Annotated in this window: 50 protein-coding genes and 4 tRNA genes (2 of these 54 only partly in view); 35 read left to right on the forward strand and 19 right to left on the reverse strand. The window is 57.3% G+C overall.

Features of this window, described 5'->3' with window-relative positions; genetic code table 11:
* Positions 1–630: the 3' portion of a GNAT family N-acetyltransferase gene (locus tag RUH64_RS04080; RefSeq protein WP_313811510.1), read on the forward strand. The gene continues 294 nt to the left of window position 1, outside the view; only the last 630 of its 924 coding nucleotides appear in the window; the start codon falls outside the window, past its left edge; it ends in the stop codon at positions 628–630.
* A 102-nt stretch (positions 631–732) separates the two neighbouring features.
* The gene (gene chrA / locus RUH64_RS04085) at positions 733–1,935 is read left to right on the forward strand and encodes a chromate efflux transporter (protein ID WP_313811511.1); all 1,203 of its coding nucleotides are present in this window, start codon (positions 733–735) and stop codon (positions 1,933–1,935) included.
* Positions 1,936–1,962: 27 nt separating this feature from the next.
* On the opposite strand, the gene RUH64_RS04090 is transcribed toward chrA, so the two are convergent.
* The 3 genes from RUH64_RS04090 to RUH64_RS04100 form a co-directional block, all read right to left on the reverse strand.
* Entirely contained in the window at positions 1,963–2,334 is a 372-nt protein-coding gene (locus tag RUH64_RS04090) for a hypothetical protein (protein ID WP_313811512.1), read from the reverse strand.
* 204 nt (positions 2,335–2,538) lie between these two features.
* Positions 2,539–3,564, reverse strand: a complete 1,026-nt coding sequence (locus RUH64_RS04095; RefSeq protein ID WP_313811513.1) for an LLM class flavin-dependent oxidoreductase — start codon at positions 3,562–3,564, stop codon at positions 2,539–2,541.
* A 72-nt stretch (positions 3,565–3,636) separates the two neighbouring features.
* Entirely contained in the window at positions 3,637–4,011 is a 375-nt protein-coding gene (locus RUH64_RS04100; protein WP_313811514.1) for a PH domain-containing protein, read from the reverse strand.
* A 317-nt stretch (positions 4,012–4,328) separates the two neighbouring features.
* Between RUH64_RS04100 and dusB the strand changes: the two genes are divergently transcribed.
* The 4 genes from dusB (at position 4,329) to RUH64_RS04120 (ending at position 8,881) form a co-directional block, all read left to right on the forward strand.
* A complete protein-coding gene (dusB, locus tag RUH64_RS04105; protein WP_396275986.1) occupies positions 4,329–5,507 on the forward strand; it encodes a tRNA dihydrouridine synthase DusB in 1,179 nt (392 codons plus the stop codon).
* A 74-nt stretch (positions 5,508–5,581) separates the two neighbouring features.
* Positions 5,582–6,865, forward strand: a complete 1,284-nt coding sequence (locus tag RUH64_RS04110; protein ID WP_313811516.1) for a deoxyguanosinetriphosphate triphosphohydrolase — start codon at positions 5,582–5,584, stop codon at positions 6,863–6,865.
* A 9-nt stretch (positions 6,866–6,874) separates the two neighbouring features.
* On the forward strand, positions 6,875–8,752 hold the full coding sequence (gene dnaG / locus RUH64_RS04115; protein ID WP_313811517.1) for a DNA primase: 1,878 nt from the start codon (positions 6,875–6,877) through the stop codon (positions 8,750–8,752).
* A 53-nt stretch (positions 8,753–8,805) separates the two neighbouring features.
* A tRNA-Asn gene (locus RUH64_RS04120) sits at positions 8,806–8,881 on the forward strand.
* A gap of 53 nt (positions 8,882–8,934) precedes the next feature.
* Here the strand turns inward: RUH64_RS04120 and RUH64_RS04125 are convergent.
* From RUH64_RS04125 to RUH64_RS04160, 8 genes are all read right to left on the reverse strand, one after another.
* Positions 8,935–9,777: a hypothetical protein gene (locus tag RUH64_RS04125; RefSeq protein WP_313811518.1), complete on the reverse strand. Its 843-nt coding sequence runs from the start codon at positions 9,775–9,777 to the stop codon at positions 8,935–8,937.
* Between the two features lie 186 nt (positions 9,778–9,963).
* Positions 9,964–10,731 (reverse strand): ABC transporter permease, encoded by a 768-nt coding sequence (locus RUH64_RS04130; protein WP_313811519.1) that lies wholly within the window; start codon positions 10,729–10,731, stop codon positions 9,964–9,966.
* Positions 10,728–11,498 carry an ATP-binding cassette domain-containing protein gene (locus RUH64_RS04135; protein ID WP_313811520.1) on the reverse strand — a complete coding sequence of 257 codons (771 nt, stop codon included), beginning with the start codon at positions 11,496–11,498 and terminating at the stop codon, positions 10,728–10,730. Before RUH64_RS04135 ends, RUH64_RS04130 begins: the two co-directional genes overlap by 4 nt.
* On the reverse strand, positions 11,495–11,872 hold the full coding sequence (locus RUH64_RS04140) for a DUF1048 domain-containing protein (protein WP_313811521.1): 378 nt from the start codon (positions 11,870–11,872) through the stop codon (positions 11,495–11,497). Before RUH64_RS04140 ends, RUH64_RS04135 begins: the two co-directional genes overlap by 4 nt.
* Positions 11,873–11,874: 2 nt before the next feature.
* Entirely contained in the window at positions 11,875–12,219 is a 345-nt protein-coding gene (locus RUH64_RS04145; RefSeq protein WP_313811522.1) for a PadR family transcriptional regulator, read from the reverse strand.
* An 885-nt stretch (positions 12,220–13,104) separates the two neighbouring features.
* Positions 13,105–15,444, reverse strand: coding sequence for a GNAT family N-acetyltransferase (locus RUH64_RS04150; RefSeq protein ID WP_313811523.1), 2,340 nt, complete (start codon positions 15,442–15,444; stop codon positions 13,105–13,107).
* 9 nt (positions 15,445–15,453) lie between these two features.
* A complete protein-coding gene (locus tag RUH64_RS04155; RefSeq protein ID WP_313811524.1) occupies positions 15,454–16,770 on the reverse strand; it encodes a SidA/IucD/PvdA family monooxygenase in 1,317 nt (438 codons plus the stop codon).
* Entirely contained in the window at positions 16,767–18,293 is a 1,527-nt protein-coding gene (locus RUH64_RS04160) for a pyridoxal phosphate-dependent decarboxylase family protein (protein ID WP_396275982.1), read from the reverse strand. Before RUH64_RS04160 ends, RUH64_RS04155 begins: the two co-directional genes overlap by 4 nt.
* A gap of 293 nt (positions 18,294–18,586) precedes the next feature.
* Here RUH64_RS04160 and RUH64_RS04165 point away from each other — a divergent pair, with 293 nt between their 5' ends.
* The 9 genes from RUH64_RS04165 to RUH64_RS04205 all read left to right on the forward strand — a co-directional run bounded on the left by RUH64_RS04165 (position 18,587) and on the right by RUH64_RS04205 (position 26,983).
* A complete protein-coding gene (locus RUH64_RS04165; protein WP_313811526.1) occupies positions 18,587–19,888 on the forward strand; it encodes an MFS transporter in 1,302 nt (433 codons plus the stop codon).
* A 51-nt stretch (positions 19,889–19,939) separates the two neighbouring features.
* Positions 19,940–21,010 (forward strand): glycosyltransferase family 1 protein, encoded by a 1,071-nt coding sequence (locus RUH64_RS04170; RefSeq protein WP_313811527.1) that lies wholly within the window; start codon positions 19,940–19,942, stop codon positions 21,008–21,010.
* 141 nt (positions 21,011–21,151) lie between these two features.
* Positions 21,152–21,227: transfer RNA gene (locus RUH64_RS04175), tRNA-Asn, on the forward strand.
* A 356-nt stretch (positions 21,228–21,583) separates the two neighbouring features.
* Positions 21,584–21,659, forward strand: a tRNA-Asn gene (locus tag RUH64_RS04180).
* Between the two features lie 265 nt (positions 21,660–21,924).
* On the forward strand, positions 21,925–22,767 hold the full coding sequence (locus RUH64_RS04185; RefSeq protein WP_313811528.1) for a phage holin family protein: 843 nt from the start codon (positions 21,925–21,927) through the stop codon (positions 22,765–22,767).
* Between the two features lie 66 nt (positions 22,768–22,833).
* The gene (locus tag RUH64_RS04190; RefSeq protein ID WP_313811529.1) at positions 22,834–23,742 is read left to right on the forward strand and encodes a DMT family transporter; all 909 of its coding nucleotides are present in this window, start codon (positions 22,834–22,836) and stop codon (positions 23,740–23,742) included.
* Positions 23,743–23,802: 60 nt separating this feature from the next.
* Positions 23,803–24,990, forward strand: a complete 1,188-nt coding sequence (locus RUH64_RS04195; protein WP_313811530.1) for a glycosyltransferase — start codon at positions 23,803–23,805, stop codon at positions 24,988–24,990.
* A gap of 100 nt (positions 24,991–25,090) precedes the next feature.
* A tRNA-Ile gene (locus RUH64_RS04200) sits at positions 25,091–25,164 on the forward strand.
* A gap of 673 nt (positions 25,165–25,837) precedes the next feature.
* Complete coding sequence (locus RUH64_RS04205) at positions 25,838–26,983, forward strand: glycosyltransferase 87 family protein (protein WP_313811532.1); 1,146 nt, start codon at positions 25,838–25,840, stop codon at positions 26,981–26,983.
* Between the two features lie 67 nt (positions 26,984–27,050).
* Here the strand turns inward: RUH64_RS04205 and RUH64_RS04210 are convergent, their stop codons facing one another.
* Entirely contained in the window at positions 27,051–27,578 is a 528-nt protein-coding gene (locus tag RUH64_RS04210; RefSeq protein WP_313811534.1) for a M23 family metallopeptidase, read from the reverse strand.
* Positions 27,579–27,971: 393 nt separating this feature from the next.
* Between RUH64_RS04210 and rpsB the strand changes: the two genes are divergently transcribed.
* The 6 genes from rpsB to RUH64_RS04240 all read left to right on the forward strand — a co-directional run bounded on the left by rpsB (position 27,972) and on the right by RUH64_RS04240 (position 33,171).
* On the forward strand, positions 27,972–28,787 hold the full coding sequence (gene rpsB / locus RUH64_RS04215) for a 30S ribosomal protein S2 (protein WP_313811536.1): 816 nt from the start codon (positions 27,972–27,974) through the stop codon (positions 28,785–28,787).
* A gap of 141 nt (positions 28,788–28,928) precedes the next feature.
* Positions 28,929–29,765, forward strand: a complete 837-nt coding sequence (gene tsf / locus RUH64_RS04220) for a translation elongation factor Ts (protein WP_313811538.1) — start codon at positions 28,929–28,931, stop codon at positions 29,763–29,765.
* Between the two features lie 192 nt (positions 29,766–29,957).
* Positions 29,958–30,680, forward strand: a complete 723-nt coding sequence (gene pyrH, locus RUH64_RS04225; protein ID WP_313811540.1) for a UMP kinase — start codon at positions 29,958–29,960, stop codon at positions 30,678–30,680.
* Between the two features lie 78 nt (positions 30,681–30,758).
* Positions 30,759–31,316 carry a ribosome recycling factor gene (gene frr, locus RUH64_RS04230; RefSeq protein ID WP_313811542.1) on the forward strand — a complete coding sequence of 186 codons (558 nt, stop codon included), beginning with the start codon at positions 30,759–30,761 and terminating at the stop codon, positions 31,314–31,316.
* Between the two features lie 74 nt (positions 31,317–31,390).
* Complete coding sequence (locus RUH64_RS04235) at positions 31,391–32,449, forward strand: phosphatidate cytidylyltransferase (RefSeq protein ID WP_313811544.1); 1,059 nt, start codon at positions 31,391–31,393, stop codon at positions 32,447–32,449.
* A 149-nt stretch (positions 32,450–32,598) separates the two neighbouring features.
* Positions 32,599–33,171, forward strand: coding sequence for a DivIVA domain-containing protein (locus RUH64_RS04240; protein WP_313811546.1), 573 nt, complete (start codon positions 32,599–32,601; stop codon positions 33,169–33,171).
* A gap of 121 nt (positions 33,172–33,292) precedes the next feature.
* Here the strand turns inward: RUH64_RS04240 and RUH64_RS04245 are convergent, their stop codons facing one another.
* The 4 genes from RUH64_RS04245 to RUH64_RS04260 all read right to left on the reverse strand — a co-directional run bounded on the left by RUH64_RS04245 (position 33,293) and on the right by RUH64_RS04260 (position 37,128).
* Positions 33,293–34,768, reverse strand: a complete 1,476-nt coding sequence (locus tag RUH64_RS04245; protein WP_396275983.1) for a cation acetate symporter — start codon at positions 34,766–34,768, stop codon at positions 33,293–33,295.
* Complete coding sequence (locus RUH64_RS04250; RefSeq protein ID WP_313811550.1) at positions 34,761–35,150, reverse strand: ABC transporter permease; 390 nt, start codon at positions 35,148–35,150, stop codon at positions 34,761–34,763. Before RUH64_RS04250 ends, RUH64_RS04245 begins: the two co-directional genes overlap by 8 nt.
* A gap of 15 nt (positions 35,151–35,165) precedes the next feature.
* The gene (locus tag RUH64_RS04255) at positions 35,166–35,882 is read right to left on the reverse strand and encodes a LytTR family DNA-binding domain-containing protein (RefSeq protein ID WP_313811552.1); all 717 of its coding nucleotides are present in this window, start codon (positions 35,880–35,882) and stop codon (positions 35,166–35,168) included.
* Positions 35,883–35,946: 64 nt separating this feature from the next.
* Positions 35,947–37,128 carry a sensor histidine kinase gene (locus RUH64_RS04260; RefSeq protein WP_313811556.1) on the reverse strand — a complete coding sequence of 394 codons (1,182 nt, stop codon included), beginning with the start codon at positions 37,126–37,128 and terminating at the stop codon, positions 35,947–35,949.
* A gap of 210 nt (positions 37,129–37,338) precedes the next feature.
* On the opposite strand from RUH64_RS04260, the gene RUH64_RS04265 reads away from it, so the two are divergent.
* Entirely contained in the window at positions 37,339–37,686 is a 348-nt protein-coding gene (locus RUH64_RS04265; protein WP_313811558.1) for a DUF485 domain-containing protein, read from the forward strand.
* On the forward strand, positions 37,683–39,305 hold the full coding sequence (locus RUH64_RS04270; RefSeq protein WP_313811559.1) for a sodium:solute symporter family transporter: 1,623 nt from the start codon (positions 37,683–37,685) through the stop codon (positions 39,303–39,305). Before RUH64_RS04265 ends, RUH64_RS04270 begins: the two co-directional genes overlap by 4 nt.
* Positions 39,306–39,377: 72 nt before the next feature.
* Here the strand turns inward: RUH64_RS04270 and RUH64_RS04275 are convergent, their stop codons facing one another.
* Entirely contained in the window at positions 39,378–39,845 is a 468-nt protein-coding gene (locus RUH64_RS04275; protein WP_313811560.1) for an Lrp/AsnC ligand binding domain-containing protein, read from the reverse strand.
* A 151-nt stretch (positions 39,846–39,996) separates the two neighbouring features.
* Between RUH64_RS04275 and pdhA the strand changes: the two genes are divergently transcribed.
* The 12 genes from pdhA to RUH64_RS04335 all read left to right on the forward strand — a co-directional run bounded on the left by pdhA (position 39,997) and on the right by RUH64_RS04335 (position 56,537).
* The gene (pdhA, locus tag RUH64_RS04280; RefSeq protein ID WP_313811562.1) at positions 39,997–41,115 is read left to right on the forward strand and encodes a pyruvate dehydrogenase (acetyl-transferring) E1 component subunit alpha; all 1,119 of its coding nucleotides are present in this window, start codon (positions 39,997–39,999) and stop codon (positions 41,113–41,115) included.
* A complete protein-coding gene (locus RUH64_RS04285; protein ID WP_313811563.1) occupies positions 41,116–42,117 on the forward strand; it encodes an alpha-ketoacid dehydrogenase subunit beta in 1,002 nt (333 codons plus the stop codon).
* Positions 42,117–43,415: a dihydrolipoamide acetyltransferase family protein gene (locus RUH64_RS04290; RefSeq protein WP_313811564.1), complete on the forward strand. Its 1,299-nt coding sequence runs from the start codon at positions 42,117–42,119 to the stop codon at positions 43,413–43,415. Before RUH64_RS04285 ends, RUH64_RS04290 begins: the two co-directional genes overlap by 1 nt.
* A gap of 198 nt (positions 43,416–43,613) precedes the next feature.
* Positions 43,614–45,254, forward strand: coding sequence for an ABC transporter substrate-binding protein (locus RUH64_RS04295; RefSeq protein WP_313811565.1), 1,641 nt, complete (start codon positions 43,614–43,616; stop codon positions 45,252–45,254).
* A 193-nt stretch (positions 45,255–45,447) separates the two neighbouring features.
* The gene (locus RUH64_RS04300) at positions 45,448–46,374 is read left to right on the forward strand and encodes an ABC transporter permease (protein ID WP_313811566.1); all 927 of its coding nucleotides are present in this window, start codon (positions 45,448–45,450) and stop codon (positions 46,372–46,374) included.
* Positions 46,367–47,380 (forward strand): ABC transporter permease, encoded by a 1,014-nt coding sequence (locus RUH64_RS04305; protein ID WP_313811567.1) that lies wholly within the window; start codon positions 46,367–46,369, stop codon positions 47,378–47,380. The genes RUH64_RS04300 and RUH64_RS04305 overlap by 8 nt, the downstream gene beginning before the upstream one ends.
* Before the next feature lie 3 nt (positions 47,381–47,383).
* Positions 47,384–49,027, forward strand: a complete 1,644-nt coding sequence (locus tag RUH64_RS04310; protein WP_313811568.1) for an ABC transporter ATP-binding protein — start codon at positions 47,384–47,386, stop codon at positions 49,025–49,027.
* Between the two features lie 442 nt (positions 49,028–49,469).
* Positions 49,470–51,272, forward strand: coding sequence for an ABC transporter family substrate-binding protein (locus tag RUH64_RS04315; RefSeq protein WP_313811569.1), 1,803 nt, complete (start codon positions 49,470–49,472; stop codon positions 51,270–51,272).
* Between the two features lie 138 nt (positions 51,273–51,410).
* Positions 51,411–52,928 (forward strand): ABC transporter permease, encoded by a 1,518-nt coding sequence (locus tag RUH64_RS04320; protein WP_313811570.1) that lies wholly within the window; start codon positions 51,411–51,413, stop codon positions 52,926–52,928.
* 17 nt (positions 52,929–52,945) lie between these two features.
* Complete coding sequence (locus RUH64_RS04325) at positions 52,946–54,001, forward strand: ABC transporter permease (RefSeq protein ID WP_313811572.1); 1,056 nt, start codon at positions 52,946–52,948, stop codon at positions 53,999–54,001.
* On the forward strand, positions 53,998–55,698 hold the full coding sequence (locus RUH64_RS04330; RefSeq protein ID WP_313811576.1) for an ABC transporter ATP-binding protein: 1,701 nt from the start codon (positions 53,998–54,000) through the stop codon (positions 55,696–55,698). The genes RUH64_RS04325 and RUH64_RS04330 overlap by 4 nt, the downstream gene beginning before the upstream one ends.
* 644 nt (positions 55,699–56,342) lie before the next feature.
* Positions 56,343–56,537 (forward strand): hypothetical protein, encoded by a 195-nt coding sequence (locus RUH64_RS04335; RefSeq protein ID WP_313811578.1) that lies wholly within the window; start codon positions 56,343–56,345, stop codon positions 56,535–56,537.
* An 81-nt stretch (positions 56,538–56,618) separates the two neighbouring features.
* Here the strand turns inward: RUH64_RS04335 and RUH64_RS04340 are convergent, their stop codons facing one another.
* Entirely contained in the window at positions 56,619–57,080 is a 462-nt protein-coding gene (locus tag RUH64_RS04340) for a GNAT family N-acetyltransferase (RefSeq protein ID WP_313811580.1), read from the reverse strand.
* A gap of 66 nt (positions 57,081–57,146) precedes the next feature.
* Positions 57,147–57,671, reverse strand: partial view of a TetR/AcrR family transcriptional regulator gene (locus RUH64_RS04345; protein ID WP_313811582.1) — the 3' portion only. The gene runs 132 nt beyond the window's last position; 525 of the gene's 657 nt are visible here — the last part of the coding sequence; its start codon lies beyond the right edge, outside the window — the gene reads right to left on this strand; the stop codon is at positions 57,147–57,149.

Consider the following 57,671-nt stretch of genomic DNA (forward strand, 5'->3'; position numbering starts at 1 on the left):
ATCCCCGCCTCCCAGGTAGGCGAGCTCAAGGCACGCTACACCGTGACGGCGGGCGACGATGCGCAGGCGGCCGCCAGTTTCGCCGCGTCTTTGGGGCTGGGGCAGATCCAGGTGTCGCGCGATGTCATCATCGAGCCAGGCGCCCTAGCAGAACCGGTCTTCGACACCAACGACCGCGTCATCGAGGACCTGGCCACCGGCAGCGTCGAGCTGACCAGACTGGTCATGGACTTCTACAACGCGGTGCATGCAGGTTGGGACCCGGCGGCGATGACCGTCGGCTCGGCGCAGAAGATGCTGTTGGATGAAAACACCGGCGCCCAGGGTGCCCTGGTCCTGCGCGACAAGCCGAAATCGGAGGGAGGCGTGCCGCTGGCCTTCGCCATCAGCTACATTCCGGCGCGTGAGAATGCACCGACCGATGTCTTGGTGGGCTACAACCCGGCATTCACCGATGACGAGGTGGCGGAGGCCATCCGCGACATGGTGGCCATGCTGGTCTACCAATACCCGGTGAAGCTCGAGGTCGATTCCTCGATGTTCGTGCTGTCATCGCTGGTCGATGCGCTGGCCAGTGTTGAGCAGGCGACCGTCATTTCGACCACCCATATTGTGGCTTCCGACGCCTAGCCTCGAAGCCTGAACGTCACGGGATCCCCGCGCGGGGGTCCCGTGACGTCGTTAAGTCACCTGTTAACCGGTTGTTTGCCTTGCTGACCTAGGCTGAAACTCATGGAAAAACAGCATTCACCTGCCAAGGCATTGGAAGTCTTCAGGGTGTTTCTCAAACTCGGCGTGACCTCTTTTGGCGGTCCCATCGCCCACCTTAGCTATTTCCGCGATGAAGCGGTGCAGCGACGCCGCTGGTTGAATGATCAGCAGTACGCAGATCTGGTGGCGCTGTGCCAGTTTCTTCCCGGCCCTGCCTCTAGCCAGGTGGGTTTCGGCATCGGACTGTACCGTGCCGGCCTGCGCGGTGCGATCGCCGCCTTCCTCGGTTTTACCCTGCCTTCGGCGGTGCTCATGGTGCTCTTCGCCTATGGAGCCTCGGCATTTTCCGGCACCATGGGCCAGGGAATGCTCCAGGGCCTGAAGATTGTCGCCGTCGCCGTGGTGGCCCAGGCGGTGCTTGGCATGGCCAAGACACTGACCCCCGACGCCCGGCGCGCGAGCATTGCCGCCGCGGCGGCGGTGGCGGTGCTGCTGATCGCGGGAACCATTGGGCAGGTGCTCGCGATCCTCTTCGGCGCAATTGCCGGATATTTCTGGTGTCGCGATTCCCAGACAGCTGCGACACCGGGACTGAGCTTTCCGGTGGGCAAGAAGTTCGGCATTGGATGCCTGACGGCCTTTGCGCTGCTGCTCTTCGGACTGCCGATCCTTGCTGCGGTGGGAAACTTTGCCTACCTTGAATTTTTCGATGCGTTCTATCGCTCCGGATCACTGGTCTTTGGCGGCGGACATGTGGTGCTGCCGCTGCTGCAAAGCGCAGTCGTTGAGCCAGGCTGGGTCACCGATCAGCAGTTCCTTGCCGGCTATGGTGCCGCGCAGGCAGTTCCGGGACCGTTGTTCACCTTCGCCGCCTATCTGGGCGCCGTCTCAACCGGCGGTGCTGGCTCAGTACTCGGGGCGGCGATCGCGCTGATCGGGATTTTCCTGCCGGGGTTCCTGTTGCTGCTGGGGGTGCTGCCCTTTTGGAATTCGCTAAGTAAGCGCCCCGCTGCGCAGGCTGTCATGCGTGGTGCCGGTGCTGCAGTGGTCGGCATCTTGGCGTCCGCCCTGTACAGCCCGGTCTTTACCAGCGCGATTCTTGGACCCAAGGAGTTTGCCCTGGCCTTGGTGTGCTTTGTGCTGCTGATTTCGTGGAAGCTGCCGCCATGGATCGTGGTGGTAGTCGGCGCCCTCGGGGGAGTGGGACTGGCATTTATCGGGTGATCCCGTCGGCAGAAGGCACGAAATCATTCAGCGAGGCAGCAGGATGAGGTAGGTGCGGGCCTGCTTGATCTTGGCGGTCTTCGCAGCGCTGGAAAAGGTGAATACGTGGCTGAAGTGCAAGCGTCCACAGCCCGTATCCAAAAAGCCATCGCAGGAAGCGAAACGACCATGGGTGATGATCGATGTCACTTCGAGTGCGGTGCCGGTGCTGCCCGGGAATGACGGAGCAGCCGTGATGACTTCTCTCGACGCCTCGGGTCCGATAACTGTCCACCGGGTGTCATCTGACAACCAGGTATTTATTTGATCGGTGTCCCGTTGTGCCCAGCCGACGGTGAAATCTGTGACGATGGTGGTTCTCGGCGCGTTTCCACAATCGGTGGGAAGAACGATGTTCATCTGCTTGCCCTGCTGTCGAATCCCGCGGCGGTCGATCTTCTGCCGTTTCGCTGAATGCGACCAATTAGGATGTAGGTTTCTTGCGGTGACACGGCTCAATCGATCCGATAGGACAACGATACTACCGGCACGGATTTCCCATATGGCCTCCGGTGGCTGCCCTGCTGCTGAAGCTAGGACAGACACCGGAAACAGAAACCGTGGCTAGCGCCATCCGATGGCCGGAGCCACGTGGGACATGAACGCTTCGAGTACATGGGCGTTGTAGTCGACGCCCAACTGCGTCGGCAAAGTCAGCAGGAGCGTGTCCGCCGCCTGCAGTGCTTCGTCCTTCGCAAGCTGTTCAATCAGCGCATCCGGCTCGTCGGCGTAGGAACGACCGAAGACTGCACGCGTGCGCTCGTCGATATTGCCGAACTGATCGCCGCGCTCGCCGCTGCCAAGGAAGTAACGGCGGTCTTCATCATTGGTAATGGTGAAAATCGATCGCGATATCGACACGCGGGGAGTGAAGCCGTGTTCATGCTGCGCCCACTGTTCACGGTAGGCCTCGATCTGCTTGCGCTGCTGAACGTGGAACGGCTCGCCGGTTTCGTCGTTCTTCAGTGTTGAAGACATCAGATTCATGCCGTGATCGGCGGCCCAGCGGGCAGTTGAATCTGATCCCGCACCCCACCAGATGCGTTCATGCAGGCCCGGAGAATGCGGCTCGATGCGCAGGAGTCCTGGAGGATTCGGAAACATCGGCCGTGGATTTGGCTGGGCGAACTTCTTGCCTTCAATGGCGGTGAGGAACTCGAGGGTATGGCGTCGGGCCATGTCCGCATCGTTTTCTCCTTCGGCGGGCTCAAACCCGAAGTACTTCCAACCATCAATCACCTGTTCGGGTGAACCACGGGAGACGCCAAGCTGAAGCCGTCCCTGGGAAATCAGATCGGCGGCTGCAATGTCTTCGGCGAAGCCCAGGGGGTTGGAGTAGCGCATGTCCACCACTCCGGTGCCGATCTCGATGCTCTTGGTGCGAGCACCTACTGCGGCAAGGAGCGGGGCAGGGGTGCCCAGCTGCTGGGCAAAATGGTGTACACGGAAGTAGGCACCGTCGGCACCGATGTCCTCGGCGGCAACCGCAAGGTCAATCGACTGCAGCAACGAGTCGCTGCCGGAACGAACCTGCGAATCCGGGTGGTCCATCCAATGTCCAAAGGACAAAAATCCAATTTTCTTCGGCATGCCAGTGTCAACCTCGTCAGTAATGAAGTTATTCCAACTATTGAAGGACGGTGCCGCTTCGTATAGCGCCTGCTAAAGCACGTAACTGGCGATCAGTTGCGACAAAGCGCGGATGTCTACCTGGCCCTTGAATTCAAGTCGGACTTTACCGAGCCCGCTGAACCACATGTCTAGTTCTGCATCAAGGTCAAAGGTGCCAGCAGTTTCTACGGAAAACGACTGAATTTTTGAATACGGCAAGGACGTGTAATCACGTTTCTTTCCGGTAATGCCTTGGACATTTACTGCGATCAATCGTTTGCTGGTGAAAACCACATAATCTCGTGAACCCTTAAAAGCCGCGTGCAGTTCCTCTCCTTGCAGCAGCAGAGGCGTAACTTCGGGAGCTATCTGCGCAACATCATGGGGACCGAGTTTGAAGACGGATGAATTATTAAAATCAATCATGATTTGATTCTAGGCAATTTCCCGGACGGTATGAGGCATGGAAAAACGGCTCTGATTTGGAGTGAGAGAAGATTGTCTTCTCGCTCGACTCGTTGAGTATTTGACGCCTGTCTAGAAGCAGTTGAGCCAGGTATTCCAACTGGCCAATGTCGGAAGCAACTGAAATCTGGTCTTCACTTCGCCATGAATGGCCACGCATCGAAGCCGAAGCGCGACGTCAAACAGCTGATGTGCAAATCTTGCACTATGGGCGCAGGCAGGTTGAGCAAGATCTCATCCTCCGATTTGCCGGTATGAGCGATAATAGATAGGTGACGATCCTGACTGATGCGCAAAAAGACACGCCGACCCTCAAGCTGCCGCCGCTGCAGTTGGGCAACTTGACCATTGAAACTCCCGTGGTCCTTGCCCCTATGGCCGGCGTGACTAACCGTGCCTTCCGTCGGTTGTGCCGTGAATACGGCGGCGGACTGTTTGTGACCGAAATGGTCACCGCCCGCGCACTGGTGGAACGCAACCCGGAATCCATGCGCATCATCTCCCACGACCCGGATGAAGAGATCCGCTCCATCCAGATCTACGGAGTGGACCCTGCCACAGTGCGCGCAGCCGTGCGCTTGGTTGTCGAAGAAGACCGCGCAGACCACATCGATTTGAACTTCGGCTGCCCGGTGCCCAAAGTGACCCGCAAGGGCGGCGGTTCGGCCTTGCCATGGAAGACCGACCTATTTACCGGCATCGTTGCAGCAGCCACCGAAGAAGCCGCCAAGGGTGATGTCCCGCTGACGGTGAAGGTCCGTACCGGCATCGACAAAGACCACATGACCTACATTGATTCGGCGAAGATCGCCCGTGACCACGGCGCCGCTGCGGTGACCCTGCACGCGCGCACCGCAGGCCAGTACTATGCAGGCCACTCCGATTGGTCTGCAATCACTACCCTGCGTGAAGCGGTAGATGACATCCCGATCCTGGGCAACGGAGATATCTTCAGCGCCGAGGGCGCCATTGAAATGGTCGAGCAGACAGGTGCCGCAGGTGTCATGATCGGCCGCGGCTGCCAGGGTCGCCCATGGATCTTCGGCGACCTGCAGGCGGCATTCGAAGGCCGTGAAGATCGTTTTCGTCCAGGTGTGCGAAAGGTAGCAGAAACCGTGTACCGCCACGGCGAACTTTTGGCCGAATTCTTTGAGGACGAAGGCAAGGGCATGCGCGATATCCGCAAGCACATCGCCTGGTACTTCAAGGGCTATCCGGTGGGCGGCGAGATCCGTTCGCAGCTGGCCCAGGTGCCGTCCCTTGAACGCCTACGAGAACTGCTCAACGAACTCGATCTGGACCTGCCATACCCCGGTATCGGTGCGGAAGGCACCCGCGGGCGTGCAGGCCACCCTAAAAAGACCCACGTTCCTGATGGCTGGCTGGACACCCGCACCATGACCGAGGCGCACCGAGAAATGATCAAGGCGGCCGAACTGGACATCTCCGGAGGCTAGGCGGAAGAACAGCACCGCTACGCCTACGGTGGATAACTGAAGCGGAACGCTAATTAGTTACTAGACTTGGAGCTATGACTCAGATCCCCGGATATACCGATGCCGATGCGGAACGCTGGGTGCCCGAGCCGGCCAAGAAGTCGTACCGCACAGCATTCGAGCGCGACCGCGCGCGCGTGCTGCATTCCTCCGCGCTGCGCCGGCTCAGCGCCAAGACGCAGGTAGTCGCCCCCTATCAAAACGACTTCATGCGCAATCGGTTGACCCATTCGTTGGAAGTTGCACAGGTGGGCCGCGAACTTGGCGCCGCTCTGGGCTGTGATCCGGACGTGGTAGACACGGCCTGTTTGGCCCATGATCTGGGGCACCCTCCCTTTGGCCATAACGGCGAAAAGGCCCTGAACAAGCTGGCGGCGGATATCGGCGGCTTCGAGGGCAATGCGCAGACCCTGCGCCTGCTGACCCGGCTTGAAACCAAGACCTTCAGGCACAACGGACATTCGGCAGGTCTGAACCTTTCACGTGCCTCGTTGGATGCAGCCTGCAAATACCCGTGGCTGCGCGCCGAGGCGCCAGAGATCAATGGCAAGAAAAGCCGCAAATTCGGCGTCTACGCCGACGACCTGCCGGTTTTCGAATGGTTGCGCGCGGTGCCGGAAGCCCAGCCCGGGGTGGTCTGCATGGAAGGCCAGGTCATGGATCTGGCAGACGACATTTCTTATTCGGTCCACGACGTCGAGGATGCGATCGTCGGCGGCACGCTGCAGTTGCGCTGGCTCAAGCAGGACACCCAGCGGGACCGTGCCCTGCAGGTCACCCGAGACTGGTATCTTCCGAATACTGCGGAAGAAGACATCGACGCGGCGTTGCGTCGGCTGGAAGCAAGCCAGGAGTGGGTAGCCCACTTTGACGGGTCGCGGCGCTCCATGTCGGCGCTGAAGGACATGACCAGCCAATTCATCGGCCGCTTCGCTGCAGCAGCAATGGACGCCACGCGTTCCCGATACGGCACCGAGCACCTGACCCGTTATAACGCAACGCTGATCGTGCCGGAGGAAACCGAGCATGAAATCGCCGTCATGAAGGGGATCGCCGCCAGCTACGTGATGACCTCCGCAGGACGCCAGCCGCTGTATGAAGACCAGAGAACGCTGCTGACCGAACTGGTGGGGTTGCTCTTTGAAACGGGCAGGGAAAATCTTGAACCCATTTTCGCTGCCGACTGGGAGGACGCGGCAGACTCCAACGCCCAGCTGCGCGTGGTGATCGACCAGGTCGCCTCGCTGACCGACGTTTCAGCCATTGAATGGCACTCTTATCTGGTCAAGGGCGAGACCCCAGACATCAAGCTGTTTTAGAAGGGAATCATGGCAGGGCTGATCAAGCGTGAAGACATCGACGAGGTGCGCAACCGCACTGACCTGCGCGAGGTCGTCGAATCCTATGTCACGCTTAAATCTGCGGGCATCGGCTCCTACAAGGGGCTGTGCCCCTTCCACGACGAGCGCAGCCCGTCATTCCATATCCGCCCGCAGCTAGGCACCTTCCACTGCTTCGGCTGCGGCGAATCAGGCGACGTGATTGCCTTCGTGCAGAAGATGGACCATTCCGCCTTCACCGAGACGGTGGAGCTATTGGCGGCGCGGATCAACTACGAACTGCACTATGAAGACGGCGGGCCCGGCCCGAAGCGCGAAGACTACGGGAAACGTCAGCGCCTAGTCGACGCGCACAAAGTGGCCGAGGAATTCTTCCGCTCCCAGCTTGCCACGCAGGAAGGGGCCACCGCTCGCGAATTCCTGGAAGGCCGAGGCTTCGACGAGCAGGCAGTGGCCACCTTTGCCGTGGGCTACGCACCCAAAGGCTGGGACTCGCTGCTCAAACACCTGCGCTCCAAAGGATTCGTCGACGAGGAACTCAAACTAACCGGCATGTTTTCCGAGGGCAACCGGGGCATCTACGACCGCTTCCGTGGGCGGGTCATCTGGCCCATCCGCGACTTGTCATCGGCAACCATCGGTTTTGGTGCACGCAAACTCTACGACGACGACCAGGGCCCAAAGTACCTGAACACGCCCGAAACTCAGCTCTACAAGAAGTCCCAGGTGCTTTACGGTCTGGACCTTGCCAAGAAGCAGATTTCTAAAACCAGGCAGATCGTCGTGGTCGAAGGCTACACCGACGTGATGGCCTGCCACCTTGCTGGCATCACCACTGCCGTGGCAACCTGCGGCACCGCCTTCGGCACCGACCACATCAAAATATCTCGACGCCTGCTTCAAGACGACGGCACCGGCGGTGAAGTGATCTTTACCTTCGACGGGGACGCGGCAGGCCAAAAGGCTGCGCTGCGTGCCTTCGAGGAAGACCAGCGGTTCATTGCCCAGACCTATGTCTGCGTGGAACCGACCGGAGCGGACCCCTGCGACCTGAGGCTTCACCGGGGCGACGAGGCGGTACGCGAGCTGATCGAGCTCAAGCGACCGCTGTTTGAATTCGCGATCCGGGCGGAGCTGAAGAAATTTAATCTGGACACCGTCGAGGGCCGAGTCCAGGCACTGCGCCAAACGGCGCCGATCGTCGCGGCCATCCGGGATTCGGCAATCCGCCCTGCCTACTCCCGCGAGTTGGCCGGTTGGCTTGGAATGAACAACGAAGACGTCAACCGTTCGGTAGCAGCCTCCATCAAGCGCGCCAAGCTTCCACGCAATACGCCCAGTGAGCCAACCCCAGCCACCAACGGTGTTCATGAGACTCCTGCAACGCCGGCATTTGAGCGGCCAGACAGCCGCGACCCGGTGATGCGGCTGGAACGTCAGGCTCTGGAAGTGGTCATCCAGCAGCCGCAACGGCTGAACGATGAGCAATGGCAGGCGTTTTATGAGGCGCGGTTTATGGCTCCAGCACATGCAGCGGTCCACGACGGCATTGTCGCGGCCTCCACCGCTGGCGCGTCGGCAGCTTCCTGGGTTGAGGTGATCCGCGAGGAAGTTCCGGAGCAGTTACGCAGTTTCGTTTCGGAGCTTGCGGTATCGATCATCCCGGCCTCGGATGAGCACAACTTGACCCGGTATTGTTCGGACATCATTAACGGGCTGATTGAGCTTCAAATCACACACCGTAAAGCGGAGCTGATCGGCAGGTTGCAGCGAGCGGAAATGGATCCCGAGGGTGAGGAATACGCCCAGATCAACCGCGAATTAATGGAGCTGGAGATGCGACGGCGAATCCTGCGCGGGAACTAGGTCTAGGATTTTGCAAACGAGGATAACTCGGGTAAAGTTATATCTCGTTGCATTCCTCCATAGCTCAATTGGCAGAGCATTCGACTGTTAATCGAAGGGTTACTGGTTCAAGTCCAGTTGGAGGAGCCAAAGAGAATCTCCCAGCTGCTTTTAGTAGCTGGGAGATTTTGTTTTAGTCTTGTTTAGCAGCCCTCCGGCTGGGCAGCCGCGCCCCATAAGCGCTTGGATTCGAGATACCAGAAGTAGGCGAACAGGCTGATCTGATACCACTCGATAATGAATACAGTTTGTGCAACGCCGCTCCATTTGAGAATCGGCCATGCGACCAGTCCAGCTCCCATGAGATACAGCAGTGCGGCATAGTGGATGCGTTTGCCGCCGCTGGTGTCTTCAGCGCACAAGGTGCGGTGCCCAAGGTGGCTAGCAATAGCCACGCCCATCGAAGTGATCAGCAGGGCCGCAGCGCTGGTGTGTACCCATGCGAAATCATTTCCCTCAATAACCCTCCATATGACCAAGCCGAGAAATGCTGCAAGCAGCACCATGCAGCCAATACTTAAGTACTTGGTCCACGAGCTGAAGAGAAAATCGCCCTTTGGCCAACGGTTCGTTTTCATGCCAAGAATGACAAACACCAAACTGACGACAATGATTGCGATAATTCCAACGCGTACAGAAAGGATTAGCTTCTGCTGTGCAGCAAGATCTAACTGACTGAGCGTATTGCCTAGTTGCGTTGGTACTAACGCAATGAACATGGCGTAAAAACCAGCGAGGTTCAGTGAGATGTCTTCTAAGGGGGGACCAGAGTAGACCACAAGCAGCGCTCCAGTGGTGACCATCATAGCGACGAACAGGTCTCTGGCTGGCCCTAAATAATAGGAACTAATCGAATCTTCAATGCGGTGATTGACCGCCGCATAAACGATGATCGCCACAATCATGAGCAACGGTACGACAAGGAGCATCAACCGCACATAGCGCAGCGTATCTTGTCCATATGACGATCTGACCTCATGACTCATGATTGCATTCTGCATCGCTGGGCGCGTTGTAACGAAGAATCGACGGGTTTCGGCGCGTCGAATACCTGGTCAATCAACGTGGAGGTGACTCATTGGACGTGAATGACTGAGGCGCACCCAGGCGCCCGGGATCTTTGGCGCAAACAAAACGAGGAACGGGACGTAACCCCCCGTTCCTCGTGATGATTAGGCGCCAATTTTCTTGCGATAGATCACGATGGACGTGATCCATGCTGCGGCCATGAGGCCGACAAGCCACGCCAATGCGACCCAGATATTACTGCCGACGCTCTGGTCATTGAGCAGGGAGCGAATCGAATCAACAATGGCTGTAACCGGCTGGTTTTGCGCAAACCAGGCGACCGCTGGAGGCATCGATTCAGTGGGAACAAATGCGGAGCTAATAAAGGGGAGGAAGATCAGTGGATAGCTAAAAGCGCTGGCGCCATCCACCGTCTTCGCACTCAGACCTGCAACGACGGCGATCCAGGTCAAGGACAAGGTGGTGACTGCCAGAAGTCCGGCAACCGCCAACCAGGACAAATATGATGCTTCCGAACGGAATCCGCAGAGGAAAGCTACGCCCACGACAATCAGCAACGACGCCATATTCGCCACGAGTGATGTCAATACGTGCCCCCAAAGGATGCTTGATCGAGAGATTGGCATCGACTGGAGCCGCGGAATCAGTCCATCACTCAAGTCCAGAAATAGCCGATAGGAGGTATAGGCTACCCCGGAGGCGATGGTGATGATCAGAATACCCGGGAGCAGGTAATTGACATAAGGTTCCGTTCCGGAGGCTTGGATTGCACCGCCGAAAACGAAGACGAACAGTAGCATCATGGCAATCGGGGTAACGGCCGTCGTGATGATGGTGTCGGGGCTGCGCAAGATATGCCGCAGCGACCGGCCGGTGAGGATCTTGGTCTCTTGAAGTGCTGCCACGCTCATGGCTGGGCTCCTTCCGAAACGTTGGGGGATGAAACAAGGCTGAGGAAAATATCCTCGAGGGTTGCTTGCTGAACCACCTGCTCGATGTGTGGAGCCGGCATCAATTTGCGCAGATCTTCCAGCGTTCCCTCTTGGATGATCGTTCCTTCATGCAAGATCGCAATGCGATCTGCCAATTGCTCGGCCTCTTCCAGGTACTGGGTAGTGAGCAGTACTGTCGTGCCGGATTCTGCAAGAGACTTGATTGATTGCCAGGTTTGAATTCTTGCCTGTGGGTCAAGTCCAGTTGTCGGTTCATCAAGGATGACCATTGATGGATTGCCCACGAGGCTCATGGCAATGTCCAGCCTACGACGCATACCGCCGGAGTAGGTGGCGACTTTACGAGTTCCTGCATCGGTGAGATCGAACTGTTCAAGCAACTCGTCGGCGATTTTCTGCGGTTCGGGTTGCTTGCGCAGCCGCGCGATGAGTACGAGGTTTTCCCAGCCGGTCAGGACTGCGTCGGTAGCGGCGAACTGCCCTGTCAGACTCAACGATGCACGTACCTGTTGTGGCTCGGTGGAAACATCGAATCCATTGACTGTGGCGGTTCCGGAATCTGCGGGGAGCAAGGTACTCAGGATCTTGACGAGCGTGGTTTTACCGGCGCCGTTGGAACCGAGCAAGGCGTAGATGCTGCCAGAAGGGATCCGAAGATCCACTCCTTGCAGTACATCCAGATCTTTGAATGACTTATGGAGTGATTGAACTTCGACGGCGTTCATGGTTTCTGTCTTTCTGATTCGGTTTCTGCTCTATTGATGGACTCGATCAGGCGATTGCGTTCTTTGTCGATCCAGCGTTCTCCGCCGTAGGCTTTGGTGAATTCTTCGGCGAATTCCACTGGGTCGTCTGAAACGACTTCGCGGATCGGGGTTTGCTCAGCAGCCGCAGATTCGAAGAGATCTGCGAGGTCTGAGAGCATGTCGACGAGGATGTCTCCGTCGGTGACGCCACCCTGATAGAGGAAGTAGCGCTGCAACGCTGCTGCGGTCTCGGCGTACGGCTGGGGAAGTGCCTTCAGTCGAGCAACGCTTTGCTTGTACTGCTTCTTCTGTTCCAGGGATCCGGTGAGGGTTTCGATCCATTTGGCGGCCATGACTAATTTCCTTTGTTCTCGGTGCTTAGGTGGGGGAGGTTGTTGATGCGTTCAACGAGTTGGTTCCAGGTGCTCCAGAATTCCTCTAGTTCTCGTTGACCACTCGTATTCAGTGTGAAAACTTTTCGTGGAGGACCCTTTTCGGAAGCAACTTTTTCCACACTGACCAGTGACTTTCGTTCGATTCGCACTAGCAGTGCGTAGATCGTTCCTTCGGCAATGTCTGAAAATCCGCGATCACGAAGTTCGGCGGTAATTTCATAACCGTAGGCTGGACGTTCGGCGAGGATCGAGAGCACGATGCCTTCGAGCGTTCCTTTGAGCATCTCAGTCATCTGTGTTCCCATTTGATTCACCCCTTTCGCTACTAAGTGTTATTGAGTACAACTAGATAGTAGAACTAGGTACCACTATTTAGCAACACTTAGTACTGACCTTTTTTGAAAAACATTGAAGCATCGGGCTCCGACAAGGGAAAATCTCGTGAAAAAAATTAAGGTGCTCGGCGGGTAACAGCTAACTTGAGCGGAGGGAAGCGGAACGAGAATGGCACTTCATGGATGGGGAACGTGTACGACTTGATGAACTATTGGCATCAGTGGAAGCTTAAAATTGGTCAGCCCCGAGTCTTTGCCGCAACAGGACGGTGCCAAGGAACGGAGGTGCATCCCAAAGTTGCCTCCCGACGGGCACGATGCCGTGGCTGGTGAATATGACTAGATCCAGCTTCGGTACCGACCTGCGCAATCAGAGCCTACTGACATGTCAACTCGGTCGATCCGAATGGCAAACTTTGCGAGCGCATCAAGATACTGTGGAAATCGCATGGAGCCGCTGGGACCAAGATCTGGCTTGTCGGGAGAGAACATTTATCCACCGGCAAGACATTGCCCGCGCCGTAATAAGAAAGTTAGAGCCGGATCAAAACGCTGTATTGCTAGTTGCTGAATTCCTCGAGGCTACGGATTTTGCAGTCAACAGCATTTCAACGATCAGATCGGTATCTTCGGAGGTAAATGACTGCGACTTTGTCGGAGGATGGGCCCGGTAGTCCGCGGTGCATTGTTGGACCTGGTCATGGCGATAACTGGACTGCGGCAGGGCCTCGGGGAACATCCTGGATATGGCGTTGGTCTACTTTTTGAAGCAAGAAATAGAACCCCGTGCCGTTTGTCCACAAATGAACATATGGCACGGGGTTCTATTAATTCAGAGATAATTGACGCGATCTATCAACTTGGCACTACCGCAACAGCCAACGGATTATCTAGATCTCCTGCATAGAGCAGGCCGCCCGACTGGTCGCTGAGATCAAGCATTTGCTGATTGTTCCGCAGCTGTAGCCGATTGAGACATGACAAGGGGAAGCTTTCTGTAAACAGACCAAGTTCATCGAAATGCTCAGTGAATTCTGGATGATCTGCTCGGTAGGAAATCAGGGACTCAGCGACTGTAGCCCAGAATGATTCTTCCGAGAGCACTCCTTCGACGTCGAGCAACGGGGCAAGGAACCTGAAGAACGAATCGAAGATGTCCGTAAACACGGACAGCACCGGATCGCCGCCAGTGCGTACGCGTCTAATCTGGTCGGGAAGCTCAACCCTGTCCGAAAGTACGGCGATCTCCTCGCCTAAGTCCTTGAGCAGAACGCGCTGAACAGCGCCATCCTTCAACACCATAATGACGTTTTCACCATGCGGCATGAAAACGAGATCATAGGCCGCCAGACAGTGAACCAGCGGAACTAGGTAAGCATCAAGGTACTGTCGCAGCCAAATCTCAGGCGCGAGGCCACTGCTCCTGATAAGGGCAGCCGCAAAAGATTTGCCGTGGGCATCAACATGCAGAAGGCTCGCCATCGTCGCAAGCCGTTCGTCCTCCTCAAGCGTGCCAATGGGGGACTCACGCCACAGCGCTGCGAGCATCTTGCGTTGGGCAGCCTTGGCGTCGGTTGCAGCTTCGAATTGTGGATTTCGGTATCCCACCGCCGCGATTTCACGCAGTAGCGATACCGGCTTGGCTCGAAGCACCGGATCGTTGTCGAAGAGTCCACCCAGCCACTGATTAATAGCCGGGGTCACCTTCATATATTCAGCACTCAGGCCGCGCATGAAGCCCATATTGAGGATCGACATAGCGGTCTTAACGTAGTGTCGCTCGGGGCGGTCAAGATTGAAGAAGGTGCGGATAGACTGCTGCGCCTGATAATGGTCAGACGTACAGCCCAACCAAACCAGCTGTTTTCGAGCGATGTCGTTGGCGAAGGTCACCGAAAGTCGATTCTCCCATTGCCATGGATGCACCGGAAGCAGCACGTAGTCAGAAGAATTGAACTCGGTGCCGACGAGTGCTGTGCCGAGTACCTGATCGAATCGTTCACGGTCAAATGGGCTCAGTTCGTCGGACAACAGCGTTTCATAGTCCAGGGAATCGATGGCGTCGAATTGTGCTCGTGATTGGTGAGCAGCAACCCACCCCAACTGCAGCGCCGAACCGGTTTCCGGCGCGTACCGCAGGTAATCGTTGCGTCCAAGACCCATGCGGCCGTTGTTGGCAACGAAACATGGATGTCCTTCCGTCATCGAGGATTCGACGCGCTGGAATGACTCGGCGGGAGTGCCAGTGAATGCTGCCAATTGGGCACTCGTGTAAGTCGAGTGAAGTTGCTTATAGCAGTGGCTGCTCAGGGTGGAGGACAACTCCTCCAGATAGGTTGGCAACTGAGCCTCCGATAGGGTCAATTCGGAGTGAAACAGCGTCACGAAGTCTAGTACGTCGATTTCTGCGGCAGACCATGAACCCTGCTCGTAGACCTCATGGCGAAGACTTGTGGGATCAACCAGCCAGTGATTCAACCGGAATCGGCGTGCTGTGAATAGGTATCGGTGGTGGTCCTTGTGGACGCTGAACTCGTTGTTTCCATGTTCTGCGGGGTTAAGCAGTCGTTCATGGCTGAATTCCGCTAGCGCCTTGGCGAGGACGTGGCGGTTGGCAACCGCCCAACGTTGCGGTGAAAGGTGCGTCGCCGTGGAAGCAGAGCTGGTTGCACGTTCAAACTCGGCACGAGTGAGGATAGAGAGCAACGCATTCTTTACCGAGCCATCATGCTCGTTCAGTCGCACAGGTCCGACCGGCCGGAATCCTACGCGTGAATTCAATGCCTGAATTGCTTTATTGCGAATATCGGGTTCAACAACGATCCGTTCTACCGCCGGGTCGGCGAATGCGTGGCGAACAGCGGCGGTCATCGCCTTGAGAGTAAACCCTGGTTTCGGTTCCGCTGACTTAGGGGAGAGGAAATGCAGTCCCCGGTCGCCCGAAACATAGGCGTAGCGGCCGGCTAGGGGTGAGCCTGCTGGGTCGTAGAGTTCGATAAGAAACTGTTCCACACCATCGGAAACGCCAAGGAGAACTTCATAACCCACTGTTTGCTGTAGTTGTAAATACTCGGTGAGAACTTCATCTGCCGTTGCAGTTGGCATACCCCAGAACGCTGCACGTTCTGTGGCAATCCAAGAATGCAGCAATGAGGTATCAGCTGGAAGGGAAATTGGACGAAATGAGAAAGTCATAGGTAATTCCTAAACGGTGCTGGAAGCGGAAGTCGGCAGGCGGTCAAGCGCGGCGGCGCCAAATCGTTGGAAAGCGATGCGCTCTTCTACTGGGTAGGCAACCGATGCCGTGATCCGGTTTAGGAGGACGGAGTTGCGGTAGGCGCCCATGCCTAGATCTGGCGCCGTGAAGCCGTGGGTGTGCAGTTCTGCATTCTGGACGAAAACGTCGTTGAAAACGCCAATCGAATAGTCTCGATCAACGTTGAATCTGCCGTCGGGCAGGAATTTGAGTCGGTCGTGGATACCTTCAAGGAATGAAGGTATCTCCGCTCGATATCCTGTCGCTAAAACTAGGTTGTCGGTGCCGAACTGCAAATTTTCGTTGGTTCGTTCATGCAGGAGGGTGACCTGAAGTGCACCGTCGGAACTGTCAATCGCTTGCGCGGAACATCCGGTCCGCAGATGCACATTGGCGGCGCCTTTGATGCTTCGCTGATATAGCTCCTCGTGAATCTCGTTGATTAAATCTGCATTGATGCCTTTGTAGAGTCCCTTTTGTTCGGACGAGAGCCGATCGCGGACTTCCTGCGGCATTGAATGGAAATGATCAATGTACTCAGGCGAAGTCATTTCCAACGTGAGTTTGGTGTATTCCAAAGGGAAAAAGCGTTCTGAACGTGTGGCCCACACGAGGTGGTCTTCTTCCGGAAGGCTCCGCAGTAGGTCGAGAAATACTTCCGCCGCGCTTTGGCCGCTGCCGATGACCGTCGTGACTTGCGGGCGACCGCGATCTGCCGCAATGAGTTTGTCGCGATTGAACATATAGGCGCTAGTATGAATAACTTCATTCGCTGCTGAATCGGAAACGATCTGTGGGATGAACGGCTGAGTTCCGGTACCAATGACCAATTTGTCTGCTGTGAATTCGGTGATGCCAGTGTCGGTGAGAACCGACAGCTGATACCTGCCATCACTGTAGCTGGTACTCAAAACCTGATGGTTGAACCGGACGCTGTCCAATGCTTCAGCTGCCCACGCAAGGTAGTTGCTGTACTCCTGGCGCAGAGCGTAGAAGTCTTCTCGAATATAGAAAGGGTAGATCCGATCCTGATTCTTGAGATAGTTCAAGAATGAGTAACGGTTCGTTGGATCAGCCATCGTTACCAGATCTGCCATGAATGGGACTTGGAGATGGGTTCCTGGCAGCATCATTCCCGGATGCCATATGAAGTGCTCTTTAGCCTCCAACACAGCCACCCTTAGATTGGGCAACGGTTCCGCTAGTGCGGCGAAGCCAAGGTTGAATGGTCCTGCACCGATTGCAATGACGTCAAAGTGTTTCATAGGTTAGCTCCGGTGGTTCGTTCGTTGAGGATTTCCTGCCCCACTCGGCAGATGGCATCGAGGATTCGAGAGATGTCGTTCAAAGTGGTGTTTGGGTTCAGAAGGGTGAGTTTCAGCAACCGCTGTCCGTTGACCGTGGTGGCAGCTATCATGGCTTCTCCGCTGGAGTGCAGCCTCTTACGAATCAAATTAATGAAGTCGTTTGCTTCCTGCTGTGAATATCCAAGTTCACTCACCGAATAGCCGAATACAAGCGTGCTGAGCTGAACAGGCGCTACCAAGAACAGATCGTCCCGGACAGCTATTTCACTTTCAGCCATTTCCGCGAGGGAAATTACCTGGTCGAACATTGTGCCTAGGGCCTGGGCGCCGATGGTTCGCAACGTGACCCAAAGTTTCAGGGCGTCGAATCGACGTGTGGTCTGTAATGACTTGTCGACCTGGTTGGTACTCTGTGCGGCCTGGTCTCGTGGGTTGAGATAGTCCGAGTAGTGAATGATCGACTGAAAATTATCCGCGTCTCGTACCACTAACGCACTGGAGCCGATGGGCTGGAAGAACGATTTATGGAAGTCGAGGGTGACCGAGTCAGCGAGTTCAATTCCCGCTAACCGGCTACGATGTGCCTGCGAAATCAGTAGACCGCATCCATATGCGGCATCAACATGCAGCCATGTGCCGGCCGCGTCAGCAAGGTTTCGAAGATCAGTGAGAGGATCGATCGCGCCAAAATCCGTGGTTCCGGCCGTCGCGCTTATTGCCATCGGTACAAGGCCGGCAGCCGCATCAACCTCCAGCTGTTGTCGCAGCGCATTGGTATCCATGCGGTGAAGGAAATCAGTTTTGATGGAAACTGCGGCTTCGGCACCCAACCCTAGAAGCATTGCAGCATTGCGGATCGAAAAATGGGCGTCTTCGGAGCAGTAGATCCGCAGCTTGCTCAACCTTTCAGGAAAGCTCCCGGCCAGTCGTGCTGCGGCGCAGTTACGGGCAATGAGCATCGCCTGCAAATTCGATTGCGTTCCACCAGAGGTGAAGATTCCGTCAGCTGCCTTCGAATCGAAACCGATCAGTTCAGCGCTGAACTCAATCAGTTTGCGTTCGATCAAAGTTGCACCGGCGCTTTGGTCGAAAGTGTCCATCGACGTATTAATACTGGTTACAAGTGCCTCGGCAGCTACGGCGGGAATTACTACAGGGCAGTTCAGGTGTGCTGCATAACTTGGATCGTGGAAGTAAATGGCATCTCGAAGATATAGCTCATTGAGTTCTACCAACGCTGCGTCCAGCGCACCTAATGGCTTGTCGAAGTTTACTGCCTCAACGGCTGGGAGTAGGTCTGACGCCGTTGCCCCCGAGGTCGGACTCGTGACCTGAGCCAGATGAGATGCTACATGCTGCAGCGCTTGAACACTTTGTTCAGTGAATTCATCGGTGGTCTGTGAATTCAGCAGCGACGGGAATGCAACTGAGGGGCGGGACATTGTGTCCTGAAAAGTCGCAGTGGGGATACCCAAGGGCATGCTCCTTGATCTAAGATCGGCTATTGTTTGGTCAGGCTCACCTAACAGAAACCATTAACAACACAAGATAATTAGTTAATGCAAGCCGACTAACCAAGTTTTCGAACTATAACCTCGATTAGGGTTTGGAGGGGTGAAGCGGAAGCGACTCATGGATTAATGGCTTGACTAGCGGATTATTGAATTTGAAGTGAAGGTTTCTGGAGACTTTGAAAAAAGTCATACCGAAGGACCAGTACGTGATAATTCGTAGAATTGGATGACGATAATGTTGATCGATTAGAGGTTGGAAGGTGATAGGTTTCGATCCAACGGAATCGGAGGGCGAAAAGTTGAGGGTGTTTGACGCGCAAAAGAGCTTGGTAGCTTCAAATGCTGCCGACGCAGCTGGTCGCGGTCTCTATGAGTTCACGCTCGAAATGCTGTTCGTTGTCACCCTCAGTGCGTCAGCTTTTCAGATGGGGATGCTCAATGCGCTCGGCTCAGTAGCATTCGTGGCTGCAACGATCCCCGCCGGCTACCTCGTAGATCGTGCTGGTGCGGTGAAAATATTGCGGCTAGGGCTCGGTGCCAAAGTTGCACTCCTCGCATCCCTGTTGGTCTTGGACGCCACCGGAACGCTGAATATTCCAGTGGCGCTGACCCTGGCCACTCTTATGGGAGCCTGTAATGTCTTTGGGGAAACCTCCCAAGTATCAGCAGTTCCCGAAGTTGACCGGGAAGGGCATTCAATCGGTCGGCTCATTGCTCGACTCGCGGCAACTGATCAAGCGCTAGCTATCGTGATTCCTGCGATTGCAGGGACCCTGTTTACGCTGTTTGGGTCGGTGCCGATGCTCGGTGCTAGTTTGACCATCGCATTATCAGCGCTGGGGTTGGCCTTTACCCTCAGCAGGGCTAGGACAAGCACTGAATATGCTGAAAAGCCCGCCCCGGTCAGACCGCGTGGCAATACAACAGTATTCGGTGGTATGAGCTACCTATTTGGTCATCGATCACTGCTTGCGCTTACCTTCGCCACGATGTTCTGCAACTTAGGACTTGCGATTGGATCATCGGTTGAAGCACTTTTTGTCATTAACGAACTTGAACTCGGTGCCCAAGGGTATGGGCTCTATGCCGCAGTCGGCGGAGTAGGAGGTTTAATCGGGGCTGCGATTTCAACTCAACTTGCCCAGCGATACACACCGTCACAACTAGCGCTCCCCAGCATGCTGGGCCAAATAGTATTTTCTTCTTGTGTGCTCTTGGCAAACTACACGAGCCGTGAATGGGCCATCGCTCTATTGACGTTACATGCATTCGGCTGGGGGATCGTTCTGCTTATTTTCAACATCGCGATCTCGACGTGGGTGGTCGAAATTACTCCAGAAGACTTGCTTGGGCGCGTGCTGAGCGCTCGCCGACTTTTCACTTTTGGCGTGGTGCCATTAGGAGGGGTGGTGGGTGGTTTCATCGGCACCCAATTCGGGATCCAAGCAGCACTCGCCGCATGGGTAGGAGCAACGTGTTTAGGCTTATTGTGCTTCGTTGTCTTGCGACCGCGGCTAACGATTCTTCGTGACATGGAACCTCGCGAGCCAGTGGCAGAATAATAGCCGGTAGTCTGGAAACACATCCATTACCAACCAAAGGCCGTTCAGCACGTGAAACTTGTTATCGACGCCAGATACACCCGAATTACACATCATGATGGCATCAGTCGATACACCGCTGGCCTTATTGAGGCGGTGAAAAGCAAAGCGGACGTCACCATGCTGATCAATGATGAACGTCAACTGAACCTATTGCCGGATGTTCCATATCTAAAGGTCACTTCGTCGACAAGTGTTCTGGAGCCATTGGTTGCTCTTCAGGTCAATAAATTGAGACCTGACGTTGTTTTTTCTCCTATGCAAACAATGGGTACCCTTGGCCGCAAATATCAGGTGATCCTGACCTTGCATGACCTGATTTATTATTCGCACCCCCACGCCCCGAAATTCCTGCCAGCTCCAATTCGATGGGGATGGTTCCTATTCCATCAGGTGTATTGGCCGCAGAGACTGTTGTTGAATCGTGCGAACGCTGTGGCGACGGTGTCCGAGACGACGGCACGTTTGATGCGCAAGCATCGTTTGACTCGCCGACATATTGGATTGGTGTCGAACGCGCCCAGCGGATCGTTCCAGCGTCGAAATCAAGAGCTGAAGCCTAAGAAAACCCTGCTCTACATGGGCTCATTTATGGAATACAAAAATGTAGAGACAGTTATCGCGGCTATGCAGGACCTTCCGGAGTTTGAGCTACATCTGCTCAGTGCAATCGCTCCTCAACGTAAATCCGAACTTGAGAAAATTGTCCCGGCAAACGCAAATGTCGTATTCCATAATGGCGTCAGCGACCAAGAGTATGAAGAACTGCTGAGTGAATGCACTGCCCTGGTGACATTGTCGCGTGAGGAGGGCTATGGATTACCGCTAGTTGAAGCTATGAGCATGGGAACTCCTGTCGTGGTGACCGACATGCCCATTTTCCGTGAGGTAGCTTCCGAGAGCGCCCTGTACTCATCGCCGGATAGTCCACGCGAATTTGCGGACAAGATTCGTATATTGGCTGACTCGGCAACGTGGCAAGACTATTCCCGGCGGGCAATTGAGCGAGCATCCTATTATTCGTGGGAACGCTCGGCAGACCAACTTTTAAACCTCGCGAAATATGTGATAGATCACAAATGATTGAAGGTTGATTTTTGCTTTTGCGGAGTCGTTTACGCAGTTAAAACCCCTAGAGAATCATGGGATGAGGCCGGTTCTTGCGGCCGGACTCAAGGATTTGAATATCGCAGTTGGCTAGTGCTAAGGTATTACACGTTGCATTCCTCCATAGCTCAATTGGCAGAGCATTCGACTGTTAATCGAAGGGTTACTGGTTCAAGTCCAGTTGGAGGAGCCAAGGGAATCTCCCGGACACTGATAGTGGCCGGGAGATTCGTTTATTCTCATGATGCCTTATTCTGCATTCTGTGCTGCGAGCAGTTTTTAGTAGATGTCGCCGATGTGGCCCAGCGAAGTCTCCTTACTTCAATTAATGCGGAAGGGGGTTGAAGTTGGGCTTCTCTGCTCGGTGACTTAATTTGATCTCTCATTGACGGTGACCATCGTCGTTCTCAGATCTTTCGTATTAAGGTGCGGTAGAAGCTTGACGCCTACGGTTTGGCCCATAGAGCGTAGTCTTCGCCTACAAAAAGCGAAAGCTGTCATTCTCCGATTTTGATTCATGCGAAAATGACGATAGATTTTTACCTGTATTCCTCCATAGCTCAATTGGCAGAGCATTCGACTGTTAATCGAAGGGTTACTGGTTCAAGTCCAGTTGGAGGAGCCAAATGAACTTCCCAATTGCGTTCTGCGATTGGGAAGTTTTCTTTTTGCCGTTTCGTGCTTGGAATCACTAGTCAGATCCCGTGGAAATTTGTACACCTCTTAGAGTCCTGGCCGATCAGACGATAGACTTTCGATTCGAGAAGAGATACACCCATGGCATGAGACGAAGCTGTGGGTTTTACGCCTGAAGACTGAGTCGTCGAGTGCAACGCGGATGCTAGCGTAAGTTGTACCGGTTGCCCGGCGATCAAGAATATGGAGAAGCCATGTCTGAAGCTGAACCGACACAAACTGATGAAAGTTTGACGTCGAGCGTCAAGAGCGCCAAAGAGCAGGTCATTGGACTCAAAGAGCTAGTTCCGCAGCAGATTTCGGACGAAATTAAGCTGGCGACGACCTTGCTCAAGAGCAAGGGAATCAGCCTTGGTGTTGCCGCGGCACTGGCCGTTGGCGCACTTCTGGTAGTTCTGCTTGTAGTGATCGCCGTGGTAGTTACTCTCGTCAACGTGCTGATGATCTGGCTGCCGGGCTGGGCCGCAGGTTTGATCGTCACCGGATTCTTCTTGCTGATTGCTTTGATCCTCGGATTGGTCGGCTACAGAAAGATTAAGAAGGCAATGCCTTTGACGCCGGATGCTGCAATTCGAGGTTTGCGCCATGATATCGGCGTTCTGAAGGAAGGCAGCAGTTTCGACGTCAGCTCGCTTGATGAGCCCTTGCGCAAGAAGCCAGAAGAAACAGACTCCAAGGCCGGTAAGCCTAAGGAGCCTAAGGCACCAGCTCCGACCGCAGATGAACTGATTCTGCGCACCAAGCGCCGCCGCCGCCAGATTCAGGCCCTGCGCGACAACTTGGGAGAAAGCGTTCAGGTTCCACTGGCCAAGATTGATAAGATCCGGCACTTTACGGAATCAGCCGGCGACAAAGTACGAGGCGCCGCAGCGAAGGTCCGCAGCTTCGTAAGTCCAGCGTCTTCAGATTCTGAAGATCAATCGGAGGCTGACAGGGCTAGTGCCGAGCGCATTGAGAAGGCTAAGCCATTCGTAATAATTGCAGGATCGGTAGTGGCATTGGCGGCCATTATTCGAAAACTCGCCAAACGTTCCTAGGCTTTTTGCCACGGTTGGTTTTCCAACCCAAAATTAGTATGACTCTAAGGCCAGAAAGGCACTGACATGGTTTGGATCGCTATTTTAGCGGCACTATGTAGTGCCTTTTGCCTTGCCTTTGGTGCGCACTTCCAGGCAATGGCAGTGCGAAATTCTGTCGATGGCCTAGACCTCAAATTGGGCAACGTAGGAAAACTTGTTACCAATGGCCGATGGATGAGTGGATTGCTACTCATGATTCTCGGCATGGGCCTGAACGTTTTCGCGTTGGCCAACGCACCATTGACCGTCGTCCAGCCCATTGGAGCAATAGCGCTGGTCATTACCGCCTTGGTCAATGCCAAGGAAACCAATATGACCCTGAACAAACCGACCATTCTGGCTATTGTCAGCTGCATGATTGGGTCGGTTGGCTTTGTGCTATTGGCAATTATGGTTACCAACGACGATCAGACGATGACGGAGGAAGAAGCACACCTCGTCGAATTAATTCTGGCCTTCGTCGTTGCAGCTGTCGGCGTTGTCGCCGCAATCTTCCACAAAAAGCTTGGGGCGTTCTTCTATATCGTCTCGGCGGGCGTACTCTTCGGCTTTGTGGCGGTCTTGGTGCGAATGATCGCTGTAACGGTGCTGCACGTCGAAGAGTCGACTATCAGCAGTATTCCTTGGTTGGCCTTCATATCGGTGGCGGTCGCGGGCCTGCTAGGTTCCTACTTCGTGCAGAAAGCCTACTCAAAGGGCCCTCCAGACCTAGTGATCGCGGGCCTGACAGTCATTGACCCCATCGTCGGAATTGCGATCGGTGTGACGATTCTCGGCGAGCTGCGTCCCGATGTTCCGCTACTCGTGTCGGCTGCCATGGTTGTTTCTGGAGTGCTTGCGATTATCGGCGTTGTTGCCCTCTCTAGGCATCATCCTGACGTCGTGGAACGAAAAGCAAAACTCGCGACCGACGAAGCGCGTGAGCAGCAGTAATACACCCCGAAATGTGCACTCTTGCACGACAACAAAAGTACATGTGAAGAACAATAAAGGATGCTTGTGGCCAAGGAAAAACCGCTGACCATCGTCATCGCTGCCGATACCTATCCACCAGATGTCAACGGTGCGGCAATGTTCTGCTACCGACTCGCAACTGCAATGCACGCACGTGGCCACCGCGTTCATGTTTTAGCAGTTCGAGGCGAGGCCGGCGACACCTACACTGAGGTGCGCGACGAAGCAATTGTTCATCGTTTGAAGTCGCACTCGGTGCCAACCCACGAGTACTTCAGAATTGTCTTTCCCTGGGAAGTCAACCGCAAAATCGACAAGCTGCTGGCTGAAATTAAGCCGGATGTGGTCCATGCGCAGAGCCATTACATGATCGGTCAAGAAACTTTAGCTTGGGCACGAAAGAACAACGTGCGTTCGATAGCGACAAATCACTTCATGCCGGAAAATCTAGATCCTTTTCTCCCATTTCCTGTGTGGTTCAAGAAAATTGTTGCGCGCAATTCATGGAAAGACATGGGCAAGATTTTCGGTAAGGCCGATGCGGTGACCACGCCGACGCCTTTGGCAGCTAAGGCAATGAGAGAGCGAGCCAAGCTGAAAAACGTCATGCCATTGTCTAATGGTATTGAGGTTGGCAACTATGAACTTGGCGAGGGCGAGAGCATCAGCAAAAATGAGGCGCCGACCATTCTCTTTGCCGGGCGCCTAGCTGTGGAGAAGAATGTCAACGAACTGATTGAAGCACTGTCCTTGATGACCAGTGTTCCTGAGGCGATCTTGGAAATCGTTGGTGGCGGTGAACAGCGCAAACCATTGGAAAAGATCGTTGCTGAACATCGCTTGGAATCCAGGGTTAGATTCCTCGGACACATCTCGGACGATGAACTTCGCCAGGCCTACCTGCGCTGCGATGTTTTTTGCCAACCAGGTACTGCAGAACTTCAGTCGCTTGTCACCTTGGAAGCTCTATCGGCCTCAAAACCAGTTGTCCTTGCCAATGCGATGGCATTGCCGCATTTGGTGGATGAGGGAGTCAACGGATACATGTTCGCCCCCGGCGACCGCCATGATCTAGCCGCAAAACTCGACAAGGTATTGAGCATGGATCAAGCAAGCCGCGCAAAGTTTGGGGACGCCGGACACCGCAAGGTTATGAACCACGCTCAAGACAAGACCATGGACGCATTCGAGGCGCTGTACCGCGGCGAAAGTGTCAGCACTCACTAGTCTTGCAGTCGGTCACGCAGTGTCCGACTCTGCGTTTTGTCAGATGATGCCATAGAATATTTCGAGTGTGCACTGGCGAATTAGTTATTGCACATTGAGCGGGGAGTTAGCTCAGTTGGTTAGAGCAGGGGACTCATAATCCCTTGGTCGTCGGTTCAAGTCCGTCACTCCCTACCCAGGAAGATCGCCTGGCGACCTGTGAAAACAGGACGCTGGGCGATTTTTGTTTCTGGCTATGCGTTCTTTCGCCGTAGATCTTGTTTCGGGCACCGAATCCAGTACGATCCCGAAGTCGGCCTATACAAATCGAGTTTTGTAATTTCTAGACGACGCTGGTGACGCATATCGCTCAAATTTTTCTTTAGTTGGTCTGAACGTTTCCGATGCGGCGTTTCAAAATATGTGATCTATGACTCTGCGGTAGGTAGATTTTGTCATGGTTGACGCCAGTGAACAGATGAATGTGCGGGGTGCTTGTAGGTATGACTCGTGGATGCGCCGTTATGAACTATTGCTATTGCGGTGAACGCTACAAAAGTGATCAAACTGGTTAATTCCATCGATGAACTGATGTTTCGCGTGAAATTCCGGGGAATTAGTTTCTTTTCAGACAAAAAATTGACTCATGGGTCTGGCATGAACAGCTCAGTAATTTTCAACTTGTAGTTTGCCAAGGAATGCACGCAAGCATCGAGCAGTAGCGTGACGCCGTCGAATGAATTCGGGGTGCGGCCGTCGATTAGGCTTATAAGAAAAATCTAAATGTGGAAGGAATAGAACGATTCTCTCGTCTATTTTCCGAAAAGCGCGCCCGGTAACCATTGGATTAGAGGTTTGCCTCGTTGTCGTGGCGATCCTCATGATCACATGGATCGACACTCCGACAGGTCTGGACTTAAAGGTCTACCGTGAAGGTGGACTTGCGCTACTCAACAACCCATCGTCGCTTTACGACCCAATTCTCGGACCGGTCAACGATCCAGGGTTGCCTTTCACATACCCTCCATTTGCCGCGTTGATCTTTATTCCAACCGCGGTATTGCCGTTCAAGTTGTCGTTGTTGTTGGCCACGGTGGCGTCGCTGATGGTGACAGTATTCGTAAGCCACGATTTGGCCCAGCGCATCGGCACTCGTTGGACACAATTGGCACCATATTTCACGACGCTCACCCTCAGTGCCGTCATGGTCATTTCAGGGCCGTTCAGGGACACTCTTTGGTTTGGTCAGATCAACATCCTGATCCTCGGGGCATGCTACTTAACTTTCGTTAGGTTCAAATCATTGACCCCGTTTGCGATTGCCGTTGGTATTTTTGCTGGCATCAAGCTCACCCCCATTGCCTTCCTGATCTTGCCGTTGGCAATGAAACAGTGGAGGGTCATGTTTATCGGGATTGCTTCCTTCCTTGGAACGCAGGCAATTGGCCTGCTGATCTCAACGCAAAACACGATTCATTATTGGACCGAAGTGCTTCGAGACCCTACGCGCGTAGGAGATCTGAGCTTCCTAGACAACATTTCCCTGCAGGCAGTACTTGATCGATTCGGCTTTTCACAGGGCGTCTGGTTTGTCGTTGCTCTGGCGATTGGCCTCTCGTTCATCGCATTGCTCTGGAAGCTTGCGCCTGTCGTTGACCGTGCGGCGCTAATTGGCGTAGCTTCCGCATGCCCGCTGCTGGTGTCTCCGGTTAGTTGGTCTCATCATTGGGTGTGGTGGCCGGTAATCGCTTATGGCTGGGTGTGTGTTGCCGGAGTTCTTGCTAGTCCGTGGCGCAACATTGTGGTGGCCGCCACCGCAGTGTCCAGCATCGCACTAGTAGTCGCGCCAAAGTACCTGGTCAATCTTGTTGGCATTTATCCTGGTGGCCCCCTGCCGTTGTGGGCCTATGTCATTCCGACCATTCCCGTTCTTGCGAATATCGTGTGCCTGTATATTTCGTTCGGAACAATCAAGACCAATGCGCCTGCCAAGTCCACCGAGGTTCTGGTTTGAAACGCTGCAAATGCCCGTGAATATTTCTCCCTGCTTGCCTGCCGAGCGGGGAGAATTTTCTTTCCAGCTAGTTCAGTGGCAGCAAGATCGATGGCCGTAGGTCTTTGATGAGCAAGGCCGGATCAATGTATTCGCCGTTTAATCGGACGCCCCAGTGGATGCAGCGCTGTGAACAGTGTGCGCCGTTGGCCACGGTTCCGATCTTGGCGCCTGCTTCGATCCATGCGCCAACCTCCAGGTCGCTGGCGGCAGGTTCAATGCTTGTCTTGAAGCCAGCACCGTGGTCGATCACGATGACGGGCCGGTCAACGACTGTCGACCTGAACGTTACTCGTCCCCGATGAGGGGCAAGGACCTCGTCGCCCTCATCGGCTGCCAGATCTATGCCTCGATGCCCTGCCGCCCAACGTTGTTCAGGCTTGTCAAAGGGATCCAAAATTTTTGGTTCTCCTTTCACCGGCCAACGCCAGCCAGCTGACTCGGTGAGCCTGCCCGGCACCGACTGGGGGAGTGCTGGCGTGGGCGTCGAGGCAGCACTACTTCCTGCGCCAAGGAGGAAGACCTGGATCAGGGCTAGAACAAGTTGTCTTTTCATAGCTCCACGGTGTGGTGGTTTCCAGTGCAAAGGACCCGAAAAGTCGCCGGTTGTGGGCAACCCGAGTGGAGCTAGATCACCTTGCATCGGGTGATGCTGCTCAGTATTGGTGTAGTACACTTGAGATTGCAGTTTTCTTATACAGCCATGTCCAAAATGGGCTGGTTTCATCGGAAAATTGACTTCGCGTACGAGCTTTTCCGCCCCCAGTGGTGGAAACCGGTTGTTCCAGTGGTCCGAGAGAATCGGTGGACGCCGGGCAGGATGCCAAGCATTCCGGGGTTTGTACTAGGGCGGATGAACACAATGTTGATCTGCAACAACCCAAACAACTAGGGCAGTTACCGCGGGCGTTCGCGCGCCCGGTCCGCTACTGCTGAAAGGAGTTGCGACATGCCAGTCGTAACCATGCGAGAGCTGCTGAACAGCGGCGTCCACTTCGGCCACCAGACCCGTCGCTGGAACCCAAAGATGAAGCGCTTCATCCTGACCGAGCGCAACGGCATCTACATCATCGACCTGCAGCAGTCGCTGTCGTTCATCGACCGCGCCTACGACTTCGTCAAGCAGACCGTTGCACACGGCGGCTCGATCCTGTTCGTCGGTACCAAGAAGCAGGCTCAGGAAGCAATTGCTGAGCAGGCTAACCGCGTTGGCCAGCCATACGTGAACCAGCGCTGGCTCGGCGGTATGCTGACCAACTTCCAGACCGTTTCCAAGCGCGTTCAGCGCATGAAGGAACTGGAAGAGATCAACTTCGACGATGTTGCCGGTTCGGGCCACACCAAGAAGGAACTGCTGCTGCTCAAGCGCGAGCTGACCAAGCTGCAGAACAACCTCGGTGGTATCCGCAACCTGACCCGCACCCCATCGGCAATCTGGATCGTTGACACCAAGAAGGAACACCTGGCAATCGACGAAGCTCAGAAGCTGGGCATCCCTGTTGTCGCCATCCTGGACACCAACTGCGATCCAGACGAAGTTACCTACCCAATTCCAGGTAACGACGACGCAATCCGCTCCGTCAACCTGCTTACCCGCGTTGTTGCTGACGCTGTGGCCGAAGGCCTCATCGCCAAGAACAACAAGGCTGCAGGCAAGACCGAGGGCGCCGCTGAGCCACTGGCTGAGTGGGAGCGCGAACTGCTTGAGGGCGAGAAGGCCAAGGACGAGGCAGCTGCCGAGACCGAGGCTCCAGAAGCCAAGTAGTCACTTTGTTGACTCTCGGAGTTTGCCTGCAGGCGCTAACCTGCCTATAGGTTCACTCCAAACTCTCGTGGGACGGGTTGGTGATCCGACCCGTCCCACGGGCAAACTAACTTGAAAACTCCTAGCTGAATGGGATTGCACGTGGCAAACTACACCGCTGCTGATATCAAGGCACTGCGCGAGCGCACCGGCGCCGGCATGATGGACGTTAAGAAGGCTCTGGACGAGGCCAACGGCGACGCCGAGAAGGCCATCGAGATCATTCGCGTCAAGGGCCTGAAGGGCGCTACCAAGCGCGAAGGCCGTTCGACCGCTGAAGGCCTGGTTGCCGCCAAGGTCGACGGCAAGGTCGGCGTCATGATCGAGATCAACTGCGAGACCGACTTCGTTGCCAAGAACGACAAGTTCATCTCCCTGGCAAACAAGGTTCTGGACGCAGCTGTTGCATCCGGCGCTGCAGACGTTGAGGCTCTGCTGGCATTCGAGGTTGACGGCAAAACCGTTGGCGACACCGTCATCGAAGAGGGCGCAATCCTCGGCGAGAAGGTTGTTGTCCGCCGCGTATCCCGCGTCGAGGGCGAGCACGTTGCTGCTTACCTGCACAAGACCAGCAAGGACCTGCCTGCTCAGGTTGGCGTACTGCTGGCCGTTGACTCGGCTTCGGAAGCTGCAGCAGCAATCGCACACGACGTTGCCGTGCACACCGCCGCAATGGCTCCAACCTACCTGACCCGCGACGAGGTTCCAGCTGACAAGGTTGCCGACGAGCGCCGCATCGCTGACGAGACCGCTCGCGCAGAGGGCAAGCCAGAGGCTGCACTGACCAAGATCGTTGAAGGCCGCCTGACCGGCTTCTTCAAGGAGATCGTCCTGGTTGACCAGGCTTTCGCCAAGGATGCCAAGAAGTCTGTTGGCGCAGTTCTGGAAGAAGCTGGCACCAAGCCAGTAGCTTTCGCACGCTTCCGCGTTGGCGCCTAAGCATTACGCTTAAGCATCAGCTGACTAAAGCACTTCGCAGCGTCTAAGCACGCTGCACCAAAGAAAAGGGAGGTGAGCACCGAGCACAACTCGGTGGCTCACCTCCCTTTTCTTGAGCCCGAATCCCTTGGTAGTTTAGGATTCGGATCGATTCGAACACCATAGAATTACGACTTGCAGGAGTTAGACCCCATGTCAACCAGCCCAGAAACCAGACGACGCCGCGTACTGCTCAAGCTTTCAGGAGAGGTCTTCGGCGGAGGCAAGGTGGGCGTCGACCCCAAGACCGTGCGCGGCATTGCCGAACAGATCGCCGCAACCGTCGGCGAGGTCGAGGTGGCGATCGTCGTCGGCGGCGGCAACTTCTTCCGCGGGGCCGAGCTGTCGGCTTCCGGCATGGACCGCTCCCGCGCAGACTACATGGGGATGCTGGGCACCGTCATGAACTGCCTGGCGCTGCAGGACTTCCTGGAACAGTGCGGCGTTGAAACCCGCGTGCAGTCGGCCATCGCCATGGCCCAGGTCGCCGAGAACTACATCCCACGCCGCGCCATCCGCCACATGGAAAAGGACCGCGTGGTCATCTTCGGCGCCGGCGCAGGCCTGCCATACTTCTCCACCGACACCGTCGCTGCCCAGCGTGCACTGGAAGTTGACGCCGATGAAGTGCTGATGGCCAAGTCGGGTGTGGACGGCGTATACACTGCCGACCCGAAGACCGACCCAACCGCTACCAAGCTGGATACCCTGACCTACACCGAGGCGCTGGTCAAGAACATCCGCGTGATGGACCAGACCGCCATGACCATGTGCAAGGACAACAAGCTGGACATGCTGGTCTTCGGCATGGAAGGCGAAGGCAACGTGTCTCGCGCCATCCGCGGCGAGCGAATCGGCACCACCGTCACCGCATAAGCGGTGAACGTGGCATAGGATTGTTCTAGATTTATTTTCCCTTGGTGGAAACAGCAAATACGTACTTGAGGAGTACCGGTGATTGACGAAACATTGGCGGAAACCGCCGAAAAGATGGACCGCACCATTGAGGCAGCCAAGGAGGACTTCGCGACGATCCGCACCGGTCGCGCTCACCCGGGCATGTACTCGAAGGTCATGGTTGACTACTATGGTTCGCCAACCCCGCTGCAGCAGCTGGCATCTTTCGCAGTGCCAGAGGCCCGCACCATCACCATCACCCCATTCGACGTCACCGCGCTGCGTGAAATCGAAAAGGCCCTGGGTGACCCGGAGGTGGGCGCCAACCCATCCTCCGATGGCAAGATGATCCGCGTGGTCCTGCCGGTGCTGACCGAGGAACGCCGCAAGGAATACGTCAAGCTGGCACGCGCCAAGGGCGAAGACGCCCGCGTGGCCCTGCGCAACCACCGTCGCAAGACCAAGGACGCCATTGACAAGCTGGTCAAGGACGGCGAAATCGGCGAGGACGACGGCAACCGCGCAGAAAAGGACCTGGACGCGCTGACCAAGAAGCACGTCGAGGCAGTGGACGAGATCCTGAAGAACAAAGAAGCTGAGCTGCTGGAAGTCTAATGTCAGGCTCCACAGATCACACTGAGGGCACGGCTTCGGCGGTGCCCTCAGTGGCATCCGCGCAAGGCCCGCCCTTGACTCGGCGGGAAGCTCGTGCACTGCGCGAGGCGCAGGAGAAGGCCGCCAAACGCGGCGGCGTGTCCGGAAAGAAGCCGCAGGAGGCGGCCCCCGAGGCCGTTGTCCCCGCAGCAACGGTTGCCGACGAGGCCAGCGCTGAGACTGCCCCGGAACCGACGCCGGCCACGGTTGCGGTGCCGGTGAATCCGGCAGCCGTCGAGGTCTCCGCGCAGCCGGTTCAGGACCAGCCCAAGACCTCGCGTGCAGGACGCAACCTTCCGGCGGCCATCGCCGTGGGCGCGGTGCTGCTCGGTGTGGTGCTCGGCGGGCTGTTCTGGTTTGAACCGCTGCTGGTCTTCCTGGTCGTGGTGCTCTCCGGCATTGGCTGCTGGGAAGTCGCCCGGGCCACCACCCATGCCAAGACCAGCGTGCCGATGCTCCCGCTCTTCGTGGCTTCGGCGCTCATGCCGATCAGCGCGGTCTGGGGCGGGCTTGAGGCGCTCGGTTTCAGCTATCTCATCTGCCTGCTGATCACTCTGATCTTCCGGCTCATGGAGGGGCTGAAGGGCGCCGCGGCCTCGGTGATGAGCAGCGTGTTCATTATCAGCTGGATTCCGCTACTGCTCTCCTTCGCGTTGCTGATCCTCGACGAGCCGCGTGGACAGTGGATGATTGCCATCATTCTGCTCCTCGCGGTCAGCAACGACACCTTCGGCTATATCGTCGGCGTCCTGTTCGGCAAGCATCCGATGGCGCCGAAGATCTCACCCAAGAAATCTTGGGAAGGCTTCGCCGGCTCCATGCTCGGCTCCATGCTCGTTGGAGCCCTGGCCATGTACTTCTGGATGGACATGCCATGGTGGACCGGAGTGATCCTCGCGTTCTTCACCACCATCGCCGCCACCACCGGCGACTTCTCCGAATCAATGGTCAAGCGCGAACTTGGCATCAAGGACATGAGCAACCTTCTGCCGGGCCACGGCGGCATCATGGACCGGCTCGACTCGATCCTCTTTGTCATCCCGCTGGGCTACCTGATTTCGCACCTGCTCTCCTGGAGCCTCTCGCTGGGCTGATGCCGGCGCCGCTCACTGAGATCATTGTGACCAGTTGCCAAGGCGACGGTGTGGCCATTGAGCATCAGATAGTCAAAACCCATAGAATAACTAGGGATGTTGGGCCGTGACGGCCCGCCCCCAAGACCATAGACAGTAAAGGAACAGTCGTGTCGCAGCAGCAAGATGCTCCGTTTTCCCGGGTGCCGGAAACGGAGTTCGGGTATAGCGTCAAGCAGGTTGATGCGTTTCTCAGCCGGTCCCGCGCAACTTTCAACGGGGACGGCAACGACGACAGTGTGGTCACCAGCCACCTGATCCGCCGCACCACCTTCGCACCGCAAAAGGGCGGCTACCAGGCCCGAGAGGTCGACGGTGCACTGGACCGCCTGGAAGATGTCTTCGCCAAGCGCGAGCGCGACGACCTGATCGCCCACCAGGGCGAGGAGGTCTGGCTGCAGCAGGTGGGCCGCCTGGCGGCAATCCTGCGCGCACGCCTGCACCGTGCCAAGGGCGAACGCTTCCGCCGTCCCTCGCGCACCAACGCGTCCAGCTACAACATCAAGGACGTCGACCGGCTGTGCGATCAGCTCATCGACTACTTTGAGAAGGACGTCCCGATGTCCGTGGATGCGGTGCGCCGCGTTGAATTCCGTTCGGCAACGGGCACCGACGGCTACGAAGAGTCGCAGGTCGACGCATTCCTTGACCGCGTCGTCGAGCTGATGGCTTCGATCGACTAGCAGCAATAAAACGAAGGCCGCCGTGTTGGGAAGATTCATCCAATGCGGCGGCCTTCGCCGCTGCCCGGGGGCTACGCGCAGCCGCGAAGTCTTGGGGTAACCGTTCGCGTCGCAGGTCGGGCTAAAACGTGGTGTCCCGGTCCGGGACATGCAGCCGCGCCATGATGCGGTCGGCAGCGGCGGGAACGGAGCGGCTGGTACATCGCGAAACCACAATCATCACCGCAAACGCCAGGGGCACGCTCCACGCCGCCGGCTGCCGGATCATATGGAACCAGAGCTCGTCCACGGGCGGGATGACGCTCGAAAGCATCAGCGCCAACCCGCAGGACACGGCACCGACCAGCATCCCTGCCATGGCGCCCCTGGCGGTGAGCGACCGCCACCAGATGCCCAGCAGGAGCAGCGGGCAGATGGTCGACGCGGTAAAGGCAAACACATTGCCGATGGCCCCCGCCAGGGCCAGCGAGTTGGTCACCACCGCGATCAGCACCGGCAGCGCCGTGGCAAGCACCGTGGAAATCCTAAATCCGCGCACCGTTCCCGCAAAGAACTCCTGAGACAGCGCCCCCGCCAGCGACACCACCAGCCCCGAGGTGGTGGAAAGGAAGGCGGCAATCGCGCCGCCGACCACGATGGCGGTCAACGCCTCGGAGAGGAACCCGTCGAAGATCGCCGAGGGGAGCAGCAGCACCGTAGCATCGGTTTCATTGGTCGATCCCAGCCACGGCATGTAGAGCAGGCCGAGCACGCCAAGGGTGGTGGGCAGCAGGTAGAAGGCGGAGAGCAGTCCGAGCACAATCACCGTGGTGGTGCGTGCGGTGTGGCCGGTGGGATTGGTGTAGAAGCGGACCAGCACATGCGGCAGGCCCAAGGTGCCGAAGAGCAACGCGAGGATGATGGAGATGGTTTCGTAGAGGTTCAGCCCAGAGATCTGCTCCAACTGGGTTGCCAGCGAGTTCAGCCGGGTTTGAGTCGACTGCTGCGGGATCACCTGGATCAGCAGGAAGATCGTGGGGATCACCAGCGATGCCAGCTTGAACCAGTATTGGAACGCCTGGACGAAGGTCACCGAGCGCATGCCGCCGGAGACCACCGTCAGGCACACGACCGCCGCAACGATCACCGGCCCCACCCATCCGGGCAGACCGGTGGCGATCGACAGGGTCAGCGCGGCTCCGTGCATCTGCGGCACGATGTAGAGCCAGCAGATCACCACGACCAGGTAGGTGGTCAGCTTGCGCAGGGTCTTGGAATCTTCGAACCTGATCTGGGCGAAATCCGGGATGGTGTAGGCCTGGGAGCGGCGCAGCGGCGCCGCCACGAAAAGCAGCAGCATCAGGTAGCCGGCGGTGTATCCGATGGGGAACCACAGTCCCGACTGCCCGGTGAGCATGATCAGTCCTGCCACGCCGAGGAACGAGGCGGCGGAAAGGTATTCACCGCCGATGGCGGAGGCATTCCACCAGGGCTTGACGGTTCGGCTCGCGACGTAGAAGTCGCTCGTGGTGCGCGAGAGGCGCAGCCCGTAGAAGGCGATGAGCATCGTGGTGACGCAGACCAGCACGAGCGCCAGCGCTGAGAGGAGGCTAGTCACGGCTGATGCTCCGGTAGCGTTCCTCATTGCGGGCAGCGGCCCTGTTGTACAGAATGCCGGCGATGATGATCAGCGGGTACATCCCCAGACCCAGGATCCACCAGGGCAGGGGAATGCCCCACATGGTGAATTCGTAGACCGCCGGAGACAGGGCCAGCAGCGCGCTGATTCCCACCAGCATTGCCAGCAGCCCCGAGGCCACGGCAACGGCAAGGCGAAACTGCGAGCGGATCAACTGGCGGATGTAGAACTCCTGCGCTGTATGCTCCGGCCGGGCCGCTGCCACGGTCAACGACGCATCCTGCGGCGCCTGGACCCTGACCCTCAGCGGGCGCTGTTGTGCAAGGCGTCCGGGCGGGTGCTCCTGGGGATCGTTGTTCACGGGTTTGACCCGGCCCTAGAGCGGGCGGACGCGGTTGGCAGCCAAACGTTCGCGCAGGTAGGGCAGGGCGCGGCGGGAGATCGGCAGCTCGGTGCCGTTGACCAGCACCGCCGCCTTGCCGGTCTGCAGCCTGACGTTTTCGATCTTGTCCATGCTGACTAGGTAGGAGCGGTGGATGCGCACATACCCCGATTCAGCCCACTGCTGTTCAAGGTCGTTGAGCGGGACGCGGATCAGGTAGCTTGAATCCTTGGTATGAAGCCGGGCGTAGTCGCCCTGGGCCTGCACATAGGAGATTTCGCTGCGGGGGATGAGCTTGGTGATCCCGCCCTGGTCCACGGTGATCATTTCTGGTTTTGCCGGGGTCTCTTCGACCAGTTCGCACAGCCTGCGCACCGATTCGGAGAGCCGCTGCGGGCGGATGGGCTTGAGCACGTAGTCTACGGCCGCCAGTTCAAAGGCCTCCAGGGCCTGGTCCTCGTCGGCCGTGACGAAGACTACCAACGGGGGATGGGCGAAGCGGGAGATGACGCGGGCAATGTCGAGGCCCGACAGGGCGGGCATATGGATGTCCAGGAACAGCGCATCCACTTCATTTTCTTCCAGTGCCTTCAGCGCTGCGGCGCCGGAGGTGGCTCGATGGATCTTTCCAATCCGCGAATCCTGGCTCAGCAGGAATGCGATTTCCTCCACTGCAGGGAGTTCGTCGTCGGCCACCACCACATTAATCATGACTTGATTCTACCCAGAGAGGCTGGCCGCCGGCAGAATCCATGGGGCACCGTACAGCGCCCGCTCAGTCCTCGATGCTTGCAGGGCGCCGGGGCCTGAATTTCGGGATGCGCATGGTGATTTGGGTTCCGGCGCCCGGGGCGGTGTCGATGATCAACCCGTTGGCGTTGCCGTACAGCTGGCGCAGGCGCACGTCCACATTGCGCAGCCCCACATGCATGTTGGCTGTGGTGCCTGCCAGCACGCTGGCCAGCTGCTCGGGGTCCATGCCCACCCCGTCGTCTTCCACACCGATCACCGCATACAGGCCGTCCTCGGTGGCGGTGATGGAGATGACGCCGCCGTCTTCGCGGGCTTCGAGCCCGTGGCGTACGGCGTTTTCCACCAGCGGCTGCAGCGAGAGGAACGGTATCTGGGTGGGCAGCACCTCCGGGGCGATGCGCAGCGATACCTTGATCCGTTCGCCAAAACGGGCTTTTTCCAGCAGCAGGTAGCGGTCGATGGCTTCAAGTTCTTCGGCCAGGGTGGTGAATTCTCCGCGGCGGCGGAAGGAGTAGCGGGTGAAGTCGGCGAATTCGATGACCAGCTCGCGGGCGCGGGCGGGGTCGGTGTTGATGAATGAAGCGATGGCGTTCAGCGAGTTGTAGATGAAGTGTGGAGAAATCTGTGCGCGCAGGGCCCGCATTTGGGCCTCGAGTAGCATCGCCTTGTTCTCATCGAGCTGCGCGGTGGACACCTGGGCGGAGACGAAGACCGCCACCTCTGAAACTGCGCGGACAAATCCGGCCCCCGCCCGCGGCGTGAGCGCGGTAACGGTGCCGACCGCCTGATCTCCGACCATAATCGGAGCCGCCACGAAGTCTTGACCCGAAGAACGGTTGACCTGGGTTTTTCCGGTGCCTAAGGCCGTCGAGTAGGCCTTGCCGGCTTCTTCTTCCAGCGCCGCGGTGAATTCGATCCCGGAATCCGTGGCCAGGATGCTCCTGGTGTCGGTGATCAGCAGAACCGGGCAGTTCAGCAGCCGGCGCAGCGCCTTCGCGCTCTTGGCAGCGCCTTCACGGGTCAGGCCCTGTTCAAGATGCGGGACTGCAATAGACATGTGGTGCAGCGTGGTGAAGGTCGCCTCGTCGGCGTCGGTGCCCATCTCCTTGGTCGACCGGGAGATTTTGAATCCGAAGTACCCAATGGCGGCAATGCCGACGGCCACGATGGTGGCGATGAGCGTGATCTGCAGCGCGGGGGACATACAGCCAATCTTACGATCTTCACCGCTGGTGGGACCGCTTGTCGTTTGGCGGTGTGCCGTTGAGCGCAGGATTCGCTCCGCTGACCCAATGGCCACGTCAAAGTACTAGTGGGACGCTCCTTGATCGCCAATAGTGAACTTAGTCACATAAATGGTGTGCCGCCGGTCACATCAAAAATTCATGTTCATTACTCGCACAAGGAGGGCATCATGAGTGCCAACCCCCACAACGAAGTCGGGAGTGAAATCGACTTTGTGGCGGAGAGCCAATCCGAGGAATTCCAGGATCTGCGCCGCACCCACCGCAGCTTCGTGTTCCCCATGGCGGTCTTCTTCCTGGTCTGGTATTTCGCCTATGTACTCTTGGCCGACTACTTCCACGACTTCATGTCGATCAAGGTCTTCGGCAACATCAACATGGGCATCATCCTCGGACTGCTGCAGTTCGTGTCGACCTTCACCATTACCGCCCTGTATGTGCGGTTCTCCAATAACAAGCTTGATCCCAAGGCCACGAAGATTCGTGAGCGCCTAGAACATCAGGAGGGTCAGCAGTGAACCACCTCAGCATCCTTGCAGCAGCCGCGGAAAAGACCACCGTCGGCAACCCGCTGGTCAACATCGCCATTTTTGTGGCGTTCGTCGGCGTTACCCTGGTGATCGTGCTGCGAGCCAGCAAAAACAACAAGACGGCCGCCGACTACTATGCCGGCGGACGTTCCTTCTCGGGAACCCAGAACGGTACAGCCATCGCCGGCGACTACCTGTCGGCCGCCTCATTCCTGGGCATTGTCGGGGCCATTGCGATCAACGGCTACGACGGCTTCCTGTACTCCATCGGCTTCCTGGTGGCCTGGCTGGTGGCACTGCTGCTGGTTGCGGAACTGCTGCGCAATACCGGCAAGTTCACCATGGCGGATGTGCTTTCCTTCCGACTCAAGCAGCGCCCGGTGCGCATCGCCGCGGCCGTCTCAACCCTGGCGGTCTGCGTGTTCTACCTGCTGGCCCAGATGGCCGGCGCCGGCGCCCTGGTTTCACTGCTACTGGGCATCGATTCGAAGGCGGGCCAGTCACTGGTCATCGTCATTGTCGGTGCACTGATGATCCTGTATGTGCTCGTTGGCGGCATGAAGGGCACCACCTGGGTGCAGATCATCAAGGCGGTGCTGCTGATCAGCGGCGTGCTGGTCATGACCATCTGGACCCTTGCACTGTTCAACTTCAACTTCTCCGAGCTGTTGGGCAAGGCCGCCGAGGTGGCCGGCAATCCAGAGATCCTGAACCCGGGGCAGAAGTACGGCAAGTCCGAAGTTTCCAAGCTTGACTTCATCTCCTTGGCCCTAGCGCTGGTGCTCGGTACCGCGGGCCTGCCGCACGTGCTGATGCGCTTCTACACGGTGCCCACCGCCAAGGAAGCCCGCAAGTCGGTGGTCTGGGCCATCTGGCTGATCGGTGCCTTCTACCTGTTCACGCTGGTGCTCGGCTTCGGCGCCGGTGCACTGATCGGTCCGGAGAAGATCGAAGCGGCCCCGGGAGGAGTGAATTCCGCGGCACCGCTGCTGGCCTATGAACTGGGCGGCACCGTCCTGCTGGGTCTGATCTCCGCGGTCGCATTCGCTACCATCCTTGCGGTGGTCGCAGGCTTGACCATTACCGCCGCGGCATCCTTCGCCCACGATATCTATGCATCGGTGATCTCCAAGGGCAAGTCCAACCCCGAAAAGGAGATGAAGGTAGCCCGGCGCACGGTGGTCGTCATCGGATTGTTTGCCATCGCCGGCGGCATCGGCGCCCAGGGGCAGAACGTCGCATTCCTGGTGGCCTTGGCCTTCGCGGTTGCGGCCTCGGCCAATCTGCCGACCATCCTGTACTCGCTGTTCTGGAAGGGCTTCAAGACCCGCGGCGCAGTCTGGTCGATGTATGGCGGCCTGATTTCAGCCATCGTGCTGATCATCTTCTCCCCGGTGTTCTCCGGATCGGAAACCTCGATGATTCCAAGCATTGACATCGCGATCTTCCCACTGGCCAACCCGGGCCTGATCTCCATTCCGCTGGCATTCCTGCTTGGCTGGATTGGTTCGATCACCGATCCGGGAACCGAGGATCCGGTGAAGGCGGCCGAGATGGAAGTCCGTTCGCTGACCGGTGTGGGTGCCGAAAAAGCGGTTGACCACTAACCTGCCACATCACTAAATCAGCACCTTTCAAAATTCGGGAATCAACTGTTGTTGGTTCCCGAATTTTGCGAGTCAGGGCTGCAGCGAGTGCGCCAGCAGGCTGGTGGTGCGATAGGGGACCAGCTCAGCCATGGACAGGGCGGAGTCTGCGCGGTTGACTCCCCGAATGTGCAGCAGCTGCCCATGGACCCGGAAGAGTTCCTGGGCGTCCTTGGCCGCGACGCGCACCAGAATATCGGCGCTGCCGGTCAACCCGTGGGCCTCCAGCACCTCGGGGATCAGCCGCAGCTGCGCGGCGATGTCTTCAAGATGCCGCTGGTCAACATGCAGCTCGACGAAGGACAACAAGCCGTAGCCAAGGGCCGCCGGGGGCACCCGGCGGTCGATGGACTCAAGCACCTCGTTCTCCAGCCTGGTCATCCGCGTCTGCACAGTATTGCGCCCAAGTGAGAGCGTGGTGGCAATTGCGGATCCGGTCTTCTTCGCCGCGGTGGAAAGCGCCAGCAGAATTCGGCGATCTGTTTGGTCCAAGAGCTGCATAATGTGCACGTTATCACCGAAATCAGGGTGGCAACAGGGCCTTTTGCACCAATTGTTTGTAAGCCATTGTGCATTCTGCGTTGCGTGAGTAGCATCACATTAACGGCGATGTGAGAATCCATATCGCTACACCGACAACGCAAAAGTAAGGATGCTGATCGTGTCCACCAAGCATGTTGACCTTGCAGCCGAAAACATACCCACACAACAGCTGTTAAACGTCGCCGGGGAACGAGTTCCTGATGCAGAACTTGACCATTATGTCGCCAAGCTGACCGAATCGGACCTTGCTGATTTCCTGCGGGACATGGTCGTCCTGCGCCGCATGGATACCGAGGCCACGGCGCTGCAGCGCCAGGGGCAGTTGGGCCTTTGGGCGCCACTCCTAGGGCAGGAGGCCGCGCAGATCGGATCCGTGCGTGCCGCCCGGGATACGGATTTCATCTTCCCCTCCTATCGCGAGCACGGCGTTGCCTGGGCCAGGGGAGTTAAGGCGGAGGACCTGCTCAGCGTCTGGCGTGGGGCTCAAGCCAGCGGCTGGGACCCCCATGAGGTAAATATTGCCTGCCAGCAGATCGTCATCGGCTCCCAGGCCCTGCATGCGGCAGGCTATGGCATGGGCATCAAATTCGACGGCGGCAATGAGGCTGCCATCGCCTACTTTGGTGACGGCGCCACCAGTCAGGGGGATGTCAATGAGGCGATGGTCTTCGCCGCAAGTTATCAGGCACCGGTCTTGTTCTTCTGCCAGAACAACCAGTGGGCCATCTCCGAACCGGTGACCCTGCAAAGCCGCACCCAGATCGCAGACCGCGCCCACGGCTTCGGCCTGAAAACCTGGCGGGTCGACGGCAACGACGTGTTGGCCGTCTATGCCGCGACGCAGGCGGCGCTGTCCCACTGCCGCAACGGCATGGGGCCCACGTTCATCGAAGCCGTCACCTACCGTATGGGTTCCCACACCACGGCCGACGACCCCACTCGCTACCGCAAGGCCGCGGAGCTTGAGCAGTGGAAGGCCAAGGACCCCATCGACCGCCTGATTAAATACCTGCATGTGATCGGCGCCGACGTCCAGTCCTATGAGCAGCGTGCCCAGAACGCCGCGGATGAACTTGCGGCCCAGCTGCGTGCGGCCATCACCGCAATGCCCGATCCACAGGTGGATCAGCTGTTTGACAATGTGTACGCCGAGGCCCATGAGCCCAGCCGCCGCGCACGTGATGAGTACATGAACTATCTGGCAGGTTTCGAAGGGGATGGGCGCTAAATGGCAACAACAATGCTTAAGGCGTTGAACCAGTCGCTGCGGGATGCGCTGAGCGAAGACGAGAAAGTCATCCTGCTCGGTGAGGACATCGGCACGCTCGGTGGCGTCTTCCGCGTCACCGATGGGCTGAAGGGGGAGTTTGGCGAACACCGCGTCGTCGATACGCCCCTGGCCGAGTCCGGCATCGTCGGCAGCGCCATCGGCCTGGCCTATCGCGGCTACCGCCCGGTGGTGGAAATCCAATTCGACGGGTTCACCTATCCTGCCTTCGACCAGCTGGTTTCGCAGCTGGCCAAACTGCACTACCGTTCGCGCGGGCGCGTGAAGATGCCTGTCACCGTCCGCATTCCCTATGGCGGAGGCATCGGTTCCCCGGAGCATCATTCAGAATCCCCGGAAGCGTATTTTGCGCATACCGCCGGTCTGAGGGTTTTTGCTCCTTCCAGCGTGCAGGACGCCTACACCATGCTGCGCCAGGCCATCGACTGCGATGACCCGGTGATCTTCTTTGAACCCAAACGCCGCTATCACGAGAAGGCGGAGATCGATCTGTCGACCCCGCAGGGTGACGGCTCGCCCAAGGCTCAGATTGTGCGCGAGGGCGAAGACGTCACCGTTGTGGGCTACGGTCCGACCACCTACACGCTGCTTGAAGCGGCGCAGGCTGCGGAGGATGAAGGCATCAGCCTTGAGGTCATCGACCTGCGCAGCCTTGATCCACTGGATATCGACACGGTGGCCGCATCGGTGAAACATACCGGAAAGCTCGTGGTAGTCCATGAGGCAAGCCGCACCAGCGGCCTGGGGGCGGAAATCTGCGCACAGATCACCGAATCCTGCTTCGACTATCTGGAGCACGCACCATTGCGGGTGTCCGGTTTCGACGTTCCTTACCCGCCCTCCCGGCTTGAAAGCCACCACCTACCTGACCTGGATCGGGTGATGCACGCGGTAGACACCGTGATGCGCCACCACGAGGCAACCGAAGGAGCTGCCAAGTGATGACCGCCCAAACTTTTAACCTTCCGGATCTGGGCGAAGGCCTGACGGAGTCCGAGGTGCTCAACTGGAAGATCAAGGTCGGCGAGCATGTCGCACTGAACCAGATCATTGCCGAAGTTGAAACCGCCAAGGCAGTGGTGGAATTGCCCTCGCCATTTGCGGGCATCGTGCAGAAGCTGCATGCCGACGAGGGGCAGGTGGTTCCCGTTGGAGCGGCCCTGGTGACATTTGACGACGATGCGTCTTCAAATGGGCCGGGGACGGATGCACCTGAGGTCAAGCAAGAGCGAACCCCTACGCTGGTGGGCTACGGGGCCCCTGCGGCGTCCGGCAAGCGCCCCACTCGCCGCGGGCGAGCCGTTGCGGCAGCCTCGCCCGCGGTGCAGGAATCAGGCGCCCCGGTGCAGGTTCGAAGCGACGTCGCACGCAGCACCCCGCCGGTGCGCAAGCTTGCGCGCGATCACGGGATCGACCTTTCCTCCGTGGCAGGTACGGGACCCGACGGTCTGGTGCTGCGCCGTGATGTTGAAGCGCTGTTGGAGGTGCAGGCTCAGCGGTCGGCCGCCCCAGCGGTGCAGGAGCCCATGGCGTCCAACGGCCAGGATCGAAGGATCAAAATCAGCGCCATGCGCCGTGCCACGGCCAAGGCAATGGTGCAGTCGGCCTTCACCGCTCCGCATGCCACCGAATTCTTGACGGTGGATGTCACCGGTTCTTTGGAGCTTATCGACAAATTACGTGCACGCAAGGAGTTCCGGGAGACGAAGGTCAACTTCACCTCGCTCAGCGCGCTGTTGGTATCACGGCTGCTGCTGAAATACCCTGCGCTGAATTCCCGTTGGGATGAAGCAAACGACGAAATTATTCAGTTTGGTGCTGTGAATCTTGGCATGGCAGTGGCCAGTGAGCGGGGACTACTTGTCCCTGTGGTCAAAGAGGCACAGAATAAGTCATTAGAACCACTTGCCGCAGAATTGAACCAGTTGGTCGCCCATGGACGTGCAGGCGACTTGACACCGGCCCAACTCAGTGGTGGGACTTTCTCAATTACTAACGTCGGGGTGTTTGGCGTAGATGCCGGAACACCTATTCTGCCCCCAGGGCAGACTGGAATCTTGGCTTTAGGTCAAGTCAAACCGCGTCCTTGGGAATACCGGGGAGAGCTGGCGCTGCGCAATACCTGCACCCTTGCACTATCCTTCGACCACCGAGTCGTCGATGGCAAGGAAGCAAGTGAATTCTTGGCTGGAATTGGTGCTGTGCTTGAGGATCCGGGGATGATGAACTTTTTTGTTTGAGCAGCTTAAAGCTCTTGACAAGTTTCCAAATAAACAACTTGAATGAAGTAGTGGATCTCAAGCGTAAGCTTCATTAATATTCATTGGTTGTTTCGCAATATTTGATGTAATCTCATTCACTAAGTGCTATGGCTCACGCTAAGAGGCACGGCTGACGCGAAATGCGGAAGCAGCAACGAACTGTTGAGGAGAAAAAGGATGCGATACTCGCACGCATCAAAGGCAATGGCTTTGACCGGCGCCTTGGCATTGACCCTGTCGGCCTGTGGCGGCGGCTCGTCCGAATCGTCCGATGGCGGCACCGAGGGCGGCAACGCATCGTACGTTGTCACCGCAAACACCACCGAACCGCAGAACGGCCTGTTGCCGGCCAACACCAACGAAGTTGGTGGCGGTCGCGTCATGGACCTCATCTTCACCGGCCTTGTCAGCTACAAAGCTGATGGCACCAGCCAGAATGAACTGGCTGAGTCCATCGAGACCAAGGACTCCCAGAACTACACCATCAAGATCAAGTCGGGTCAGACCTTCTCTGATGGCACGCCGGTTACCGCTGCTTCCTTCGTGGACGCATGGAACTTCGGTGCTGACGACAAGAACGCACAGCTGAACTCCTACTTCTTCGAGTCCATCAAGGGCTACGACAAGGTCAACGCACCAAAGTCGAAGGAAGACAAGATGGAAGGCCTGAAGGTTGTGGACGACACCACCTTCACCGTGGAACTGTCTCAGCCGGAGTCCGACTTCCCGCTGCGTCTTGGCTACACCGCCTTCATGCCGCTTCCTGAAGCAGCATTCAAGGATCCAAAGGCCTTCGGCCAGAAGCCAATCGGCAACGGCCCATACAAGCTGACCGAGTGGAACCACGACGTCAACCTGAAGCTGGATGTCAACGACAAGTACCAGGGTCCTCGTACCGCTAAGAACGGCGGCATCGACTTCAAGGTTTACCAGTCCACCGATTCCGCATACCAGGACGTCATGTCCGACACCCTGGATGTTCTGGACCAGATTCCGCCAAGCCAGCTGGCTTCGTACCAGTCCGACCTGGGCGACCGTTCGGTTAACTCGCCATACGCCGGCAACGCAACCATCACCATCCCTGGCTACTTGGATCACTTCAAGCAGGGTGAAGAAGGCAACCTGCGTCGTGCAGCGATCTCGCGTGCAATCGACCGCCAGCTGATCATCGACAAGGTGTACAACGGCGGCAAGGTCAAGGCTGACGACTTCACCGCACCAGTTCTCGAAGGCTACAACAAGGACATCCCAGGCTCGGACGTTCTTGACTTCAACGCCGATGAGGCAAAGAAGCTGTGGGCACAGGCAGACGACATCTCCAAGTGGGATTCGGGTGCTGAATTCACCATCGGCTACAACGTCGACGGCGCCGGCAACAAGGAATACGTTGAGGCAGTTGTCAACCAGCTGAAGAACAACCTCGGCATCAACGCCGTGGCTCAGCCTTTCAGCTCCTTCAAGGAACTGCGCGACAAGGTCACCAGCCACAAGATGACCGGCGGCTTCCGCACCGGCTGGCAGGCCGACTACCCATCGCTGTACAACTTCCTGGGCCCACTGTTCGGCACCGGTGCAGGTTCCAACGATGGTCTGTACTCCAGCAAGGAATTCGATGCCAAGCTCACCGAAGGCTTGAAGGCAACCGATCCTGCACAGGGTGCAAAGATCTTCAACGAGTCGCAGGAGATCCTGTTCAAGGACCTGCCAGCGATTCCACTGTGGTACCAGGCTGTTCAGGGTGGTTGGAGCAACAACGTTTCCAACGTCGAGTTCGGCTGGAACGGTGTTCCGCTGTACAACGAAATCACCGGAAAGTAAGTCTCTTCCTTCGGCATTCGGCCTAATCAAGGCCGAATCTGGCTGAATAACACGTCAAGGGAGGCCCAACAAGATGCGGGTCTCCCTTTGGCGTGTCTGTCCTGCCTCGCAAAAAATATCGTCAGAAAACCTCTGACGGAAAGAGGAAAATAATGGCCAAGTGCCCTCTGGTGTCTCGAGGTGAGATGCAAGCATGTTAAGTTTTACCCTCAAGCGAATCGCGCAGCTGATTCCGGTATTCATCGGTGCCACGCTGCTCGTGTACTTCCTGGTCTTCGCTACCCCTGGCGATCCTATCGCCGCACTGTCCGGTGGCAAGCCGATGAGCGACGCCACCCGCGAAGCGCTGACCGCACAGTACAACCTAGACAAGCCCTTCTGGGTGCAGTACGGACTGTATCTGCAGAACTTGTTGACCTTCGATCTGGGCATGTCGTTCTCCGGCCAGGAAGTCAGCGACCTATTGGCTCGCGCCTTCCCTGTGACCGCACGACTAGCGATCGAGGCATTGCTGATTGAAGGCATCTTCGGCATCCTCTTTGGCGTGATTGCCGGTATGCGCAAGGGCAAGCTGTTCGACTCCACCGTGCTGATTGCCTCGCTGGTCGTCATCGCAGTTCCAACCTTCGTTCTGGGCTTCGTGCTGCAGTTCGTGATTGGTGTGAAGCTGCAGTGGGCCAAGCCGACGGTGTCGGGAGACGCCACCTGGAGCGAACTGATCCTGCCGGCGCTGGTACTTGGTCTGGTTTCTCTTGCATATGTCATCCGTTTGACCCGTACCTCGGTGATCGAAAACAAGACCGCCGACTATGTACGCACTGCTACCGCAAAGGGCCTGACGCGCCGACGCGTCGTCACCGTGCACATCCTGCGCAACTCGCTGATTCCGGTCGTTACCTTCCTTGGTGCAGACCTCGGCTCGCTCATGGGCGGCGCGATTGTCACCGAAGGCATCTTCAACGTCCCGGGTGTTGGCAACCTGCTCTACCGAGCGATCCTCAAGGGCGAAACGCCGACCGTCGTAGCCATCGTCGGTGTGCTGGTGATCGTCTTCGTGATTGCCAACCTGATCGTGGATATGCTGTACGCACTGCTTGACCCAAGGATCCGTTATGCCTGAGAACCAAAATAATAATCCTGAGGCTGGTCTGCCGATCAGCAACCACCGAGCCGGCAAGGTCTCCAAGTACAAGATTGAGCACTACGTCGCTCCACTGGACGAGACCCCGCTGCAGGCTGTCGACTCCGTGAAGGAGGGCGGCAAGCCGCTGTCCATGTGGGCCGAGGCCTGGCGTTCGCTGCGCAAGCGCCCGTTGTTCATCATCTCGGCAATCCTCATTGTTGCCGTCGTGATCGTTGCAGTCTTCCCACAGTGGTTCACCTCGCAGGACCCCACCTACTGCCAGTTGGAAAACTCCAACGAGCCAAGCAGCCCCGGACACATCATGGGCTTCAACCTGCAGGGTTGCGACATCTACTCACGCGTGATCTACGGTACGCGCGCATCACTGATGGTCGGTGTCATGACCACCATCGCCGTGATCATCCTCGGCGGAGCGATGGGTGCACTGGCAGGCTTCTACGGCGGCTGGATCGATACGGTACTTGCCCGTTTGGGTGACATCTTCTTCGCACTGCCAATGATCCTGGGCGCAATCATCGTGATGCAGCTGCCTGCATTCCGCGATAACAAGAGCGTGTGGACAGTGATCATCACACTGGCGATCTTTGGTTGGCCGCAGCTGGCGCGTATTACCCGCGGCGCAGTCATCGAAGCGCGCAATGCCGACTTCGTGAAGGCTTCGCGTTCGCTGGGTCTGTCCAAGTTCAAGTCGCTGGTGCGCCACGTCATTCCGAACTCGCTGGCTCCAATCATCGTTGTCGCCACCGTGAACCTTGGCGTGTACATCGTGGCCGAGGCGACGCTGTCATTCCTGGGCGTCGGACTTCCGCCGGACATCATGAGCTGGGGCAATGATATTGCTTCGGCCCAGACTCAGCTGCGCAACAACCCGATGATGCTGATGTGGCCTGCACTGTTCCTATCCGTAACGGTTCTGAGCTTCATCATGCTCGGCGATGCAGTGCGAGACGCACTGGATCCAAAGGCCCGGAAGGGAGCCTAAGCTATGACTGAGAATGCAACTCCAAAGCCGTTGCTTGAAATCAAGGACTTGGCGATTACCTTCTCCACTCCTGATGGACCGGTCCACGCTGTCCGCGATGCCAACTTCACCGTGATGCCAGGCGAAACCGTGGCCATCGTGGGTGAGTCGGGCTCCGGCAAGTCAACCTCCGCGCTGGCGGCCATTGGCCTGCTGGCAGGAAACGGCAAGGTCTCCGCTGGCCAGATCCTCTTCGACGGCGAGGACATTGCCCACGCCAGCGAAAAGCGATTCGTCGAGCTGCGCGGCAATCACATCGGCATGGTCCCACAGGACCCGATGTCGAACCTGAACCCGGTGTGGAAGATCGGCTTCCAGGTCAAGGAAACCCTGAAGGCCAACGGCTTGGCGGGGGACAACCCCAAGAAGCGCGTCGCCCAGGTGCTCGCTGATGCTGGTCTGCCCAACCCGGAAACCCGTGCGGGCCAGTACCCACACGAGTTTTCCGGCGGTATGCGACAGCGTGCGCTGATCGCCATTGGCCTTGCCTGCCGCCCGCGTCTGTTGATCGCCGATGAGCCAACCAGTGCGTTGGACGTGACCGTGCAGCAGCAGATCCTGGACCACCTGGACAACATGACCACCGAGCTCGGCACCGCGGTGCTGCTGATTACCCACGACCTGGGACTTGCAGCCGAACGCGCCGAGAAGGTTGTCGTGATGTACAAGGGCCGCGTCGTGGAATACGGCCCTGCACTGGACATTCTGCGCAACCCTAAGCACCCTTACACGCAGCGCCTGATCAACTCGGCACCTTCGCTGTCAGCCCAGCGCGGCGACAAGCATGAAGCCGCCGTGGACGAGGTGGCAGCCGCCAAGGCAGAGCCGCTGTTGAAGGTCAGCAACCTGACCAAGGTCTTCGACATTCGCAAGGGCTTCGGCAAGAAGGAGAAGTTCACCGCGGTGGACAATGTTTCCTTCGAGATTCCTAAGGGAACTACCACCGCAGTGGTGGGCGAATCTGGTTCGGGCAAGTCGACCATCGCCCAGATGGTGCTGAACCTGCTGGATTCAACCAGCGGCGAGATCACCTTCGACGGAGAACAGATCGGCAACCTCAGCGAGAAGAAGCTGTTCAAGTACCGTCGTCGTGTACAGCCGATCTTCCAGGATCCCTATGGTTCGCTGGATCCGATGTACTCGATCTACCGCACCATTGAAGAGCCGCTGCGAATTCACGGCATCGGCAATTCGGCGTCGCGGCAGAAGAAGGTCAAGGAGCTGCTGGACCAGGTGTCCATGCCTGCAGCAACAATGCACCGCTTCCCGAACGAACTTTCCGGCGGCCAGCGTCAGCGCATCGCCATTGCGCGAGCCCTGGCCTTGCAGCCTGAAATGATCGTCTGCGATGAGGCTGTCTCGGCGCTCGACGTTCTGGTTCAGGCGCAGGTCTTGGAGCTGCTTGACGAATTGCAGCGCGAAATGGGTCTGACGTACCTGTTCATCACCCACGACCTTGCGGTGGTCCGCCAGATTGCCGACGATGTGTGTGTGATGGAGCGAGGCAAGATCGTTGAACAGGGCTCTGTTGACGATATCTTCGACTCGCCGAAGAGCGACTACACGCGCAACCTGTTGCACGCGATCCCAGGTGCAAGCCTGATTTAGTTCAAATGAACGTTATTCAAAAAAGGGCATCGTTTCCGAGAGGAAACGGTGCCCTTTTTTGTCGCTTTATGACGCAGATCGAAGTAGATATTCACTACTTGTTTTACGTTTTTGTGACATGAAGCAAATGTTGCAAAAACGTTATAAACGAATTTTTGGGGAATCACTTCGATAAAAGCGTTTCTGATTGGATTTTCCCAATCTGAAAGAAATCCTTGAAATCTTGCGGATGTGAGCTGGATCTCTGTGACCGAGTAGTAACCAAGGGGTTATGGGGGGCGGTCCTGGTCTGTGTTGATTCGTGATCTGAAACGAGTCTTTGCTATATCCAAGTCCGCAAATTCCGGTTAGTCTATTGCTCATTGGGTCGGGAGTGTGACTTGATCCACACTGAATCCGATGGATCAGAACTCGTATCAATCAAAGAATTCAAGGAGGCGAAATGCGGTTTCAGCGCGTTTCGAAAGCAGTCGCTGTAGGTGCGGCTATGGCTTTGGCCCTGTCGGCTTGTGCTCCAGGTGGCGGCGACGCCAGCTCGGAAGCCAGCAAGAGCGAAGGGTCGGGCACCGGGGGAGCGGAAGTCACCAACTCCGGCCTGGCAGATCTGGGCGACGTAACCACCAAGGATGACACCATCAAGGTCACCGTTGGTGCTCCTGAATTCATCAGCTACAACGGATTTACTCCGCAGTCATACTCCACCTACAACTCGGCCATCGACGACCGTATGTTCGCCGCCTTCAACTACTCGGGCACCGACGGCGAGATCTACCCGAACGAAGACCTCGGTTCCTACGAGAAGATCAGTGATGATCCGCTGACCATCAAGTACACCATCGCAGAGAATGCAAAGTGGTCCGATGGCACCCCAATTACTACCGCTGACGCCGTACTCGCTTGGGCGGTGCAGAACCTGAACCTGAACACCGGTTCCAAGGACAAGCCGCTGTTCTCATCGGTTTCCACCGATCTGGGCGACACCGTGCCTAAGGGGCCAGAAGGTGCAGCAGATGGCAAGGAATTCACCGTCACCTTCAAGAACCCTGATCCAGACTGGGCCATCCAGAGCTGGATGCTGCAGCCTGCTCACGTCGTTGCCAAGAAGGGCGGACTGAGCACCGAGGAATTCGTGCAGGCAGTCCGTGATGGCGATGCCAAGAAGCTGGAGAAGGCCGCAAAGTTCTGGAATGAAGGCTGGACCACCAAGCCAGGCACCCTGCCGGCAGAGGAGGACATTCCAGTCTCCGGTCCATACAAGCTTGAGTCGTGGAAGGCCGGCGAGTCGGTCACGCTGACCGCCAACGAAAATTACTACGGCACCAAGCCTGCGACCAAGAACCTTAACTTCCGCTTCCTTGCAGACACCGGCATGGTTCAGGCATTGCAGAACAAGGACCTTGACGTCATCAGTCCACAGCCAACGGTCGACACTTTGGCTCAGTTGCAGGGCCTGGGTAGCTCGGTCAATATCCAGCAGGGCGATACCCTGACCTGGGAGCACCTGGACTTCAACTTCCGCAAGGGCAACGCCATGACGGACAAGAAGCTGCGCGAGGCATTTGCCATGTGCGTTCCTCGTCAGGAAATCGTAGATAATCTGATCAAGCCGCTGAACCCAGAGGCCGTGGTCATGAACCTGCGCGAAGTCTTCCCATTCCAGAAGGACTACGAGGAAGTTAAGACTGCAGCCTACGACGGACGCTACGACAATGTTGACGTCGACGGAGCCAAGAAGCTGCTAGAAGAAGCGGACGCAGTGGGCACCGAGGTGCGCATCGGCTACTCGGCACCAAATGAGCGTCGCACCAACGAAGTTGCAGCCATCAAGTCCTCCTGCGACAAGGCAGGCTTCAAGATCACCGATGCAGGCGATCCGAAGTTCTTCGCACCGGGCGGCACCCAGGAACGCGGCGACTACGAAGTAGCACTGTTCGCTTGGGCAGGCTCGGGACAGATCACTTCCGGACAGAACATCTACGCCACCGGCAAGCCGCAGAACTACGGCAAGTACTCCAACCCAGAGGTCGACAAGGCCTGGGAGACCCTCGCGACCTCGCTGGACCCAGCGGTCCACTTGGAGCAGACCAAGAAGATCGAGAAGCTGCTGTGGGACGACCTGTTCGGCATCCCAGTCTTCGCCCACCCAGGACTGAGTGCCTCGAACGCAGATATTCAGAATATCCGTCAGACTGCTACTCAGAGCGGCATCGTCTGGAACGCCGAACAGTGGGTTCGCGCTGAGTAAGCCCAACGGGCAAACTAACCGCAAACATCAACTGTGAGCGCCCACGGGGCCCGATCACCATCGGGCCCCGTGGTGTGTCCGCCATCATCACCGGGTGGCGCATGCGCGAATAGGTGAGAAGAAAGAGGACTTTAGACCGTGTTCAAGTACATTCTCAAGAGACTGGGGTCAGCAGTCGGCGTGCTATTTGCCGCATCACTGTTGCTCTATATCTTGGTTATTAACTCCGGAGATCCGCTCGGGGACTTACGCGAAAGTAACGCCAAGAATCGCGAGTATCTGATGCAGCAGCGCATCGACTACATGAACCTCGACCAGCCTTGGTACCTGCGCTACCTCACCTGGCTCGGCGGTGTCGGTAGATGCTTCGTCGGTTCCTGTGACTTGGGCAAGAACATCAACGGCGTGGACGTCGGCGATATTCTTGCCAACGCGGCATCATCAACCCTGCGGCTGGTGCTGCTTGCGACGGTCATCGCAGCAATCCTGGGAATTTCCATCGGTGTGCTCACGGCAGTCCGCCAGTACTCGGGCCTGGACTACATCGTCACGTTCCTAACCTTCCTCTTCTTCTCACTTCCAGTCTTTTGGGCGGCGGTGCTGCTCAAGGAATACATGGCCATCGGGTACAACAACTGGCTGGAAGATCCAGAAATATCCATAGGTACAACTATTGTCATCGGCATAGTCGCCGGTCTCATCTTGCAGATGCTCTTGGCCGGATCGCTCAAGCGCCGAGGACTGACGTTCCTAATCACCGCAGTGTTCGTGCCCTTGTTGTTGCAGTACAGCCTGTGGCTGAACTTCTACCGCTACCCGCAAATGGGTCCGGCAGTCATCGTGGTCCTAACCCTGCTGTTGGCGCTTTCCGCCACCGCAATGACCGTGGGACTGAAAGAAAAGCGGGTTCTCTACCCGGCACTGATTACCGTGGTCTTGGTTCTGGGCATGTATTACGCGACCTTCTGGATGCTTGAAACCCCAAGCACCTGGCTGCTGATCATCGGCGGCATTTTGGCAGTCGCAATCCCCGCACTGATCGGCAAATTCATGGGCGGTCGATTGTCCAAGACAGCTGCCAGCATTTCAGCACTGGTAGGTTTTGTCGGCGGAGGACTGACCGTATTGGATCACATCTTCCGTGCATGGCCAGGATTCTTGGACCTGAAGGGTCGACCTATTGGAACGATCGGCTCATCCACGGCAAACCTCGGCGGCAGCTACTGGGACACCTTCCTAGACAACGCCACCCAACTGCTGCTGCCAACGATTGTCTTGGCGATTATTTCCCTGGCCAGCTATTCCCGCTATACCCGCTCGTCGATGCTTGAGGTGCAGCAGCAGGATTACATCCGCACCGCACGCTCCAAAGGTTTGAGCGAACGCACGGTGATCTTCCGTCACGCATTCCGCAATGCTTTGATTCCGATCACCACGATCGCCGCCTTCGACTTCGCCGGTTTGATCGGCGGCGCAGTCGTGACCGAGACGGTGTTCGGGTGGAAGGGCATGGGTGACATGTTCAACACCGGACTTCATGCCGTGGACCCAGCACCGGTGATGGCATTCTTCTTGGTTACCGGCACCGCAGCTGTGCTCTTCAACCTGCTGGCAGATATCGTCTACGCACTGCTCGATCCGCGGATCCGGGTCTAGGGAAATAAGGACACTCGATGAGTAACATAAATGAAGAGACGCCAGAGAACCTGACGTCTATTGCCGAGGTCGAAGACGCGAAACTTGCTGCGACGACCGAGCAGTCTAAGAGTCAATCGAAGATTGTCTTCGAACGCTTCCTGCGGCACAAACCTGCAATGATCTCAGCTGTCATCTTGGTGTTCATCACCGTGCTTGCATTCAGCTCCATCGGTTTCGGACCAATCCCAGGATGGTGGAACCAGAGCTACCTCGACGCTGGCTCGGTGGTCAACGGTGGCAAACCGACGATGTCTCTATTGCCAACATGGCTGGGCGGTTCCGGTATCCACTTCGGTGAGCACCCCTTCGGTCAGGACTCGGTGGGCAAGGACTACTTTGCCCTGGTCATGAACGGAACCCAGAAGTCGATCATCATCGGCCTGGTTGTCGGCCTGGTGGGAACTTTCCTCGGTGCAGTCATCGGTGCAGTGGCAGGCTACTTCCGCGGCTGGGTCGACGAAGTTCTCATGCGCATCACCGATCTGTTCATCGTGATCCCACTGCTGGTACTTGCCGCAGTCCTCGGTCAGATGGCAGGACGTTCATCCAACTCGATCATCGCCCTGGCGGTGGTGCTGGGCCTGGTGACCTGGACGGGTCTTGCCCGACTGGTTCGCGCCGAAATCCTTTCGCTGCGCGAGCGTGAATACGTTTCGGCCGCCCAAGCCATGGGTTCGAAGACCTCGCGGGTGATCTTCAAGCACCTGCTGCCAAACACTATCGGCGTGATCGTGGTCAACGCGACCTTCGCCATTGCGGGCGCGATCCTGCTGGAGTCGTCCCTCTCATTCCTGGGCTTCGGCGTTCAGCCGCCGGAATCCTCGCTGGGTCTGTTGATCAGCCAGTACCAGAACGCCTTCGTCACCCGCCCATGGCTGTTCTGGTGGCCGGGCATGATCATCGTCGTCATCGCACTGTCGGTGAATTTCCTGGGCGACGGACTGCGAGATGCCTTCGACCCACGCCAGACCGGCAAGCGCCGCCGCCGTGCGGGCCTGTTTGCCATGCCAACCCGCAAGGAGAAGCCATGAGCCACGCAGCACCAGTCTCTGACAACTCAGCCGGCGAATACGCACTGAGCTTCGATAACCTTCAGGTCACCTTCGAAACCTCGGGTCCTGAAGTCCACGCCGTCAAGGGCCTGTCCCTGGCCGTGCGCCCGGGGGAAGTGGTCGCATTGGTTGGCGAGTCGGGCTCCGGCAAGTCTGTCACTTCCACCGCGGCCATGGGCCTGTTGCCTTCCAACGCCAACGTGACCGGCGAGGCCAAGGTCGGCAACATCAATGTGGTCGGCCTGGACCAAGGCAAGATGCGCAAGATGCGCGCCACCGACATCGCGATGGTCTTCCAGGAGCCGATGACTGCGCTAAACCCGGTGTTGAGCATCGAGCGCCAGCTGACCGAGGCGCTTGAACTGCACGGCATCGCCTACGGTAAGGCAGCCGTCGACCGCGCCGTCGAACTGCTGACACTGGTGGGCATCCCGGATCCAGCCAAACGCATCAAGCAGTATCCACACCAGTTCTCCGGCGGCCAGCGCCAGCGCATCGTGATTGCCATGGCGATCTCCTGCGACCCTAAGGTCATCATTGCCGATGAGCCGACCACCGCGCTCGACGTGACCGTGCAGGCCGAAATCCTCGACCTGCTGCGCGAGCTGAAGGACCGGTTGAATACCGGCATCCTGCTCATCACCCACAACATGGGCGTGGTGGCTGATATGGCCGATCAGGTTGCCGTGATGTTCCAGGGCAATCTGGTCGAAACCGGTTCGGTGGACCAGGTGCTGCTGAACCCGCAGCATGAATACACCCAGCGCCTGCTGTCGGCCGTGCCGAAGCTTTCGCCGGTACACATCGATGAGATCACCAAACATGCGGATGAGATCGCAGCCAAGGGACGTGAACTGGTCCTCGAGGCCAAGGACCTGGTGCTTGAATACGATATGCGCGGCACCAAATTCCGCGCCGTCGAGGGCGTGAGCTTTGATGTTGCCAAGGGAGAAGTCATCGGCATCGTGGGCGAGTCGGGCTCCGGCAAGTCGACCATTGCCAAGGCAGTGATCGGTCTGCTTCCCGTGGCCGGTGGATCCTTGGAGGTCAAGGGGCAGAACCTGCCTAAGCTCTCGCCTCGCGAGGCTCGCGCGGTACGCCGCAAGATCGGCGTGATCTTCCAGGACCCCGCCGCCTCGCTGAATCCTCGATTCCCCATTGGCGAGTGCATCACCGAGCCAATGGTGGTGCATAAGGAAGGCACCAAGGCTTCGCGGATCAAGCGGGCCGAGGAACTGCTGGATGCGGTGAAGCTGCCTCGCAACGTCATTAACCGTTACCCGCATGAGCTCTCCGGCGGCCAACGTCAGCGTGTGTGCATCGCCCGCGCCTTGACCCTGAGCCCGGAACTGCTGATCGCAGACGAACCGACCAGTGCGTTGGACGTGTCGGTCCAGGCAGTGGTGCTGGAGATGCTGCAGGACCTGCAGCGAGACTTCAACTTTGCCTGCCTGTTTGTCAGCCACGATCTTGCGGTGGTTGACATGTTGGCAGATCACGTCGTGGTGATGCAGTCGGGCAAGGCGGTGGAACAGGGGGCAGTGAAAACCGTTCTGCATTCGCCGCAGCATGACTACACCCGTCGCCTGTTGGCAGCCGCTCCGGTTCCAGACCCGCATGAGCAGGCTGTGCGCCGCGAAGCGTGGAGGGTACTGAACGCGAATAAGAATAAGTAGACAAGAGCTACAGAGAGGGTCGGTCCGAAGAGATTCTTTGGACTGGCCCTCGTTTATTAACGGCACTTGTGCCTACCGTGGACTGAGGCAGCGATGGATCATTTACCAGAGAGGCGGCAATGGCGATTCAGATGAACAACCAGCCGACGGAGCGGTGGACGTGACCTTGATTCAGACGTTTACTCGGCAACTTCATAACATTCATGAGGGAATCGAGGAGTCTTTGCATTCACCGGTCAGTGTTTCCCCTAACCGCGCCCATTTCTTGCTCACTGCTGCTGCCCTGTGTCGACATATTTACCCCGAGGACGAAAGATTCTTTTCGCACCCGTTTCCGGACACCGCTGGTGCCGTTATTAGTAACGCACAGAGAATACTGCGAACTGTGGCGGCGCATGAATGCGCTGAATAACTCAATAGATTCGCAGGGTGCGGCACGAGATCGCTTGGAATGAGACTGTCGGGCGCTACTGCTACTGCTGGCGTGTCACAACTCCAGAGAAGAGCCGATCACTATTCTCATCAGGATGCGAATCTCAGTTCCGAAGCGGAGAGCCGGGCTGCTAGTTGGGGCAGCGCTACCTGATGGCTGGATCTGTCGCGACGCCTAACAAGAAATTAGCGCAATTGAAGGGGCTGAAATCATGATTATCGCTATTTCCATAGTCATTGCCGTGGTCGTTGTGATGAGTGTACTGAGCCTGATGCTTGGCGTGTTTCGGAGGCTTGATAGTACGGCAGACGACATTCAGGATGTCGATCCACAAGCTGCTAGAGAACTACGTCAGACTCGTGAAGACATGGACCGCAGTCAGGGCTATTACGGCCCTCGGCAGTAGGCCGATGAACTTTCACAGATTAAATGACAATGAGCAGTCCCGAAAGTTGGATCTGCTCATTGACGTTGACTGCTGAACTTACTAGTCCAGCTTCATCACGTTCTCGGTTACGACCGCAGCGCGGGCGTTGGAGAAAATCTGCTCGGTGCCGATGATCTTGAAGCCGCGGCGTTCAAGAACCTTGATGGAACCAAGGTTGTCTTGGACCACATGAGCGGTCAGTGGGCGCTTGGTGTATTCCTGAAGGAATGCATCTACTGCACTGGTGGTGATGCCCTTGCCCCAGAACTTGGTGGAGGTCCAGAAATTAATCTCAGGCTCATCGCCATCGAAAACAAGAATCGAACCAGCTACGTCACCGTCATGTTCGATGGTGCGTACCAAAACAGTTGGGTCGTTGAGGATCTGATTCCAGTGGTGATCGAACACCGCACGATCCGAGGGGTTGCGCGCCTGGTAGGCGGCCATAAGATTCGCCTCGGGTTCTTGCTGATGAGCGAAGAATGCGTCCAAGTCGGAAGCGCGGACTTCACGTAGCTGCACGGCAAAGGCCTTTCAATCGTGTGGGAAGGATGCCGGTTGGCATACCTCTTGCTCAAGGGCTTAAAACTAGACTACCGGTGAAGTCAAAGCGGCAAGCGCCATATTTGACAGCAACGGCTTCAAACCTGATTTTTTAGTTCGTGGATTGTGGGCAGAATGCGCAGTAGAGTTCAGCAGGCCGAATACTGCATGCGCCCGGAACCGCTGGGATTGTGCGGAGTCATCGGGGTGCAACTTCGCCAGCTGATCGGTCCACAAGGAGATATAGGCATTCTGAAGTTTACGAACTAATGCGAGTTCGGACTTGGGCAGTGACTTCAAATCGCGATCCTGAACCTGCAAGATGTCCGGCCGGGAGAGTGAAAAATCGGTATGGAAGTCAACCAGCCTTGAGAGTACCTCAATAGGCTCACCACCGAGCTCTGCCGCCTTTTGTCCACCGGCGTAGATGTCCTTAGACATATCAACGAGAAGGGCGATGAGCACCGCTTGCTTGCCGGCGAAATGACGGTAGACAGCCGGGCCGGAAATACCGCATGCGGCCCCCAGATCTTCGAGGGAAACTCCCGCATATCCGTGCTGTGCAAAGAG

Source organism: Glutamicibacter sp. (genome assembly GCF_032154645.1).
Taxonomy (GTDB): domain Bacteria; phylum Actinomycetota; class Actinomycetes; order Actinomycetales; family Micrococcaceae; genus Glutamicibacter.

Excerpts from the sequence above, each read along its gene's own strand:
- RUH64_RS04130 (WP_313811519.1), bottom strand. The coding sequence starts at position 10,731 with ATGAGCGTGGCAGCACTTCAAGAGACCAAGATCCTCACCGGCCGGTCG.
- RUH64_RS04335 (WP_313811578.1), top strand. The coding sequence starts at position 56,343 with ATGATTATCGCTATTTCCATAGTCATTGCCGTGGTCGTTGTGATGAGT.
- RUH64_RS04155 (WP_313811524.1), bottom strand. The coding sequence starts at position 16,770 with ATGAAACACTTTGACGTCATTGCAATCGGTGCAGGACCATTCAACCTT.
- RUH64_RS04125 (WP_313811518.1), bottom strand. The coding sequence starts at position 9,777 with ATGAGTCATGAGGTCAGATCGTCATATGGACAAGATACGCTGCGCTAT.
- RUH64_RS04295 (WP_313811565.1), top strand. The coding sequence starts at position 43,614 with ATGCGATACTCGCACGCATCAAAGGCAATGGCTTTGACCGGCGCCTTG.
- chrA (WP_313811511.1), top strand. The coding sequence starts at position 733 with ATGGAAAAACAGCATTCACCTGCCAAGGCATTGGAAGTCTTCAGGGTG.
- RUH64_RS04305 (WP_313811567.1), top strand. The coding sequence starts at position 46,367 with ATGCCTGAGAACCAAAATAATAATCCTGAGGCTGGTCTGCCGATCAGC.
- pyrH (WP_313811540.1), top strand. The coding sequence starts at position 29,958 with ATGTCAACCAGCCCAGAAACCAGACGACGCCGCGTACTGCTCAAGCTT.
- RUH64_RS04265 (WP_313811558.1), top strand. The coding sequence starts at position 37,339 with ATGAGTGCCAACCCCCACAACGAAGTCGGGAGTGAAATCGACTTTGTG.
- RUH64_RS04090 (WP_313811512.1), bottom strand. The coding sequence starts at position 2,334 with ATGAACATCGTTCTTCCCACCGATTGTGGAAACGCGCCGAGAACCACC.
- dnaG (WP_313811517.1), top strand. The coding sequence starts at position 6,875 with ATGGCAGGGCTGATCAAGCGTGAAGACATCGACGAGGTGCGCAACCGC.
- RUH64_RS04255 (WP_313811552.1), bottom strand. The coding sequence starts at position 35,882 with ATGATTAATGTGGTGGTGGCCGACGACGAACTCCCTGCAGTGGAGGAA.
- rpsB (WP_313811536.1), top strand. The coding sequence starts at position 27,972 with ATGCCAGTCGTAACCATGCGAGAGCTGCTGAACAGCGGCGTCCACTTC.
- RUH64_RS04195 (WP_313811530.1), top strand. The coding sequence starts at position 23,803 with ATGCTTGTGGCCAAGGAAAAACCGCTGACCATCGTCATCGCTGCCGAT.
- RUH64_RS04140 (WP_313811521.1), bottom strand. The coding sequence starts at position 11,872 with ATGGCCGCCAAATGGATCGAAACCCTCACCGGATCCCTGGAACAGAAG.
- RUH64_RS04285 (WP_313811563.1), top strand. The coding sequence starts at position 41,116 with ATGGCAACAACAATGCTTAAGGCGTTGAACCAGTCGCTGCGGGATGCG.
- RUH64_RS04290 (WP_313811564.1), top strand. The coding sequence starts at position 42,117 with ATGACCGCCCAAACTTTTAACCTTCCGGATCTGGGCGAAGGCCTGACG.
- RUH64_RS04190 (WP_313811529.1), top strand. The coding sequence starts at position 22,834 with ATGGTTTGGATCGCTATTTTAGCGGCACTATGTAGTGCCTTTTGCCTT.
- RUH64_RS04095 (WP_313811513.1), bottom strand. The coding sequence starts at position 3,564 with ATGCCGAAGAAAATTGGATTTTTGTCCTTTGGACATTGGATGGACCAC.
- RUH64_RS04100 (WP_313811514.1), bottom strand. The coding sequence starts at position 4,011 with ATGATTGATTTTAATAATTCATCCGTCTTCAAACTCGGTCCCCATGAT.
- RUH64_RS04300 (WP_313811566.1), top strand. The coding sequence starts at position 45,448 with ATGTTAAGTTTTACCCTCAAGCGAATCGCGCAGCTGATTCCGGTATTC.
- RUH64_RS04315 (WP_313811569.1), top strand. The coding sequence starts at position 49,470 with ATGCGGTTTCAGCGCGTTTCGAAAGCAGTCGCTGTAGGTGCGGCTATG.
- RUH64_RS04275 (WP_313811560.1), bottom strand. The coding sequence starts at position 39,845 with ATGCAGCTCTTGGACCAAACAGATCGCCGAATTCTGCTGGCGCTTTCC.
- RUH64_RS04160 (WP_396275982.1), bottom strand. The coding sequence starts at position 18,293 with ATGCCCTTGGGTATCCCCACTGCGACTTTTCAGGACACAATGTCCCGC.
- RUH64_RS04145 (WP_313811522.1), bottom strand. The coding sequence starts at position 12,219 with ATGGGAACACAGATGACTGAGATGCTCAAAGGAACGCTCGAAGGCATC.
- RUH64_RS04310 (WP_313811568.1), top strand. The coding sequence starts at position 47,384 with ATGACTGAGAATGCAACTCCAAAGCCGTTGCTTGAAATCAAGGACTTG.
- RUH64_RS04135 (WP_313811520.1), bottom strand. The coding sequence starts at position 11,498 with ATGAACGCCGTCGAAGTTCAATCACTCCATAAGTCATTCAAAGATCTG.
- RUH64_RS04330 (WP_313811576.1), top strand. The coding sequence starts at position 53,998 with ATGAGCCACGCAGCACCAGTCTCTGACAACTCAGCCGGCGAATACGCA.
- RUH64_RS04150 (WP_313811523.1), bottom strand. The coding sequence starts at position 15,444 with ATGACTTTCTCATTTCGTCCAATTTCCCTTCCAGCTGATACCTCATTG.
- RUH64_RS04325 (WP_313811572.1), top strand. The coding sequence starts at position 52,946 with ATGAGTAACATAAATGAAGAGACGCCAGAGAACCTGACGTCTATTGCC.
- RUH64_RS04260 (WP_313811556.1), bottom strand. The coding sequence starts at position 37,128 with ATGTCCCCCGCGCTGCAGATCACGCTCATCGCCACCATCGTGGCCGTC.
- RUH64_RS04110 (WP_313811516.1), top strand. The coding sequence starts at position 5,582 with ATGACTCAGATCCCCGGATATACCGATGCCGATGCGGAACGCTGGGTG.
- RUH64_RS04185 (WP_313811528.1), top strand. The coding sequence starts at position 21,925 with ATGTCTGAAGCTGAACCGACACAAACTGATGAAAGTTTGACGTCGAGC.
- pdhA (WP_313811562.1), top strand. The coding sequence starts at position 39,997 with ATGCTGATCGTGTCCACCAAGCATGTTGACCTTGCAGCCGAAAACATA.
- RUH64_RS04210 (WP_313811534.1), bottom strand. The coding sequence starts at position 27,578 with ATGAAAAGACAACTTGTTCTAGCCCTGATCCAGGTCTTCCTCCTTGGC.